The organism is Streptomyces sp. NRRL F-6492 (genome assembly GCF_001280125.1).
GTDB lineage: Bacteria > Actinomycetota > Actinomycetes > Streptomycetales > Streptomycetaceae > Streptomyces.
Map to the genome: position 1 here is coordinate 1 of NZ_LGEG01000256.1, position 56,973 is coordinate 56,973.

The window sequence follows — 56,973 nt, forward strand, 5'->3', positions numbered from 1 at the left end:
GCCTCAGACCCAGCCGCAGTCCCCCGCGCCCGCCGGCTCCCGGCCCGGCGCCTGGCCCGGGGCGGCCGTGCCCGGCGGCGGTGGTTCCGGCGCCTGGCCCGGTGCGTCTACGCCCGCCCCCGCTCCCGTACAAGCTCCGCAGGCCCCCACGCCCGCACCCGCGCCCGCGTCCGCCCCCTCCGGCGGCGACACCGCCCAGGTGCGGAACCTGTGGCCGCAGATCCTGGACGCCGTCAAGAACCGCCGCCGGTTCACCTGGATCCTGCTCAGCCAGAACGCGCAGGTCGCCGGGTTCGACGGCACCACCCTCCAGCTCGGCTTCCTCAACGCCGGCGCCCGGGACAACTTCGCGAGCAGCGGCAGCGAGGAGGTCCTGAAGCAGGCCCTCGCCGAGCAGTTCAACGTCAACTGGAAGATCGAGGCGATCATCGATCCCTCGGGCGGTGCCGCGCCGCCGCCCGCCGCCGCCAACTTCGGCGGGCGTCCGGTGGCCCCGGCCCCCGCCCCGGCGCCCTCCTTCCAGCAGGCCCCGCCGCCCCCGTCCGTACAGGCGGCGCCCGTTCCCGCCCCGGCGCAGCCCGCGCCCGCGAAGGCGCCGTCCGCGCCCGCGTACACCCCGCCCGCGCCGCGGCCCGTGGCGCCGGAGGACGACGTTCCCGAGGAGGACGACCCCGACCTCGTCGACTCGGCCCTCTCCGGCCACGACCTGATCGTGCGCGAGCTCGGCGCCACGGTTGTGGAGGAATACACGAACGAGTAGGGCCGTCTCGCTCGGTGGCCCGTACGAGGGGCATCCCGTCCCGCGGGCTACCCTGGCTGGCGTGAAGGTCCTCGTCATCGGCGGCGGCGCCCGCGAACACGCCCTGTGCCGCTCTCTCTCCCTCGATCCCGACGTCACCGCTCTGCACTGCGCGCCCGGCAACGCCGGAATCGCGGAGGTCGCGGAGCTGCACGCCGTCGACCAGCTGGACGGCGACGCCGTCGCGCGCCTCGCCACCGAGCTGGACGCCGGCCTGGTCGTCGTCGGCCCGGAGGCCCCGCTCGTCGCCGGCGTCGCCGACGCCGTCCGCGCGGCCGGCATCCCCGTCTTCGGCCCCTCGCGGGAGGCGGCGGAGCTGGAGGGCTCCAAGGCCTTCGCCAAGGACGTCATGGCCGGCGCCGGCGTGCCCACCGCCCGCAGCTACGTCTGCACCGCCCCCGAGGAGATCGACGAGGCGCTCGACGCCTTCGGCGCCCCGTACGTGGTGAAGGACGACGGTCTGGCCGCCGGCAAGGGCGTCGTCGTCACCGACGACGTCGAGAAGGCCAGGGCGCACGCGCTCGCGTGCGACCGCGTGGTCATCGAGGAGTACCTGGACGGCCCCGAGGTCTCCCTCTTCGCGATCACCGACGGCACCACGGTCCTGCCGCTCCAGCCCGCGCAGGACTTCAAGCGCGCGCTCGACGGCGACGAGGGCCCGAACACCGGCGGCATGGGCGCCTACTCCCCGCTGCCCTGGGCCGACCCGAAGCTGGTGGACGAGGTCCTGGAGACCGTCCTCCAGCCGACCGTCGACGAGCTGCGCCGCCGCGGCACCCCCTTCTCCGGCCTGCTGTACGCCGGTCTGGCGATCACGAGCCGCGGCGTCCGGGTCATCGAGTTCAACGCCCGCTTCGGCGACCCCGAGACCCAGGTCGTCCTGGCCCGGCTCGCGACCCCGCTCGCCGGCGTCCTGCTGAACGCCGCCAACGGCACCCTCGCCGACCAGGCCCCGCTCCGCTGGCGGGACGACGCCGCCGTCACCGTGGTCGTCGCCTCCCACAACTACCCGGACACCCCGCGCACCGGCGACCGGATCACGGGCCTGGAGGAGATCGCGGAGCTGGACGCCCCGCACGCGTACGTGCTGCACGCCGGTACGAAGCGGGACGGCGACGCCGTGGTGAGCGCGGGCGGCCGCGTCCTCTCGGTCACCGCCACCGGAACGGACCTGGCGCGGGCCCGCGAGCGCGCCTACGCGGCGGTCGGCCGCATCCGGCTTGACGGTTCCCAGCACCGCACGGACATCGCGCGGAAGGCCGCCGGGGCCTGATATTCCCTGTGACCGATTCGCGCGGCCGTGCGGTGGACCGCACGGCCGCGCGAGCGCCATCACCTTTGCCCAAAGCCATTCCATCGAGTGACGGATGAGCCATCCGGATGACGCCCGCCACCACCCCAACTAGGGTGCGGCGCAGGCGTTCCGGCACTTGGCCCACCGGCATTGCGATGTCAGTGGCGGGTGCCACAGTGGGGGAGTGACCAACACCGCCACAGGCAGTCCCGACCAGGGCAGGAGGGGATGATGAGCGGCGCGTCCGGCACCGGTTCCGCCGTCGGCGAGGAGTGGGGTGCGCGCGCCGCGCGCTCCCGGGCCCTCGCCGTCCTCCGCGTCCGCGGCAGGGCACTGGGCCTCGCGGTGCTCCCTGCCGCGGTCGCCGTCGTGCTGTACGCGGGCGAGGTCACCGGCCACTTCTCGGGTACGGGATGGGGCACGGCCCGCTGGGCCGTGACCGTCCTCGCGGTCGTCGTCCTCCTGGTCGCCGTCGTCGTCGCCCTCGTCGTCGCCCGGGCCCGCCCGGCCGCCACGCCGACGGTGGAGCTGGCCGAGACCGCCGCCCCCGACCTGTACCGGCTCGTGCGGGACCTGGCCGACCGGCTCGGCGTCCCGGCGCCGGCCGCGATAGCCCTGACGCCGGACTGCGACAGCTGGCTGGAGGACCGCACCCACCGGGCCCACCGCACCCACCGGGCCCAGCGGACGCGTCGTGCGGGTGGCGGGACCGGTGCCGCTCCCGTCCTGGTCATAGGCTCGCCCTTCCTCTGGTGGATGCGCGTCGGCGAACTGCGGGCGGTCCTCGCCCCCGTCGTCGCCGGCACGGGACCGGCCGCCCACCCCGACATAGCCGCCGCCCGCCGCTTCGTCCGCGGCCTGGACGCCGCGATCGCCGTGCCCCGGGACCCCGGCCTCGACCCGGTCCGCCGCCTCGGCGCCCACGGCGTCGGGCAGGTCGCCCGCGTCCTGCTGCGCGCCTGTCGCGGGCACGCCGCCGAGATGGAGCGCGGGGTCGCCGCCGCGGGCTCGGAGCGCGCCCAGGAGGTCGACTACGGCGTACGGATCGTGGCGCAGGAGCAGGTCGGCCTGGCCTACGCGGGCTGGGACCGCCTCCTGACCCGGGTCGCGCTGCCCGCCTGGCGCATGGGCCGCTGGCCCGCCAAGCTCGACGCGGGCGTGGTCTCCGCCCTGACCGAGCTGTCCCGCCGCGACCGGCTCGCGGACGGCTTCTCCTCCCGGCTCGGCGAGCGGCCGGCCTGCGACCTCCTGGAGGAGCCGGGTGCGGTCGACGAGGCCGCCTCGCTGCTCGCCGCCCGCCTCTTCCACGGCGGCCCGGCCGCGCCCGGCCCCGACTGGTCGCCGGTGGAGTGGAGCCAGTACCCGGAAGAGGTCGTGGACCGGAAGTGGCGTACGGACGCGGCCCGTCTCCACCAGGTCCTCGACGGCATCGACGCGGCCGCCGCCGCTCCCGGCGCCCCGCCCCCGGCCGACGGCCCGACCCTGGCCCGCGTGATCGACCGCCTGACGACGGCGCCGGCCCCCGGAGCCGTACGGGAAGACCCTTCGGGGGTACGGGAAGACCCTTCCGGGCCGAGGCCCCTTGAGGACCCGGACGGCCCCCCGGCTCCGGGCACGGCTGCCCGGCCGCTCGACGGCCCCTCCGACGCGGGAGGCTCCGGAGACCTGCCCGACCCGGACGACCTCCCTGACACGGCCGGCCCCTCCGACCCGGACGGCCTCCCTGACACGGCCGGCCCCTCCGACCCGGACGGTCACGACGACCCGAGCGGCCCCGCCGACTCAGGAGCCCCCGGCGACCTCTCCGACCCGTACGGGCTCGACGATCTCGACGACGAGCCCCCGGTCAACCCCGCCGCCGACGTGCTCGCCGGTGCCCTCAGCGCCCTGCTCGCCCGTGAGGAGGCCGCGCGGGAGGCCCGGGTCGCCGCCGAGAGCGCCCGGGGCGGCCGGACGGCGGCCGACCAGACGGCGGATCCGGCCACCGCGTACGAGGGCGTCAGCGGCCCCGACGGCCCCCTGCCGCTCTTCCCGCTCCAGCCGCCCCGCAGCGGCCGCGACCTGCTCGCCGACCACGTCACCGCGATGGTCTGCTGCGCGGCCGTGGACACCGCCGAGGCGGCCCCCGGGCTCGACTGGCTCGACGGCCCCGCCCTGCTCCTCGACGGCGAGCGGGCGACGGACCTCGGCCCCCGGGTCCTCTCCCTCGTCGAGGACGGCGACCCCGAGCCCCTGTGGGACTGGCTCGCGCGCACCGGCGTACGCCCCGAGAAGCCCGTACGCCTCGTCTGACGCACCGACCGGGGCGCCTGCGGCGAGGATCCGGGCACGGATCCGCCATGATCCCCGGGCATAGACCGGCGGCACATGCGGAACTCCGGCTTCCACTCTCGTCAATTCACGACGAACGGTGACGGAGTGCGTGCGTTATGTGATGTGCTGGAGGCCATCACTGACAGAAGCACGAATTCACAGGCACTGACCGGCCGACCGGGGGAGTCGAGGGAGGGGCGCAGCATGGGGGCGGACCAGATCAGGCGGTGGGAGTCGGGTGCGCTCGCGCACGCCGTCTCCGATCCCTTCGGCCAGGGCCCGCTGCCCTGGCTGCGCGGCTCGGACAACTACTTCGACGACACCGGCCAGATGGTGCCCTGGTACGCGGACGAGGTCCTGGCCCGGGGCGGCAGCGGCGGCCCCCGCACGGCCGACGACGTCCGGCGCCAGATCAAGGGCTTCGCGTCCGGCGGCGCCGTCGCGCCGGGCGAGTCGATCGACTTCCACGTCACCGTGGACCCGCCGCAGCAGTTCTCGGTCGACATCTACCGGATCGGCCACTACGGCGGTCACGGCGCCGCGAAGATCACCACCAGCCCGCGCCTCTCCGGGATCGTCCAGCCCGCCCCGCTCACCGCCGACCGCACGGTCTCCTGCCACCACTGGTGGCAGTCCTGGCGGCTCCAGGTCCCCGGCTACTGGGCGATCGGCGCGTACGTCGCCGTCCTCACCACCGCCGACGGCCACCGCTCCCACATCCCCTTCACGGTCCGCGACGACCACCCGGCGGACCTGCTCCTCGTCCTCCCGGACGTGACCTGGCAGGCGTACAACCTCTATCCGGAGGACGGGCGCACCGGCGCCAGCCTCTACCACGCCTGGGACGAGGACGGCCGGCTGCTCGGCGAGGAGGACGCGGCCGTCACCGTCTCCTTCGACCGCCCCTACGCGGGCGCGGGACTGCCGCTGCACGTCGGGCACGCCTACGACTTCATCCGCTGGGCCGAGCGCTACGGCTACGACCTGGCGTACGCCGAGACCAGGGACCTGCACGCGGGCCGCGTCGACCCGGGCCGCTACCGGGGCCTGGTCTTCCCCGGCCACGACGAGTACTGGTCGGCGCCGATGCGCCGGGCCGCCGAGCGCGCCCGCGACCTGGGCACCTCGCTCGTCTTCCTCTCCGCCAACACCATGTACTGGCAGGTGGAGCTGGGCCCCTCGCCCTCCGGCGTGCCCGACCGCCTCCTCACCTGCCGCAAGCGCCGGGGCCCCGGCCGGCCCGCGCTCTGGCGCGAGGTCGACCGGCCCGAGCAGCAGCTCCTCGGCATCCAGTACGCGGGCCGGGTGCCCGAACCGCACCCGCTGGTCGTGCGGAACGCCGAGCACTGGCTCTGGGAGGCCACCGGCGCCGGGGACGGCGACGAGATCCCGGGCCTGGTCGCGGGCGAGGCCGACCGGTACTTCCCGCGCACCGCGCTCCCCGAGCACGAGAGCCGCATCCTGCTCGCCCACTCGCCCTACCGGGACGGCGACGGGGTGCTGCGCCACCAGGAGACCTCGCTCTACCGGGCCCCGTCCGGCGCCTGGGTCTTCGCCTCCGGCACCTTCGCCTGGTCGCCCGCCCTCGACCGGCCGGGCCACGTGGACTCCCGGATCCAGCGCGCCACGGCGAACCTCCTCGACCGCATCTGCAAGAGGGACTGACCGCGCACGCGAGGGGACCGACTCCGCAAGCGGAAGACGGCCGGCGCCGTACGGAGAGGCCGCCCGCCGGTGATCCACGCAGGTGCGAGAGAATCGAAGCGCTCCTGGATCAACCTACGCGGAGGAACCGTGTCCGGATTCGTAGAAAAGCCCGAGCCCGTCCAGGTCCCGGGCCTCACCCATCTCCACACGGGCAAGGTGCGCGACCTGTACCGGAACGAGGCCGGTGACCTCGTGATGGTGGCGAGCGACCGCCTGTCCGCGTACGACTGGGTCCTGCCCACCGAGATCCCCGACAAGGGCCGGGTCCTCACCCGGCTCTCCCTGTGGTGGTTCGACCGGCTCTCCGACCTCGTCCCGCACCACGTCCTCTCCACCGAGCTGCCGGCCGGCGCCCCCGCCGACTGGGCGGGCCGCACCCTGGTCTGCAAGTCGCTGAACATGGTCCCGGTCGAGTGCGTCGCCCGCGGCTACCTCACCGGCTCCGGCCTCGTCGAGTACGACGAGTCCCGCACGGTCTGCGGCCTCGCGCTCCCCGAGGGCCTGAGCGACGGCTCCGAGCTGCCCGCCCCGATCTTCACCCCGGCCACCAAGGCTGCCGTGGGCGACCACGACGAGAACGTGTCGTACGAGGAGGTCGCCCGCCAGGTCGGCGCCGAGACGGCCGCGCTGCTGCGCCAGACGACCCTCGCCGTGTACTCCCGGGCCCGGGACATTGCCCGCGAGCGCGGGATCATCCTGGCCGACACCAAGTTCGAGTTCGGCTTCGAGAGCACCCCGGACGGCGACCGGCTCGTCCTCGCCGACGAGGTCCTCACCCCGGACTCCTCGCGCTTCTGGCCGGCCGACCAGTGGCAGCCGGGCCGTGCCCAGCCCTCGTACGACAAGCAGTTCGTGCGCGACTGGCTGACCTCCCCGGCCTCCGGCTGGGACCGCAAGAGCGAGCAGCCCCCGCCGGCGCTCCCGCAGGAGGTCGTGGACGCGACCCGCGCCAAGTACATCGAGGCGTACGAGCTCCTCACCGGCAACACCTGGAGCTAGCACGGCAACGAGAAAGCCCCCGGTCGGATCGACCGGGGGCTTCTTCGTGGAGCGGACGACGAGATTCGAACTCGCGACCCTCACCTTGGCAAGGTGATGCTCTACCAACTGAGCCACGTCCGCATGCGCCGTAACGCAGAGCCCACTATACCCAACCTTTCGCCCGCGCGAGGCGCACCGCCGCGTGACGGTTCTCCGCACCGACCTTCGCGGCGGCCGAGGAGAGGTAGTTCCGGACGGTCCCGGGGGAGAGCGAGGCGCGCCGCGCGATCTCCGCGACGGGGGCTCCGTCGGCGGCGAGTTCGAGCACCTCGGCCTCCCTCGCGGTCAGCGGAGAGTCCCCGGACGCTATGGCGTCGGCCGCCAACTCCGGGTCCACATAACGGTTTCCGGCGTGCACGGTACGGATGAGCTCGGCGAGCCGCTGGGCGCTGACGGTCTTCGGGGCGAAGCCGCGGACGCCCGCCGCGAGGGCCCGCTTCAGGTGTCCGGGGCGACCGTGACTCGTCACGATCATGGCGCGGCAGTCGGGGAGTTCGTCCCGCAGGGCAGTGGCGACCGTCACACCGTCCATGCCCGGCATCTGCAGATCGAGCACGGCGACGTCGGGGCGGTGGGCGCGGGCCATGGCCAGCGCCTCGGGTCCGGTCGCGGCCTCGGCGACCACCACCAGGTCGTCCTCCAGGGCGAGCAGGGCGGCGAGCGCGCCCCGGATCAGGTGCTCGTCGTCGGCGAGCAGTACGCGTACGGTCACGCGACCGTCTCCTCCTTCTCGTGCGTCTCGTGCGTCTCGTGTGCTTCTTGCGTTTCGTGTATCTCGTGCTTCTCGTCCCCTTCGGAATTCCCGTGACCTCCGGGCTTCCCGAACTTCCCTGGCTTCTCGTGTACGGGGTGGGCCGGGGCCGCGGGCTTTCGCGCTGCCCCGCCCCTTCCCGCGCGGGGCAGCGGGACGCGGGCGGTCACGCGGAAGGACTGCGGCGCCGACGGGCCCGCGTCCAGGGTGCCGTCCACCGCGCCGAGCCGCTCCCGCAGCCCGGCGAGTCCGGACCCGGCCCCGCGCCCGCCGCGCCCCACCCTGCCCGGGGCGTCGGCCGCCCCCGTCCCCTCGGAGCCTCCGCCCGTGCCGTTTCCCTCTTCCGCTCCGTCGTTCTCGACGGTGAGCAGCACCGCCCCCGGCTCGGCCCGGAGCACGATCGCGCACCGGCGCGCGTCCCCGTGGCGCAGGACGTTCGTCGTGGTCTCCCGGACCACCCAGCCCAGGGCCGACTGCACCTCGGGGGGCAGGTCGAGCACCGGGGCGTCCACGGCGCAGGCGATCCCGGCGGCCCCGAGCACTCCGCGCGCGCCCTCCAGCTCGACCCGCAGGTCGGCCTCGCGGTAGCCGCGCACGACCTCGCGCACCTCCCGCTGCGACTCCTGCGCTATCCGCTGCACCTCGACCATCTGGTCCACGGCCTCCGGACGCCCGCGCCGGGACAGCTGCACCGCGAGTTCGCTCTTGAGCGCGATCACCGACAGGTTCCGCCCCATGACGTCGTGCAGGTCCCGTCCGAAGCGGAGCCGCTCCTCGGCGACGGCCAGCCGTGCCTTGAGGTCCCGGGAGTTCTCCAGCTCCTTCACGATCCGGAGCAGCCAGGAGGAGAAGCCGCTGGTCGCGGAGACGAAGACGCCGCCGATGAGGACGCCGACCGCGGAACCGGCCGCCACGTCCAGCCCGTTGCCGGCCGCCGCCATCGGGGCGCCGGTGGCGAACGCGGTGCCGAGCACCGCGTACACCATGTGCCGCACCGGGCCGAGACAGAGGACGAGCGCGCAGAGCGTGAAGACGGAGGTCCCCGCGAGGACGGTCACGTTCACTCCCGGCTCGGGCAGTGTCCGGGCCGCCCACAGGAGGTTCAGGACGAGGTCGGCGCCGAGCGTGGTGCCGGCCACCGTGACGGCGAGCCGGACCGGCCGCTCCCGCTTCCCGGTCGCGTGGTCCAGGGCACGGGAGGCGAGGAACGCGCAGAGCACGGCGTGGACGCCGATCCATCCGAGCAGTCCGACCGCGATCTCCGTGGGCAGTTGACTCCGCCCGTCGTGGTTGAAGGGGATGCCGCCGAGCACGAACAGCTCGATCGGCACGAAGAGGTGGAAGGTCCACCGCGTGTACAACTCGACCTTTCCGGCGCTGCTGCGCCGGGACCACCATCCCGTCAGCCTGGACATCGGGCCGCCCCCCTTCCGAGATCTAGCGTCGTGGTTCCCAGCGGAACCACCGGTGGACCGCCCACCCCGTCACGACGCCCCAGGCCACTGTATTGAGCCCGGCGCCCAGCAGGCTCTCCGCTTGCGCGGTGCCGAGCCAGCCGGCCCGGACGAACTCCATCACGCCGCTGAGTGGCAGCAGTCCGCAAAGATCCGCGGCGAGCGGGGGCAGGGCGTCGCGCGGCACGAAGAGGCCCGAGCCGAAGCAGGAGACGAGGAAGAGCGGCAGGGTCGTGAGGCCGGCGCTCTCGACGGAGCGGGTGATCACGGTGGTGAGCGCGGCGAGCCCGGCGAGCAGGACGATCGCGGCGGCGACGCCGAGCAGCAGCAGGTCGGGGCGGGCGGGGGCGGACACGTCGAGGACGGCGACCCCGCCGGCCGTGAGCACGGCGCACTGCGCGAGCGTGATGGCGGTGGCGGGCAGGGCGCAGCCGGTGAGTATCTCCGCGTCGCTCGCCTCGCCGGTCCGCAGCCGCTTGAGGACCAGCTCCTCGCGGCGGGCGACGAGCGCGGAGACGAGGCTCATGTAGGCGACGAGGAGCAGGACCATGCCGGTGCCGCCGATGAGGGTGGCCGCCCCGGCGCCCATCGGCAGGGTCTCGGCGTCGAGCTGGGTGAGCGAGGAGCGCAGCAGGAAGACCATCATCAGCGGCATGAGCAGCGCGATGAAGAGGTTGTTCCGGTTGCGCAGGAGGAGGGTCAGCTCGGCCCGGCCGAGAGCGGTGAGCCGACGGCGGACGGTGGAGGCGGGCCCGGAGACCGGGGGCGTGGTCGTGGCGGTGCTCATCGGGCGTCGGCCTCCTGCCGGTCGGTGCGGGCTGCGGTGTCGTGGGAAGGGGCGTCCTGCGGCAAGCCGTCCTGCATCAGGCCGTTCTGCGGCAGGTCGCCCCGGGACGCCCCTTCGCGCGAGGCGATGTCGAGGAACGCCTCTTCGAGGGAGGCGGAGCGGGCGTCGAGCCCGTCGAGCCGTATGCCGTCGTCCCCGGCCCAGGTGAGGAGCACGGAGAGGTCCTCCTGGAGGTCGTGGGTGCGGATCTCCACGCGGCCGCCGGTCTCGGCGGCCCGCAGGCGCAGTGGGAGGTGGGCGGCCAGAACCCCTTCGGGGAGGGTGAAGCGGATCCGGGCGGGGCGGGCGGCGGTGACCTCGGCCGGCGTGCCGGAGAGCACGATCTCGCCCCGGTGCATGATCGCGAGGCGGTCGGCGAGGGCTTCGACCTCCTCCAGATAGTGCGTGGTGAGGAGCACGGTGGTGCCGCCGTCCCGCAGCTGCCGGACGAGGTCCCAGGTGTCGCGGCGGCCCTCGGCGTCCAGGCCGGTGGTGGGTTCGTCGAGGAAGAGCACCTCGGGGCGGCCGAGCAGCGCGAGCGCCAGGTCGAGCCGCCGCCGCTCGCCGCCGGAGAGCTGCTTGATCCGGACGCGCTCGCGCCCGGCGAGACCGGTGGCGGCGAGCGCCTCCCCGACGGGACGGGCTCCGCTGGTGCACCCCGCCCACATCCGTATGGTCTCGGCCACGGTGAGGTCGGAGGGGAAGCCGCCCTCCTGGAGCATGATGCCGATCCGGGGGCGGACGGCGGACCGCTCGCGGTACGGGTCGTGGCCGAGGACGCGGGCGGTGCCGGCACTGGGGACGGCGAGGCCCTCCAGGAGTTCGACGGTGGAGGTCTTGCCGGCGCCGTTGGTGCCGAGGAGGGCGAAGATCTCGCCCCGGGGGACGGCGAAGGAGATCCCGCGCACGGCCTCGAAGCCGCCGCCGGTCCCCCGGCCGGATCCCTCGGCGTACGTACGGCGCAGGTCGGTCGCCTCGATCGCAGGTGTCATGTGTCCAGACTCCCGGCGGCCGTTGCTCTCCGGCAGTGCGCGCTGTCATGACCCCAGCTGACAAATGTCATGGGAGAGCGGCACGGTAGGAGGGAAACACGACGAAGGCCCCGGTTCCTGAGAACCGGGGCCTTCGCACTCTGAGCGGACGACGAGATTCGAACTCGCGACCCTCACCTTGGCAAGGTGATGCTCTACCAACTGAGCCACGTCCGCATTGCTCCCGACCGGCTTTCACCGGGCGGTGCGTGCACCACTGTACCTGATCCACAAGAGTGGCCGGTCCTACGATGCAGAGCGGGTGACAGGAATTGCACACTGCGCCTTCCCCCTGGAAGGGGGCTGTTCTGCTACTGAACTACACCCGCACGCTGCTTGGAGTGGGGCCTTCCGGCCTCGCCCCTCGGCGTGATCCAGACTCTAGCCGATCACCCGGGGGGCAATGCAAATCGGCTCGGCCTGCGACGACGGGTGGACCCGGCCGGGCGTCCCTGGCCGGGCGTCCCTGGCCGGGCAGGTGCGGCCGAGCGGGCGAGCGAGCGGGTGGACGCGGCCGGGCGGGTGCGGTGCTCGGGCGAGGCGCGGCACCAGGGGAGGGCAGAGGCGCGGAACCCTCCCCGGTGCCCGGTGCCCGGTGCCCGGTGCCCGGTGCCCGGTGCCCGGTGCCCGGTGCCCGGTGCCCGGTGCCCGGTGCCCGGTGCCCGGCGCCCGCCTCGGCTCAGCTCGCCTCGCGGAAGGCCTCGTACACCCGCTTCGGGATCCGGCCCCGGGCGGGCACGTCCATCTTGTTGGACTGGGCCCAGGCGCGGACCGCCGCCGGGTCGGGGGCGAGGTCGGTGTGCGTGTACGCCGCGGCCGTCCGGCCCCGGCCGTCGCCCGCACCCGCACCGGCGCCGATCCGCGCGGGGATCTTGCGGCCGGCCGCGAGGTAGGGCGCGAGGGCCTTGCGGAGTTTCTTTGCATTGGCAGCATTCAGGTCGATCTCGTACATCTTCCCGTCGAGGCCGAACACCACCGTTTCAGCTGCTTCTCCGCCCTCGATGTCATCGGAGAGGGTGACCACCACACGCTGAGCCACGGATATCGGTCCTTTCCTTTGGCCGCCGAGGCCGTAGGTGGCGCTTGTGGCGCCCCTGACGTGCGACGATTCCGACCGTTCGGCTGTGCCGGGACAATGCTGCTTTCTTCTGGAAACCTTTCTACAGCGGCAGGTGTCGCATTGTGAAGCCCTGCCATTTGTTTCAGCGTGTCCCGGCGCAATGTGGTGCGCAATATTTCACGTGAATTTTGCCGTGGAGGGGGTTGGCCGGAGTGTGGCCCAAGAGGCTCTCCTGAACCCCTCTTTTGTAGGATCCTTCAGATCTCTACCCGCGTAGAATTTGGAGGCAGGTACGCTGAAGGAACCGCCCACGCAACACACCACCGGGAGTGCCAGTGGCACGCGTCGTAGTCGACGTCATGCTCAAGCCGGAGATCCTCGACCCCCAGGGGCAGGCGGTGCAGCGTGCACTGCCCCGCCTGGGATTCGCCGGAATCGCCGACGTCCGTCAGGGGAAGCGCTTCGAGCTGGAGGTGGAGGGACCGGTCGACGACGCCGCCCTCGCCCGCATCCATGAGATGGCCGAAACCTTCCTCGCCAACACCGTCATCGAGGACTTCGTCGTGAAGGTGGAGTCCACCGAGACCGCCGGGGCCTCGTCGTGACCGCACGCATCGGCGTCGTCACGTTCCCCGGAACGCTCGACGACCAGGACGCGCTGCGTGCCGCCCGCCTGGCGGGCGCCGAGCCCGTCCCGCTCTGGCACCGCGACAAGGACCTCAAGCAGGTCGACGCCGTGGTCCTGGCCGGCGGCTTCTCCTACGGCGACTACCTGCGGGCCGGAGCCATCTCCCGCTTCTCGCCGGTGATGGAGACGATCATCGAGCAGGCGAAGGCGGGCATGCCCGTCCTCGGCATCTGCAACGGCTTCCAGATCCTCACCGAGGCCCATCTGCTGCCGGGCGCGATGCTGCGCAACAACCACCTCCACTTCATCTGCCGCGACCAGAAGCTGCGGGTGGAGAACGCGGAGACCGCCTGGACCTCGGACTACACCGGGGGCCAGGAGATCGAGGTCCCGCTCAAGAACATGGACGGCCGGTACGTCGCCGACGAGCGCGTGCTCGACGAGCTGGAGGCCGAGGGGCGGGTGGCCTTCCGCTACCTGGACGTGAACCCCAACGGTTCGCTGCGCGACATCGCGGGCGTCACCAACGCCGCCGGCAACGTGGTCGGCCTCATGCCGCACCCCGAGCACGCCGTCGAGCCGCTGGTCGGCACCGGCAAGACCGACGGCCTCGGTTTCTTCACCTCGATCCTCAAGAAGCTGGTCAACGCCTGATGAGCCTCGACACCGTCAAGCACGCGAGCGAGACCCCGGACAGCGAGCAGCCCTGGAAGGAGCTCGGCCTCAAGGAGGACGAGTACGCGCGCATCCGCGAGATCCTCGGCCGCCGTCCCACCGGCGCCGAGCTCGCCATGTACTCCGTCATGTGGTCGGAGCACTGCTCGTACAAGAGCAGCAAGGTCCACCTGAAGCAGTTCGGCGAGAAGATCCCCGCCAACGACGCCATGCTCGTCGGCATCGGTGAGAACGCGGGCGTCGTCGACGTCGGCCAGGGGTACGCGGTCACCTTCAAGGTCGAGTCGCACAACCACCCCTCGTACATCGAGCCCTACCAGGGCGCGGCCACCGGCGTCGGCGGCATCGTCCGCGACATCCTCGCCATGGGCGCCCGTCCGGTCGCGGTCGTCGACCCGCTGCGCTTCGGCGCGGCCGACCACCCCGACACCAAGCGCGTGCTGCCCGGCGTCGTCGCCGGCATCGGCGGCTACGGCAACTGCCTCGGTCTGCCCAACATCGGCGGCGAGGTCGTCTTCGACTCCTGCTACCAGGGCAACCCGCTGGTCAACGCCGGCTGCATCGGCGTGATGAAGCACGAGGACATCCACCTCGCCAAGGCCTCCGGCACCGGCAACAAGGTGATCCTGTACGGCGCCCGCACGGGCGGCGACGGCATCGGCGGCGTCTCGGTCCTCGCGTCCGAGACCTTCGACGACACGAAGCCGACCAAGCGCCCCGCCGTCCAGGTCGGCGACCCGTTCCAGGAGAAGCTCCTCATCGAGTGCACCCTGGAGATCTTCGCGGAGAAGCTGGTCGCGGGCATCCAGGACCTCGGCGGCGCCGGGCTCTCCTGCGCCACCTCCGAGCTGGCCTCCGCCGGCTCCGGCGGCATGCGGGTCGACCTCGAGCGCGTGCACCTGCGCGACGCGACGCTCTCGCCCGAGGAGATCCTCATGAGCGAGTCGCAGGAGCGCATGTGCGCGATCGTCGAGCCCGGCAAGGTCGACCGCTTCCTGGAGATCTGCGAGAAGTGGGACGTCATCGCCACCGTCATCGGTGAGGTGACCGAGGGCGAGAGCCTGGAGATCTTCTGGCACGGCGAGCAGATCGTGGACGTGCCGCCGCGCACGGTCGCCCACGAGGGCCCGGTCTACCAGCGCCCGTACGCCCGTCCGGAGTGGCAGGACGCGCTCCAGGCCGACGACGCCGGCAAGCTGCCCCGGCCCGCGAACGGCGAGGAGCTGAAGGACCAGGTCCTCAAGCTCGTCTCCTCCCCGAACCAGGCCTCGAAGTCCTGGATCACGGATCAGTACGACCGGTTCGTGCAGGGCAACACCGTCCTGGCGCAGCCCGAGGACGCGGGCATGGTCCGCATCGACGAGGAGACCAACCTCGGCGTGGCCATGGCGACCGACGGCAACGGCCGGTACGCGAAGCTCGACCCGTACGCGGGCGCGCAGCTCGCGCTCGCGGAGTCGTACCGCAACGTCGCCGCCTCCGGCGCCAAGCCGCTGGCGATCTCCAACTGCCTGAACTTCGGCTCGCCCGAGGACCCGGACGTGATGTGGCAGTTCGCCGAGGCCACCCGTGGTCTCGCGGACGGCTGCCTCCAGCTCGGCACCCCGGTGACCGGCGGCAACGTCTCGCTCTACAACCAGACCGGTGACGTGGCGATCCACCCGACGCCCGTCGTGGCCGTCCTCGGCGTGATCGACGACGTCAACCGCCGCACCCCGATCGCCTTCGCGGAAGAGGGCCAGCTCCTCTACCTGCTCGGCGACACCAAGGAGGAGTTCGGCGGTTCGGCCTGGTCCGAGGTGATCCACCGGCACCTCGGCGGTCTGCCGCCGGCCGTGGACCTCGACCGGGAGAAGCTGCTCGGCGAGATCCTGATCTCGGCCTCCCGCGACGGCATGATCGACGCGGCGCACGACCTCTCCGACGGCGGTCTCGTGCAGGCGGTCGTCGAGTCCTGCCTGCGCGGCGGCAAGGGTGCGCGCCTGGTCGTCCCCGAGGGCCTGGACGCCTTCACCTTCCTCTTCAGCGAGTCGGCGGGCCGCGCGGTCGTCGCCGTCCCGCGCAGCGAGGAGCTCCGCTTCACCGACATGTGCGGTGCGCGGGGCCTGCCGACGACCCGGATCGGTGTCGTCGACGGGGACGCGGTCGACGTGCAGGGCCAGTTCGCCCTCTCCCTGGAGGAGCTGCGCACGGCCCACGAGGCGACGATCCCGGGCCTGCTGGCCTGACGCGAAGCACAGGGGGAGCCCCCGTCCGGACCTTCGGGTCCGGACGGGGGCTTCATCGTTGCCGTCTCGGATTCCCTCTTGCGCGGAGTTACGTAATTACGTAATCTGTACGCATGGAGATGGAGGAGCGGTTCACCGAGCTGGAGCGGCGCATCGCGGCACTGGAGGGCGTGGAGCCCCCCGTCGCCGAGCGTCCCGAGCCCGCCGGAGGGGGCCTCTGGGCCCTGGAGGGGTTCAAGGCCGAGCTGGCCGGGGCGGGCCCGCGGGCCGCCGACGGCGGGGTGCTGTTCACGGGGTCGGTGCGGCTGCCCACCGAGGAGCGGTACGAGTGGCAGTTCGGCGCGCTCACCGAGCGGCTGCTCGACGAGGACTGGGCCGAGACCGCGGACTCCTTCGCCGCGCTGGGGCATCCCGTACGGCTCCGGCTGCTGCGGGAGATACTCGGCGGCCGCCGCACCGCCGCCGAGCTGGCCGAGCTCCCGGAGACGGGCACGACCGGCCAGGTCTACCACCACCTGCGCCAACTGACCGGCGCGGGCTGGCTCCACATGGCCGGGCGCGGTCGCTACGAGGTTCCGGCGGCCCGGGTCGTCCCGCTCCTGGTGGCCCTCACGGCGGCCCACCCCTAGTCCTTCGACCACAGTCCTCGACCACGGCTCTCGATCACAGCCGTCGACCACGATCGTTCAGGGGGAACGCTCATGTTCACGCGCAAGTCCGCGGTGATGCTCCACCGCATGCTCTGGCTGCTGTTCTTCGTCCAGTTGATCGTCTCGTTCACCGTCGGACTGCCCTACTCGTACGCCCTGAGCTGGCTGCCGCTGATCGCAGCCCTGGCGGTCGGGGTCATGCTCGCCCTGCACACCGGCAAGGAGGTCCGGGCGGAGGTGCGGCCCCCGGTCGAGGTGGACCCGCCGGTCACCGGCCGCTGGTCGGCGCTCAACAGCCCGGCCGACCGGACGCCCAGCCACGGCACCCACCAGTACGGCCAGACGTACGCCATCGACATCGTGGCGGAGGACGAGGAGCGGCCCCGGCCCTCCTTCGCGTGGCTGTGGCCGGTGGTCCGCCGGAGCGAGGAGTTCCCGGCCTTCGGCGCCCCGCTGTTCGCGGTCGCCGACGCGGCCGTGGTGCACGCCGAGGACGGCCTGCGCGACCACCTCAGCCGCAACTCGCTGCTCGCCGTGCTCTATCTGCTGGTCTTCGAGGCCACCGTCCGCGTCCTCGCGGGGGCCCGGTGGATCGTCGGGAACCACCTGGTCCTCGACCTCGGGGACGGCACCTACGCGGTGTACGCCCACCTCCGCCGGGGTTCGCTCACCGTCCGGGCGGGGGACCGGGTGACGGCCGGGCAGCAGGTCGCCCGGTGCGGGAACTCCGGCAACTCCACCGAACCGCACCTGCACTTCCATCTGATGAACGGCCCCGACCTGGACATAGCCAGGGGCGTGCCCTTCACCTGGCGCGGCGTCGGCGTGCCGAAGAACAAGGAGACGTTCGAGGTGACGGGGAACGCCACCCACCCGGCCTGACCTCCGCCACGGACCGCGCCCGGCACCACCACCGCCCGCGCCCGGCACCGACCGCACCCGTCACAGATCACGCCCGCCACAGATCACGCCCGCCACCGACCACGACCACCCATGTCCACCACGCGCCGTGCCCGCCACAGACCGTGCCCGCCACAGACCCTGCCCGCCACCACCCGCGCCCACCCGTGTCCGTCCCCGCCGCCGACTACCCTCGCCCCATGCCACCGGCCAAGAAGCGCACCCGTAGCTACGATCCCGCCAAGACCCGGGCCGCCGTTCACGCCCAGTTCCGGCACGTACGGGAAGCCGTCGAGGCGTTCACGCCCGTGCAGCTCGACGCGCCGACCCGGCTGGGGGAGTGGACCGTACGGGACCTGGCGGCGCACCTCGCGTGGATGGTCGACTCCGTGCCCCTGCTGCTCGCCGAGCCCGCGCCGGCCGCACGGGAACTGGCCCTGCTCGACTGGCCGTCCAGGACCGCACGGGACGCCGAGCGAATCGACGCGCACACGCGCGGGATCGACGCCTCCGACCTGCACGGGCTCTACGCGCGGGTGGAGGACGACTACGAGGAGGCGGTGGCGGGCGCGGCCGACGAGCGGCTCCTGCCGCTGAGCTTCGGCGCCATGACCCTCGGGGACTTCCTCGTCACCCGGACCGTCGAACTCGTCGTCCACACCGACGACCTGAACGAGGCGACCGGCGCGGGCATCCCGTACGACCGGCGGGCCCTCGCCGCCTGCACCCGTCTCCTCGCCGACGTCCTCGCGGTGCGGGCCCCCGGTGGGGCGGTCGAGGTGCGGGTCCCGCCGTACGCCGTCGTCCAGTGCGTGGAGGGCCCCCGGCACACCCGGGGCACCCCGCCCAACGTGGTCGAGACGGACCCCCTGACCTGGATCCGGCTCGCGACCGGGCGCGTGGAGTGGGCGACGGAGCTGGACGCGGCCCTGGTGAGCGCGAGCGGCGAACGCGCCGACCTGGCGGACCTGCTGCCCCTGATGGGCTGACCGCAGCGGATCCGCACAGGTCGGCGGGGCCCGTGGAACCGACTCGTCCGGTCGTCCGTCCCATCTCCATGTCGAAGCCACGAGCACTCGTCGTCCTGGTTCCGCTCCTCCCCGCCCTGCTGCTCACCGCCTGCGGCACGGAGGGAGGGCAGGGATCCGGGTCCGGGGCGGGCACCGTCTCCCCGGACCTCCCGCTCACCGGCACGCACTGGACCGTCGACAAGGTCACCGTCGACGGGAGCGCGTCCGACGCCCCCGACGACGCCCGCGTCGCGTTCGGGAAGGACGGCCGGGTCACCGGCCGGGGCGGTTGCAACACCTTCAACGCCACCGCCGACGTCCGGGGCGACACCCTCACCGTCTCCCCGGGCCCGATGACCGAGATCGCCTGTTCCGCCGACCGGATGCGCTTCGAGAAGGATCTGGTCAAGGCCTTCTCCGGAGAGCTCAAGGGCACGCTGGAGAACGACACCCTCACCCTGACCTCGTCCGACGGGCGGAACGTCCTCGCGCTCACCGCCGAGCGGCCCGCCCCGCTGCGCGGCACCGCGTGGAAGGTCGACGGCCTGCTCTCCGGGAAGACGGCGTCCTCCCTGCCCGCCGGCAGCGAGGGCAAGGCGCGGATCGTCCTGGGCGAGGACGGCAAGGTCACCGGCAACCTGGGCTGCAACAACTTCTCCGCGACCGCCAGGACCGATGCCACGACCCTCACCGTCGAGGGCCCGGCGGCCACCACCCGGATGATGTGCACGGGCCCGCAGATGAAGCTGGAGACAAGGCTGTACGAACTCCTCGACGGGCCGCTCACCTACCGGGTCGACCACCGGACCCTGACGCTCACCGATTCCTCCGGCGAGGGCCTCACCGCCACCGCCGAACCGGCCGGACGCGCGTAGCGCCGGACGTCCGAACCTCCGTCCACCGCTCCCTGATTGCGAACTCCGTCACATCGCGGGACGGCTCCGGGGCCGATACGAGCGCCCGCTCGCCACGGTTCCGGAGCCGGAATCCCTTCCCCCGCCTGGTTTGTAGCCCCCTCCAAGCGCGAGATGATCATTTCGTGCGATCGCACGAGCGCGGCCGGTCCCGCATTTCCTCAATTCGGACCAGTGGTCGAGCCCGTCTACACTCGGAAACGTGCCACGTGGTGACGGTCGACTCAATCACGACCTGCTTCCCGGTGAGAAGGGCCCCCAGGACGCTTGTGGCGTCTTCGGGGTCTGGGCTCCGGGTGAAGAGGTCGCAAAGCTCACGTACTTCGGGCTCTACGCCCTCCAGCATCGGGGCCAGGAATCCGCGGGAATCGCGGTCAGCAACGGCTCCCAGATCCTCGTCTTCAAGGACATGGGCCTCGTGTCCCAGGTCTTCGACGAGACCTCTCTCGGCTCCCTCCAAGGTCATATCGCGGTCGGTCACGCCCGCTACTCGACCACCGGGGCCTCCGTGTGGGAGAACGCGCAGCCGACGTTCCGGGCGACCGCCCGCGGCTCGATCGCGCTCGGCCACAACGGAAACCTGGTGAACACGGCGCGACTCGCCGAGATGGTCGCGGACCTGCCCAAGAAGGAAGGGCGCGCGACCCGGGTCGCCGCCACCAACGACACCGACCTGGTGACCGCGCTCCTCGCGGGCCAGGTGGACGAGGACGGCGAGCCGCTCACCATCGAGCAGGCCGCCGCGAAGATCCTCCCCGAGGTCCGGGGTGCCTTCTCCCTCGTCTTCATGGACGAGCACACGCTCTACGCGGCCCGTGACCCGCAGGGCATCCGCCCGCTGGTCCTCGGCCGCCTGGAGCGCGGCTGGGTGGTCGCCTCCGAGTCCGCAGCCCTCGACATCTGCGGCGCCAGCTACGTCCGCGAGGTCGAGCCGGGCGAGATGATCGCGATCGACGAGAACGGCATCCGCACCTCTCGATTCGCGGAAGCGAAGCCCAAGGGCTGTGTCTTCGAGTACGTGTACCTGGCCCGCCCGGACACCGACATCGCCGGCCGGAACGTGTACCTCTCCCGCGTGGAGATGGGCCGCCGCCTCGCGAAGGAGGCGCCCGTCGAGGCCGACCTGGTGATAGCGACACCGGAGTCCGGCACCCCGGCCGCCATCGGCTACGCCGAGGCCTCGGGCATCCCCTTCGGTGCCGGCCTGGTGAAGAACGCCTATGTCGGGCGCACCTTCATCCAGCCCTCCCAGACCATCCGCCAGCTGGGCATCCGGCTGAAGCTGAACCCCCTCAAGGAAGTCATCAAGGGGAAGAAGCTCGTGGTCGTCGACGACTCGATCGTCCGCGGCAACACCCAGCGGGCCCTGGTCCGGATGCTCCGCGAGGCCGGTGCGGCCGAGGTCCACATCCGGATCTCCTCCCCGCCGGTCAAGTGGCCCTGCTTCTTCGGCATCGACTTCGCGACCCGCGCGGAGCTGATCGCCAACGGGATGTCGGTCGAGGAGATCGGCAAGTCGCTGGGCGCGGACTCGCTCTCGTACATCTCCCTGGAGGGGATGATCGAGGCGACCACGATCCAGAAGCCGAACCTCTGCCGTGCCTGCTTCGACGGCGAGTACCCGATGGAGCTGCCGGACCCCGAGCTGCTCGGCAAGCAGCTCCTGGAGACCGAGCTGGCCGCCGGCCCGGCCGCCACCGCGGCCTCCGACGCGCTCCGCCGTCCGTAGCGGCGCGTCAGCCCCCGTCAACAGCCCGTAAGACCCCGCTGCAACCGCAGTACGACACGAAAGTTCCCAGCATGTCTGAGTCCCTCAGTGCCGAAGGCGGCGCCAGCTACGCGTCCGCGGGCGTCGACATCGAGGCGGGCGACCGCGCCGTCGAGCTGATGAAGGAGTGGGTGAGGAAGACGAAGCGCCCCGAGGTCCTGGGCGGCCTCGGCGGCTTCGCCGGCCTCTTCGACGCCTCGGCCCTCAAGCGCTACGAGCGTCCGCTGCTCGCCTCCGCGACCGACGGCGTCGGCACGAAGGTCGACATCGCCCGCCAGCTGGGCGTGTACGACACGATCGGCCACGACCTGGTCGCGATGGTCATGGACGACATCGTCGTCTGCGGCGCCGAGCCGCTCTTCATGACCGACTACATCTGCGTGGGCAAGGTCCACCCGGAGCGGGTCGCGGCCATCGTCAAGGGCATCGCCGAGGGCTGCGTCCTGGCCGGCTGCGCCCTGGTCGGCGGCGAGACCGCGGAGCACCCGGGCCTCCTCGGCCCGGACGACTTCGACGTCGCCGGCGCCGGCACGGGCGTCGTGGAGTACGACCGGCTGCTCGGCGCGGACCGCATCCGTACGGGTGACGCGGTCATCGCCATGGCCTCCTCCGGCCTTCACTCCAACGGCTACTCGCTCGTGCGGCACGTGGTCTTCGACCGCGTCGGCATGACCCTCGGCCAGCGGGTCGAGGAGCTCGGCCGGACCCTGGGCGAGGAGCTCCTGGAGCCCACGAAGATCTACTCGCTCGACTGCCTGGCCCTCACCCGGACCACGGACGTCCACGCCTTCAGCCACATCACGGGCGGCGGCCTCGCGGCCAACCTGGCCCGGGTGATCCCGGACGGCCTGCACGCCACCGTCGACCGGTCGACCTGGGCCCCGGGCGCGATCTTCGACCTGGTCGGCAGGGCCGGTCAGGTGGAGCGCCTGGAGCTGGAGAAGACGCTGAACATGGGCGTCGGCATGATGGCCGTCGTACCGGCCGATTCCGTGGACGCGGCCCTGGCCACCCTGGCGGACCGCGGGGTCGAGTCCTGGGTCGCGGGCGAGATCACCGAGCGCGGCGACCGTGCCACCGGAGCCGAGCTGGTCGGGGACTACGCGCACTGACCGCGGGAGCTACGGATCGGGGGCGTCCTCAGGGGCGCCCCCGATCGCCGTCTGCGCCGCCGTTTCCGTACGCGTACGCGGACAGCACAGAAACCCGGCCGGGTGTACCGGACCGGGTTTCGGTGGTTCAGAAGGTCAAGCGCGACGCGGGGACGAAGAGGGGCCGGACTGGTCGTCCTCGTCCTCGTCGTCCGTGTTGTAGAGATCCGCGTACTGGGCGTACGGGTCGTCTTCCTCGTCGTCGTCCTCGAACGGCTCGCCATTCGGCGGCTGGCTCGAAGTCGAAGCGCCCAGCTCATTGGCCAGACGCGTCAGGTCTGTCCCGCCGCTGCTGTACTTCAGCTGGCGGGCGACCTTGGTCTGCTTGGCCTTTGCCCGGCCGCGCCCCATGGCTCGACCCCCTCGGTGACGGGGCTCGATGGCCCCAGAGTCTTGACACGCGTTCATGATTCGGAACGGACTCTCGACGGAGAGACCGGCCCGTAGGGCTTCAACGGTACCTGTTTCCGTGGGTCTACGGTACGCCGTGCGCATCACATACCCCGGTACAGAACCTTCGAGGTGCCCTTTCCTCGCTGGTCAGTCGCGATTTTAACCTCTTCTGGGGGTACGACCCGCCGATGAGGGTGAGGGAAGTCTCCCCTGCGTCCCCTTCGCGGCGGGCCGTCCCCCGGCGCGGGTCAGGCGCGCCGCGCCTCCGCCATCCGCTGCTCGGCGATCCGGTCGGCCGCCGCGGCCGGCGGGATCCCGTCCTCCTTCGCACGTGCGAAGATCGCGAGCGTGGTGTCGAAGATCCTCGTCGCCTTCGCCTTGCACCGGTCGAAGTCGAAGCCGTGCAGCTCGTCCGCGACCTGGATCACGCCACCGGCGTTGACCACGTAGTCGGGCGCGTAGAGGATGCCGCGCTCCTCCAGGTCCTTCTCGACGCCGAGGTGGGCGAGCTGGTTGTTGGCCGCGCCGCAGACGATCTTCGCGGTGAGGACCGGGACGGTGTCGTCGTTCAGGGCGCCGCCGAGCGCGCAGGGCGCGTAGACGTCCAGGCCCTCGACGCGGATCAGCGCGTCGGTGTCGGCGACCACCTTCACCTGCGGGTGCCGGTCGGTGATCCGGCGCACCGACTCCTCGCGCACGTCGGTCACGTACACCTCGGCGCCGTCCTCCAGGAGGTGCTCGACGAGGTAGTGGCCGACCTTGCCGACGCCCGCGACGCCGACCTTGCGGCCGCGCAGCGTGGGGTCGCCCCACAGGGTCTGCGCGGAGGCGCGCATGCCCTGGAAGACGCCGAAGGCGGTGAGCACGGAGGAGTCGCCGGCGCCGCCGTTCTCGGGGGAGCGGCCGGTGGTCCACTCGTTCTCGCGGGCGACGACGTCCATGTCGGCGACGTAGGTGCCGACGTCGCAGGCCGTGACGTACCGGCCGCCGAGGGAGGCGACGAAGCGGCCGTAGGCGAGGAGGAGCTCCTCCGTCTTGATCTGCTCCGGGTCGCCGATGATGACGGCCTTGCCGCCACCGTGGTCGAGGCCGGCCAGGGCGTTCTTGTACGACATGCCGCGCGCCAGGTTGAGGGCGTCGGCGATCGCCTCGGCCTCGGTGGCGTACGGGTAGAAGCGGGTGCCGCCGAGGGCCGGGCCCAGGGCGGTGTCGTGGAGGGCGATGACGGCCTTGAGGCCGGTGGCGCGGTCCTGGCAGAGCACGACTTGCTCGTGGCCACCCTGTTCCGAGCGGAAGAGGGTGTGCAGCACGTCTGCGGGATCGACAGGAACGCCGGTCACATCGGTCACGGTGGTGACTCCCAAGTACGAAGCGGCGGTTTCGGCCCTCCCTGCGGGTGGGGGAGGGACCGGTTCGGCAAGAGGGTAAGCGCTACCTGGGCGTAGATCAGCCGCAGTGCGCAGGATCACCCCCTCGGGGAGTACCTCCGTGGAAGGATTCGCGACATGTCGGTCGCCTCCTCGGTCCTCGTCCCCTACGCGTCCTATCTGCGGGTGTACGAGCCGCTGGCCGCGTTCCCCGAGCCGGAGCGGTCCCACTGGGCCCGGTACGCGCGGCGGCCCCGCACCCCGGGGGCGCAGGAGGAGCTGCGCCGGTCGCTCGCGGACCTGCTGCCGACGCCCCCGGTCCCGGTGCCGGTCCACGAGAGCGGCGAGGCCTTCGTGGCGCACCTGGACGGGGTGGTGGTGGTCTGTCCGTGGCGGACCCGGCTGCGCGCGTGGCTGGCCCTGGAGGAGCTGGTGGCCGAGGGGTACCCGGGGCCGGTGCTCGACGCGATGCTGCCGCCGGTGGTGCGCGGCCAGGTGGCGGCGGACCACGAGCGCTGGCTGGCGCGGAACCCGGACGCGCGGCCGTGGATCCGTACGGCGGTCTGGCAGGTGCCGGTGCGCTGGTTCGCCCTCTTCGGCGACGAGGACCGGCAGTACGAGCCGGGCGTCCCGGGGGACGGGGCCGACGCGGGCCGGGCGCCGGTGCTGCGGTACCGGACGACGATGGCCCAGGCGCGGCGCCGGCTCGCGCGGGCGCTGCGGGCCCTGCGGGAGTCGATCGACGACGGTCCCATGACGGAGGGTCTGGTCGAGGTGGGGCGCTGGCTGGAGGAGTTCCACCCGCGCGCCCTGGTGGAGCTGGACTTCGGCGGACTCGTGCACGTGGTGCCGGAGGAGTGGCTGGCGGAGGAGCGGTCGGCGGCCCAGCTGGCGGAGGGGCTCGCCGCGCTGCGGGCGGGGGACGGCGACGCGGCGGGCGAGGCGTACGGGCGCCTGGCCGAGCGCTGGCGGGCGATCAGGGACCTGCGGTTCGCGAACTGACGCGCCCCGGGAGGGGGTCCGGCCGTCGGTAATCGGTAACCGTGGCCGGAAGCCTCCGTGTGCGAACTGACATCAGTCGGGCATCTTCGTCAGGTCGGTATCGACAAGACATGTCCGACCGGTGTAAATGATCTTCGAGGCCTCCGGAGCCGACGGCTCCGGGATTCCTCCGCGTCCCCTTCCTCCGGTTCCCCCGGTCCGGGGGTCGCCGGTCCACGGGTCCTTCGGCTCCCGCCCGGTGGGGACGTTGGTCCCGATCCGGGCCTTTGGCTCAAGCGTGACGGACAGCACTTAACGCACCCTTGCGCCGATCACCCATCCTCGTGCCAAAATAGGACAAGGAGTCCGGGGAGGGTTCCTTCCGTCCAACTTTGGGCGGAACGCTCAGCATTGCACTCTATGGGGGGTCTGAGGACTCCTGATCGCCCTGTGACTGATCGTCACAGACGCGTGACTGTCCGTTATGGCATGGTCCATCGACTTCCGCCGCTGATGAACACCTGCGAGGGCAATTCCATCGGTTTGGCCGACGTGGCTGGACGGATGGTGTAGTTGTAGTGCCGAGGACAAGCCGTTCGTCCTATAACCGACTCGGCCCGCTTCTGCCATTTCGGGCAACGCGGGTCAAGGTGCAGAATTTAGAGGAAAGAACCGAGATTGGTTCGGTTCTCCCGAGGAGGCCGCTCATGACCGCTCGCACCCCTGATGCCGAGCCGCTGCTGACCCCTGCCGAGGTCGCCACGATGTTCCGTGTGGACCCGAAGACGGTGACCCGTTGGGCCAAGGCGGGCAAGCTCACGTCCATCCGCACCCTGGGTGGGCACCGCCGGTACCGCGAGGCCGAGGTCCGCGCGCTGCTGGCGGGCATTCCGCAGCAGCGCAGCGAGGCCTGAGGTCGCGTGACACCCCGCAGTACCCCGTAACACCGGGCCCTTCCGGATCCCCCAATCCGGCTGCCCACCCCTAGCTCTGCCGGCGGACACCTGCCCCAACAGGTCTTCGTCAGACGATCGCGCTGGACTCCGCCGGGTCCAGCGCGATCTTTTTGTGTCCGGCGCCGTCCGGTGGTCAGTGGTGCAATTGCACCGATTAAATCGGACCGGTGTAGGGAGGGTGTAAGTGAAGGGGTTTCTGAAACTCTTTCAGTGACACCCGTCACACGGACGACCTCTTGCCAAGGTCAAGGCTGCCACTTCCCGGCGGGCCTCCGGGGCTCCGTTGGTCACGGGTCGGCGGGACCTTCGTCCTCCGCCGGCGACGGCCGCTCCCCGGCCTCCGGGACCTCCGGATCCTGCGCCGCCTCCGGGACCTCCGGCATCTCCATGGCGAGCCTCAGGAGGCGGTGGCAGACCACGCAGTGGCGCGTGAGGTGCCCGTACCGCGACGCGGCCGCCAGATGGGCGCGCAGCAGTGCTCGTGTGTCGTGCCGTGCTGCGGACGCCGCGGCCATGCGCGACCACCTCCAGTCGGGGCCCCCGATTCCCTGAAGTCCGGAGTACCGGCGGGCATGGGCCCCCGTCAAGACACGGGAACGCAACGAAGGCCCGCATCTCACGATGCGGGCCTTCGTTTTCGGGGCGATCCTGACGGGACTTGAACCCGCGACCTCCACCTTGACAGGGTGGCGAGCTAACCAACTGCTCCACAGGACCTTGCTCTCAGCGCTCTTTCAAGCGGCTGCGAGAGAGACTGTACAGCAGGTCAGCGGGTGCGGTCGAACTCACCGGCGGCGAGGACCCGACTACCGGTTCGCGCGGGTCCGGCGGCGGGTCCGAGACCGGTCCGCGCGGGTCCGGCGGCGGGTCTCCGGCCGGTCCGCGCGGGTCCGGCTACGGGGCCATCGCGTCGATCGCCTTCACGATCCGCTTGTCCGAGACCGGGTGCGCCGTCCCCAGGGCGTGCGCGAAGTAGCTCACCCGCAGCTCCTCGATCATCCAGCGGATGTCGGTGACCTCGGCCGGCACCGGCCGCCCCTTCGGGAGCTGTTCCAGGAGCCAGGCGTACTCGTCCTGCATCTCCTGGACCTTCTCCATCCGGGTGGTGTCCCGCTGGACCCCGGTGGGCATCTGCTGGAGCCGCCGGTCCACCGCCACCAGGTAGCGCATCAGGTCCGGGAGCCGCTTCAGACCCGTACGGGTGACGAAGCCGGCCGGCACCAGCCAGTTCAGCTGCGCCCGCACGTCCTGGAGGTTCGGGAGGAGCGCCGGGCTGCCCGTGGCCTTCAGGCGCCGCTCGCAGGCCTGCCAGGCCGCCAGGATCTGCTGGACCTGGCCCACCGTCCGCACCGTCGTGTCCACCAGGTCCGCGCGGACCTTGTCGTACAGCTTCCGGAAGGACTCCTCGTCCCAGGCCGGGCCGCCGTGGTCCGCGATCAGCTTGTCGGCGGCGGCGGTCGCGCAGTCGTCGAAGAGGGCCTGGATCGAGCCGTGCGGGTTCGAGGAGAGGGCCAGCTTCTGCTGGTTGGTCAGCTTGTCCGAGGCGAACTTCGCCGGGTTCACCGGGATGTTCAGCATGATCAGCTTCCGGGTGCCCCGCCACATCGCGAGCGCCTGCTCGGCCTCCGTGTCGAAGAGCCGCACGGCCACGCCGTCGCCCTCGTCCACGAGCGCCGGGTACGCCTTGACCGGCTGTCCGGCCCGACGGGTCTCGAAGACCTTCGTGAGCGTGCCGATCGTCCAGTCCTTGAGCCCCGAGCGCTCCAGGGAGGGCCCGGAGCCGTCCGGGCCGCCCGTGGCCGCCGCGGCGGCCTTGGAGAGCGCCTGGCGGGCCTTGGGGCGCAGCGTGAGCCGCAGCGTCTCCAGGTCCTTGGCCTCGGCCAGCTTGCGGCGCCGCTCGTCGACGATCCGGAACGTCACCTTGAGGTGCTCGGGCACCTTCGCCCAGTCGAAGTCCTCGGCGGTCAGCGGCACTCCGACCATCCGCTGGAGCTCGCGCGCCAGCGCCGTCGTCAGCGGCTCCTGCACGGGGACGACCGTGTCCAGGAAGCGGCCCGCGAAGTTGGGCGCCGGGACGTAGTGCCGGCGGATCGGCTTCGGCAGGGAGCGGATCAGCTCCGTGACGACCTCCGCCCGCAGGCCCGGGATCTGCCACTCGAAGCCCTCGTCCGTCACCTGGTTGAGCACCTGGAGCGGTATGTGGACGGTCACGCCGTCCGCGTCCGCGCCCGGCTCGAACTGGTACGTCACCCGGAACTTGAGCGGTCCCTGCCGCCACGAGTCCGGGTAGTCGTCCTTGGTGACCGCCCCCGCCTTCTCGTTGATGAGCATCTCGCGCTCGAAGTCGAGGAACTCCGGCTCCTCGTGGCGCTTGTGCTTCCACCAGGAGTCGAAGTGGGCGCCGGAGACGACGTGCTCGGGGACCCGCTTGTCGTAGAAGTCGAAGAGCGTCTCGTCGTCGACCAGGATGTCCCGGCGGCGGGCCCGGTGCTCCAGCTCCTCGACCTCGGTGAGCAGCTTGCGGTTGTCGGCGAAGAACTTGTGGTGGGTGCGCCAGTCGCCCTCGACCAGCGCGTTCCGGATGAACAGGTCCCGGGAGACCTCCGGGTCGATCCGCCCGTAGTTCACCTTCCGGTCGGCGACGATCGGGACGCCGTACAGCGTCACCTTCTCGAACGCCATCACGGCCGCCTGGTCCTTCTCCCAGTGCGGTTCGCTGTACGTCTTCTTCACCAGGTGCTGGGCGAGCGGCTCGATCCACTCGGGCTCGATCCGGGCGTTCACCCGGGCCCAGAGGCGCGAGGTCTCCACCAGCTCGGCGGACATGACGAAGCGCGGGGGCTTCTTGAAGAGCGCGGAGCCGGGGAAGATCGCGAACTTGGCGCTGCGGGCGCCCAGGTAGTCGTTCTTCGCCCCGTCCTTCACGTCCTTGAGGCCGATGTGCGAGAGCAGACCGGCCAGGAGCGAGACGTGCACGGACTGCTCCGGCGCGTCCTCCTCGTTGAGGTGGATGCCCATCTGCTTCGCGACCGTCCGCAGCTGGGCGTAGATGTCCTGCCACTCGCGGATCCGCAGGAAGTTCAGGTACTCCTGCTTGCACATGCGGCGGAAGGAGCTGGAACCCCGCTCCTTCTGCTGCTCGCGCACGTACCGCCACAGGTTCAGGTACGCGAGGAAGTCGCTCGTCTCGTCCTTGAACCGGGCGTGCTGCTGGTCGGCCTGCGCCTGCTTCTCCGCCGGCCGCTCGCGCGGGTCCTGGATGGAGAGCGCCGCCGCGATCACCATGACCTCGCGGACGCAGCCGTTCCGGTCCGCCTCCAGGACCATCCGGGCGAGCCGGGGGTCCACGGGCAGCTGGGACAGCTTCCGGCCCTGCTGGGTGAGCCGCTTCTTCGGGTCCTTCTCGGCCGGGTCGATCGCGCCGAGCTCCTGGAGGAGCTGCACGCCGTCCCGGATGTTGCGGTGGTCCGGCGGGTCGATGAAGGGGAACTTCTCGATGTCGCCGAGCCCGGCGGCGGTCATCTGGAGGATGACGGAGGCCAGGTTGGTACGGAGGATCTCGGCGTCCGTGAACTCGGGGCGGGACAGGAAGTCGTCCTCCGAGTACAGCCGGACGCAGATGCCGTCGGACGTACGGCCGCAGCGGCCCTTGCGCTGGTTGGCGCTGGCCTGGCTGACGGGCTCGATCGGCAGCCGCTGCACCTTGGTCCGGTGCGAGTAGCGCGAGATGCGGGCGGTGCCCGGGTCGATCACGTACTTGATGCCGGGGACGGTCAGGGACGTCTCGGCGACGTTCGTGGCGAGGACGATCCGGCGGCCGGAGTGGGCCTGGAAGACGCGGTGCTGCTCGGCGTGCGACAGGCGCGCGTAGAGGGGGAGGACCTCGGTGTTGCGCAGGTTCCGCTTGAGCAGGGCGTCCGCCGTGTCGCGGATCTCGCGCTCGCCGGAGAGGAAGACCAGGACGTCGCCGGGGCCCTCGCCCTGGAGCTCGTCGACGGCGTCGCAGATCGCGGTGATCTGGTCCCGGTCGGACTCCTCGCCGTCCTCTTCGAGGAGCGGCCGGTAGCGCACCTCGACGGGATACGTGCGGCCGCTGACCTCGACGATCGGGGCGTCCCCGAAGTGGCGGGAGAAGCGCTCCGGGTCGATGGTCGCGGAGGTGATCACGACCTTGAGGTCGGGGCGCTTCGGGAGCAGCTGGGCCAGGTAGCCGAGCAGGAAGTCGATGTTGAGGGACCGCTCGTGGGCCTCGTCGATGATGATCGTGTCGTACGCGCGCAGCTCGCGGTCCGTCTGGATCTCCGCGAGCAGGATGCCGTCCGTCATCAGCTTCACGAAGGTCGCGTCGGGGTTCACCTGGTCGGTGAAGCGGACCTTCCAGCCGACGGCCTCGCCGAGGGGGGTCCTCAGCTCCTCGGCGACCCGCTCGGCGACCGTGCGGGCGGCGATCCGGCGGGGCTGGGTGTGTCCGATCATGCCCCGGACGCCCCGGCCCAGCTCCATGCAGATCTTCGGGATCTGGGTGGTCTTCCCGGAGCCCGTCTCACCGGCGACGATCACGACCTGGTGGTCGCGTATCGCCTCCAGGATCTCGTCCTTCTTCTGCGAGACGGGGAGCTGTTCGGGGTACGTGACGGCGGGCACGCGCGCGGCGCGCGCGTCGACGCGCTCCTTGGCCTTGGCCGCCTCTGCGGCGATCTCGTCCAGGACGGCCGCGCGGGCCTCGGGCTTGCGGATGCGGCGGGCGCCTTCGAGACGGCGGCCGAGCCGGTGGGAGTCCCGCAGCGAGACCCCGGCCAGGACGGACTGGAGGGCGGCGAAGGAAGTAGACATACGGAATCCAGGATCGCACCTGCGGACGAGAAGCGGCGAACCGATTTACGAGCGGCGCCCCGGGGCGTCCGCGCGGGGTGCGTACTATTTCGGGCACGTCGACCGGACCGGAGAGGTTTCGCATGTTCCGCACCACCCGCGCGCCGGCGGCGTTCGCCGCGCTCCTGGGGCTGGTGCTGGGGCTTCTGGTGTGGGGTGCTCCCGGTGCGCGGGCCGCGACCGTCGTCTCCGTGCCCGCCGTTTCCACGACCGCCGTTTCCGTGCCCGCCGTTTCCACGACCGCCACCGCTTCCGCCGCCTCCGTGGTCTCCCTCCCGGGGGCCGCCGTGCCCGGCTGCGATCCGGGGGGCCGCCCCGCCGGCGCGGGGGCCGACGGCCCCGTCGTACCGCCGCGCGCGCACGGCTTCGCGGAGCTGCTGCCCGCCCTCGCCGCCGACCGGGCGCCGGGCGGGGACCGGCCCGTGGACGCGGCCGGCCGGGTGCCGGCGCCGGGACGGGAGCCGCCCGACCTCGTACCGCCGTCGCCGGTGGAGCTGTCGGTCCTGAGGGTGTAGACGGCCGGCCCTCCTCCGCCGTCCTCTTCTCTCCCCTCGTCGTTCAGGAGCGCTTCCGCATGTCCACGTCCACCTCCGCGTCCTCCAGGTCCAAGCCGGTCGCGATCGTCGCCGGAGTGGCGGCCGCCGCCGTGCTGCTCGGCGTCGTCTCGTACACCGCCACCAAGCCCTCGCCCCCCGGCGCCTCCGGCGCGTCCGCCGCCGCGGAGGTCTCCGCCGACCCGTCCGCCGGCGTCTATCCCGAGCTGGAGGCGTACGCCCGCCGCGATGCCTCCGACGGACTCGCCCTGGGCCGGGCCGACGCGCCCGTGGTGCTCATCGAGTACGCGGACTTCAAGTGCGGCTACTGCGGGAAGTTCGCCCGGGACACCGAGCCGCTCCTGGTGGAGAAGTACGTGGAGAACGGGACCCTGCGCATCGAGTGGCGGAACTTCCCGATCTTCGGCGAGGAGTCCGAGGCCGTCGCCCGCGCCTCCTGGGCGGCCGGGCAGCAGGGCTGCTTCTGGGAGTTCCACCGGGCCGCCTACGCGGAGGGCGCCAAGGAGCAGGGCTACGGGAAGGACCGGCTCGCCGCCCTCGCGAAGGAGGCGGGCGTCCCCGACGCGGCCCGGTTCGCGAAGGACACCGAGGGGCAGGCGGCCCGCACGGCCGTCCGGAAGGACCAGGACCAGGGGTACGCGCTCGGCGCCACCTCCACCCCCTCCTTCCTCGTCAACGGCCGCCCGATCGCGGGCGCGCAGCCCCTGGAGACCTTCACGGAGGCGATCGAGGCGGCGGCGAGGACGGCGAAGAAGCCCGTGAAGCCGTCGGGGGCCGGGGCGGGTGCCGAGGGCGGGTCCGGTGCCGAGTCGGGGGCCGGGAACGGGTCCGGGGCCGGTGTCGAGTCCAAGGCCGGGAACGGGTCCGGGGCCGGTGTCGAGTCCAAGGCCGGGAACGGGTCCGGGGCCGGGCGGTGACCTCCGGCATCGGCTACTTCGCCGCCTTCCTCGGCGGACTGCTCGCCCTGCTCAGCCCGTGCAGCGCCCTGCTGCTCCCGGCCTTCTTCGCGTATTCCATCGACACGCGCGCGAAGCTGGTCGCCAGGACCGGCATCCTCTACGCGGGTCTGGCGACCACCCTCATCCCGCTCGGCGCGGCCGGCTCCTTCGCGGGCCGGTTCTTCTACGGCCACCGGGACCTGCTCGTCACGGTCGGCGGCTGGCTGATCGTCGGGCTCGGCGTCCTCCAGGTCCTCGGCCTGGGCTTCGCCTCCCGCCGGATCGCGGAGGCGAGCGGCCGCATCCGGCCCACCTCGGCGCTCTCCGTCTACGCCCTGGGCCTGGTCTACGGCCTGGCGGGCTTCTGCGCGGGCCCGATCCTCGGCAGCGTCCTGACGGTGGCGGCGCTGAGCGGCAGCCCGGCGTACGGGGGGCTGCTCCTCGCGGTGTACGCGCTCGGGATGGCGGTGCCGCTGTTCGTCCTGGCGCTGCTCTGGGAGCGGTACGACCTGGGCCGGCGACGCTGGCTGCGCGGGCGGCCCCTCCGGATCGGCCGGCTCACGCTCCACTCGACCTCGGTCCTCTCGGGCCTCTTCTTCGTCGCCCTGGGCGCGCTGTTCCTGGTCTTCGACGGGACGACCGCGCTGCCGGGACTGCTGTCGGTCGACGACTCGTTCGCCGTGGAGGAGCGGGTGGCCTCCCTCGGCCGGGCGGTGCCGGACTGGGCGCTGCTCGTCGCGGTCGTGGCCGTGGTGGCGGCGGCGTTCGCGGTGCGGGGCCGGCGGGGGAGCCGTACGGGGGAGCGCGAGGAGGCGTGACGGGCGCGGGGGAGGGGCGCGGGCCCTTCCCCGTACCGCCGTCGTCCTCCGGAGAGCTGTGCGCTGAGCTTCTGAGGACTCTTCGGAACCCCTTCAGAACACGACGAAGGCCCCGTTCTTTCGAACGGGGCCTTCTTTCTGTGGCTGGGGCCGGGGTCGAACCGGCGACCTATCGCTTTTCAGGCGATCGCTCGTACCAACTGAGCTACCCAGCCACGAGACCGTTTCCGGTCTCAGCGATCCTGACGGGACTTGAACCCGCGACCTCCACCTTGACAGGGTGGCGAGCTAACCAACTGCTCCACAGGACCTTGTGCGGTGCGAAACAAGTCTCGCACACGTTTGTAGCGTGCCCCCAACGGGATTCGAACCCGTGCTACCGCCTTGAAAGGGCGGCGTCCTGGGCCACTAGACGATGAGGGCTAGAGGCTCACCTGGGCGCTTCATCAGCGCGTCGGGGACGTGAGAAGCATATGGGATGCCGGCCGCTATCGCCAAAACGGTTTCCGCCCGGGGGAGAATGGGTGCGTGCTGGAGATGACGCGCGAGGAGTTCGAGGAGCTTGTCGCCGAAGCCCTGGACCGGATCCCGCCGGAGCTGACGCGGCTGATGGACAACGTCGCCGTGTTCGTGGAGGACGAGCCGCCCTCCGACGATCCCGAGCTGCTCGGGCTCTACGAGGGGACGCCGCTGACCGAGCGGGGCGAGTGGTACGCCGGGGTGCTCCCGGACCGGATCACGATCTACCGGGGGCCGACGCTGCGGATGTGCGAGTCGCGCGAGGACGTGGTCGCGGAGACCGAGATCACGGTGGTGCACGAGATCGCCCACCACTTCGGCATCGACGACGAACGGCTCCACGCGCTGGGCTACGGCTGACGGTTGGGGCCGGTGCCGGGAGCGCGGCCGGGGGCGTGGCCGACGGTTGCGGTCGGCGGGTGCGCTCCGGGTGCGCCGACCGGGTGAGAGGGCGGGCTCCGTTTCCCTTGCGCGGGGGCCCGTGTCCCTTGCGGGGCCGGGGGAGTTGGGCAGTGCGACGCGTTCCGTTCCTGCCTGTTGTGTCCTGGAGGTGCCCCCGTGCGCCATTTGCCCACCCCGGCGAGATGGGTCGCCGCCGCGCTGACCGTCGCGGCCTGTGCCGGACTGAGCGGCTGTATGAGTGTGAGCGACGACGGGGCGAAGCCGGGGCCCGGCGCCTCCGGGGGGAAGCGGGGCGTGGCGGCCGAGTCCGACGGCGGCAGGGGCCTCCCGGACGGGGGCGGCGGCTCCTGGAACGGCCTCCCGGACGGGGGCGGGCCCGAGGTGACCGGATCGGGCAAGGAGACCCCGGTGCCGAGCGGCTCGCCGTCCGGCAGCGCGCAGCCCACGGAGGGCGCGGTCCTGCCCGGCACCGGCCCTTCGGCCGGCACGGCGAAGCCGCAGCCGACCGGAGGCGGTCGCGAGGAGCCGAGCGGCGGTGCGGGCGGTGGCGGGAGCGGCGGCGGCGGGGGCGGGAGCGCGGGCGGCGGGACCGGTGGTGTCGGCGGCGGGACCGGCGGGCCGGGCGGCGGCGGGAGCACGCCCACTCCGGAGCCGACGCAGCCGCCCGTCGAGCCCACGCCGGAGCCGCCGGTCCCGACCCCGGAGCCGACGCCCGAGCCGACCTCCGACCCCACCGACCCGCCGGCGTCCGGTCCCGACGTCCAGATGGGTGCCGTGCGGGCCGCGGCGGAGGGGGAGGGCGCGACCCCGGAACCGGCGGCGTCTCCGCAGGTGGGACCGGTGTGACGGAGTCCGATTTGCCATAGGTGGGGGAGGGTGCGTATGGTGGTAGATCGTTTGATCCCATTGCCCGGCGCCGACACAGAAGAGCGCCGTGTGGCGCGTACTCTCCCTAGCCGTGGCTGGACCGCATCGAGGCGGTCGATTTGCGAAAACACGGAGTTGACGGGCGCGTGCCGAGACTCCGGAAGGTTTCGCATTTCGCATGTCCATTTTCAGTTCTGACCACGCCGTCATGCCCGAGAACGACGAGATCGTCGAGGCCACCGAGACCGTCGCGATCGAGGCCGAGGCCCAGGCCCTCATCGAGGCCGAGGCCGACGTCCTCGCCGAGGACGTGACCGAGGACGACGACTCCGCCGAGGAGCCCGCCGAGCCCACGATCACCTTCGCGGACCTCGGTCTGCCCGAGGGCGTCGTGCGCAAGCTCGCGCAGAACGGCGTGACCACCCCCTTCCCGATCCAGGCGGCGACCATCCCGGACGCCCTGGCCGGCAAGGACATCCTCGGCCGCGGCCGCACCGGCTCCGGCAAGACCCTCTCCTTCGGTCTGCCGCTCCTGGCCACCCTGGCGGGCGGCCACACCGACAAGAAGAAGCCCCGCGGCATCATCCTCACCCCGACCCGTGAGCTCGCGATGCAGGTCGCGGACGCCCTCCAGCCCTACGGCGACGTGCTCGGCCTCAAGATGAAGGTCGTCTGCGGCGGTACGTCCATGGGCAACCAGATCTACGCCCTGGAGCGCGGCGTCGACATCCTCGTCGCCACCCCGGGCCGTCTCCGCGACATCATCAACCGCGGCGCCTGCTCCCTCGAGGCCGTCCAGATCGCCGTCCTCGACGAGGCCGACCAGATGGCCGACCTGGGCTTCCTGCCCGAGGTCACCGAGCTGCTCGACCAGGTCCCGACCGGCGGCCAGCGCCTCCTCTTCTCCGCCACCCTGGAGAACGAGATCGACAGCCTGGTCAAGCGCTACCTGGTGGACCCCGTCACGCACGAGGTCGACCCGTCCGCCGGTGCCGTCACCACCATGACCCACCACGTCCTCGTCGTGAAGCCGAAGGACAAGGCCCCGGTCACCGCCGCGATCGCCGCCCGCAAGGGCCGCACGATCATCTTCGTCCGCACCCAGCTGGGCGCCGACCGCATCGCCGAGCAGCTGCAGGACACCGGCGTCAAGGCCGACGCCCTGCACGGCGGCATGACGCAGGGCGCCCGTACGCGGGTCCTCGACGACTTCAAGAAGGGCTACGTCAACGCGCTCGTCGCGACCGACGTCGCCGCCCGAGGCATCCACGTCGACGGCATCGACCTGGTCCTGAACGTGGACCCGGCCGGTGACCACAAGGACTACCTGCACCGCTCGGGCCGCACCGCCCGTGCCGGCCGCTCCGGCGTCGTGGTCTCCCTGGCCCTGCCGCACCAGCGCCGCCAGATCTTCCGTCTGATGGAGGACGCGGGCGTCGACGCCTCGCGCCACATCGTCGGCGGGGCCGGCGCCTTCGACCCGGAGGTCGCCGAGATCACCGGCGCCCGTTCGCTGACCGAGGTCCAGGCCGACTCCGCGAACAACTCCGCCAAGCAGGCCGAGCGTGAGGTCGTCGACCTCACCAAGCAGCTGGAGCGCCTCCAGCGCCGGGCCGTCGAGCTCCGCGAGGAGGCCGACCGCCTGGTGGCCCGCGCCGCCCGCGAGCGCGGCGAGGACCCGGAGGCGGCCGTGGCCGAGGTGACCGAGGCCGCCGAGGCCGAGGTCGCGGCGGCGGCCGTGGAGGCCGAGCGCGCCGCGCGTGCCGAGGAGCGCCGCGAGGAGCGTCCGTCCTTCCGCGACGAGCGGGGCAACTTCGAGCGCCGCGACCGTGGCGGCGACCGGGGCGACCGTGGTGGTTTCCGCGGTGGCGACCGCGGTGGCGACCGTGGCGGCCGTCCCTTCGAGCGTCGTGACAACGACCGTCCGTCCGGCGGGTTCCGTCGTGACGACCGTCCGTCGGGTGGTTTCAACCGCGACGACCGCGGTGGCCGTTCTTTCGAGCGTCGTGACAACGACCGTCCGTCCGGCGGGTTCCGTCGTGACGACCGTCCGTCGGGTGGTTTCAACCGCGACGACCGTGGCGGCCGACGACCGCGGCGGCCGTCCCTTCGAGCGTCGTGACGACCGCCCCTCCGGCGGCCACCGGGGCAGCGACCGTCCGTTCAACCGCGACCGCCGCGACGACCGTCCGGCCGGCGGCTTCCGCTCCGGCGGCGACCGCCCGTACGGCCGCCGTGACGACCACCGCGGCTCCGGCCCGGCCGGCGGCTCCTTCGGCCGCCGCGACGACAAGCCGCGCTGGAAGCGCAACGGCTGATCTCGCCTAGCACCCTGAACCAGGGCCCGTACGAGCACTTCGGTGCCGTACGGGCCCTGTTTCATACGCCCGGACCCGAGCCCGCCGCCGACGGCCCGGCCCCTTCGTCCGGCCCGCAGCGCGCCCGGTGTCGGATACCCGATCGGCTCCGGGGATCTCTCGGGCTATGCTGCACGGGTGTGCTTGTCCACGGGCCGTTAGCTCAATTGGTCAGAGCAGCGGACTTTTAATCCGTTGGTTGTGGGTTCGAGTCCCACACGGCCTACCGAAAGGCGGGCCAGGGGAAACCCCTTGGCCTGTGGCGGAGCGCCCCGACTGGTTTCCACCAGTCGGGGCGCTCCGTCGTTTCAACGGGACCATCAGCTCTGCAACGTCCTCACGCGCACGCAGCGTCCTCGGTACCGTGCTGGTGACGAACTCTGCACGGACAGACCGGCGCACCCCGCACGGACGTCCGACGGTTGGGGAGGTGTCCTGATGCTGGAGGAAGCCGAGGAGATCGGCCGGCGCGTTCGCAGGGCGAGGCTGCGGCTCGGGATGCCGCAGGCCGACCTGGCGACGGCCCTGGGGAAGTCGCAGGGCTGGGTGTCGAAGATGGAGCGGGGCCTGATCGAGCTGGACCGGGTCGGGCTGCTCAACCAGGTGGCCGCCGAGCTGCACGTCCATCCGAACGACCTGATCGGGCGCCCGTACAGCAGTTCCCCGGATGACAACCAGTGGCAGGTCGCCGCCTCCTCGGTCCTGCGCGAGCTGCGTCGCTACGACCTTGCCCCCGTCTTCGACGGCGCGCCCCGGCCTGCGCCGCAGTTGTGGCGGGAGGTGACGCGGCTGCACCGGCTGCGGGACACCGCCTCGAACGTGGCGATCCTCCGGATCCTGCCCGACCTGTTCCGCGAGGCCCGGGCCCTGGCGGAGGTCTCGGAGGGGCACGGGCGGGAGGAGGCGTACGCGATCTACGCGGTGTGCTGCAAGTTCGCCCACACCGCCGCCCACTCCCTCGGCCACCCCGAGCTGGTGGCGATGGCCTGTGAGCGGGCCGCGTGGTCGGCGCGGCTTTCCGGGGACCCGGTGCTGCCGGCGGTGGCGGACTGGATGCGGGTCTGGGACATGTGGGCGACGGCCGACTGGGCGGACGCGCTGACACTCTCGGACAAGGCGATCGGGTCGGTGCAGCAGGCGTACGAGCAGGGCGACCCCCTGGCCGTACGGGCGTGGGGGACCCTCCAGCTCCGGGCGGCGGTCTCGGCTGCCCGTGCCGGCCGCGCCTCGGAGGCGGAGGAGCGGATCGGGTACGCGAAGGACGCCGCCGAGCGGATGGACGCGTACGTCGGGGCGCCGGTGTACGACCGGCACTCGCTGACGTTCTCCGCCGGGAACGTGCAGATCCACGCGATCAGCGTCGCCCTGGAGATGGGCGAGCAGGGCAAGGCGCTTGAGATCAACCGTCGCACCAGCCCCGAGCTGGTCGGGACGCTGCCCCACTCCCGCCAGGGTCACCACCACATGGACATCGCGCGTGCGTGGCTATGGGACGGCAACCGGGACAAGGCCCTCGGCGAGCTGGAGAGGGCCGAGCGGATCGCGCCCCAGCTCGTACGGAACCACCCCATCGCCCGTTCGACGCTGCGCGGCATCGTCTACGCCGAGCGGACCGCCACGCGCGAGAAGCTTCGGCGCATGTCCGACCGTTTCCACCTGGACGGATAGGGGCGCACGGGAGGCGGACAGGGGTCGTATTCCTCCGGCTCATATTCAGGGGCTCTCCCGTCCCTACCTTCGGGACATGACCGGACGACTTCTTCCCCACCTCCCCTCACAAGGAGCCGAGTTAGGGACAGCGGCTCCCTTCCTCCCTCAGCTCGGAGACCTCGCCGCCGACACCGCCCGGGACGGCCGTGTCGGCGTCGTGGTCGCGTTGCCGGGCGAGGGTTCCGCCACGACCTACCACCTGCGTCCGCCCGGCGGCGGGCCCGCCTGGACCGCGCCGGCGGACGGCACGACGCTGCGCCCGGTACCGGCGCGGGCCACCCACGCGACGCTGCTGCCCGGCCGCGACGCGATCTACGACCCGCGCGCCCGCCAGGGCTCGGTACCCGTCGAGTTCCACTTCGAGGACGGCTCGACCTGCGAGGCGGCCCTCGTCCTCACCTCGGTGGAGCTGGAGCGGCTGTACGCGCAGACCAGCCGCCTCCTCGACGCGCACGAGAACGCGCTGGGCGGCACCTCGTGAGCGGGACCCGACGCCGCCAGGTGTGGTCTGCCACTTCCGTACGGAGTGACCGGTTCGCGCTCGCGTTCCTGGCCCTCGCCGGTCTGGTGGGGCCGGCCTGGGCCCTTCGCGACCAGGCCGTCCAGCTCGTCGGTGACATGCGACACCGGCCCGCCGTCGCGGCTCCGGACGTGAGCCTGCCCCACCTCGCCCCCGGCCGCTGAGACGCGCCTTCGGCCACTGAGACCGCTCCGGCGCCCGGGCCACCTCCCCGTACCCGGCCGCCGGAGCCTTCCCCGCCGCCCTCCCGTCCGGGCGGCGCGCAGGAAACCGCCCCGCTCCCGTGCGGCCCCGTGGCTTCGGCTGCCGGGAGCGGGGCGGCTCGTACCTCTCGCACGGTCCTGGAACATCCACGCGTGATTCCCCAGGGAGGGTTCGTGGACATCCCGTACATCGTCGTCGACCAGCTCGACCCCGATCAGCAGCAGATCTGGAAGACGTACTTCGGCGACGCCGACCGCCCCCGCTACGTCGAGGAGGGCATCTGGCGCCGCACCCAGGAGAAGGCCACCGCCGGCCAGTCCGGCTGGTCGGACTCCGGGGACGCCTGGCGGCGGATCATCCACTACCGGTACCGGTACGGCCTGGTGCCGACGACCGCCGCCCCGGCGATCGGCCTGACCGACCTCTACCTCTACCACTCCGCGTCCGCACCGGCCGGGGAGATCACCGCCCACCACGACGCCCTGCGGTCCTCGCTCGCCGTAGGCGGCTGGAAGACGGCGTCGGGCGGAGCCTTCTGGACGCGGCGGGACCTGAGGTGCCGGATCACCGAGCACGACGTCCACCCGCAGGACGCCGCCGCTGGACGCGCGCTCCCGGGCGGCTACCGGACGCTCGACGTACGGATCACCTCCGCCGCGTACGCGCCCCCGCCCTCGGTCCGGCAGCTCCCGTGGCACGTGCTGTCCACCGGGATCAGGGCAAAGGACCGCCCGGGGACGGCCACGCGGATACCGAACCTGTCCGTGCTCGCGGACCTGCGGCCGTTCCAGGTGGAGATCGGCTGCGGCACGTCGGTCGAGGCCGGCATCCCGCCCCTGCACCGGCTCCACGAGATCTACCGGGTCACCGACCGGCAGGGCCACGAGCCGCGCGAGCACCGCTTCACCCTCTCCCCGACCGCGGACACCCTGCTGCACGAGGTGCTGACCGAGCCGGAGGAGAAGGCGGCGGAGTTCGTGGAGATGTTCCGCGCCTGCTTCCTGGCCGAGCCGACCCCGGCCCTGTGGGCGCTGAGGGAACTGAAGGACACCGGTCACCTCGTCGGGCCGGTCATCACCCACAACTTCGACGTCCTGGCCGCCCGTGCCGGGCTCGACGAGTGCTTCATGCGCCGCTACGACCAGGCCGTGCCCGACGTCGAGTGGGTCGAGGGTGCCAAGGCCCTCCTGGTGGTCGGCCTGCACGCCGATCGGCGCAGGGTCCAGGCCCGTGACCGCGAGCGCGGCATGACGGTCGTCTACCTGGACCCGGAGGGGTTCTGGCACGACGGCGCGTTCCTGCCGTACCCGCTGGAAGGGCCGCAGGACGGTGATCTGGTGTGCCGGGCGACCGCCGCCGAGGCGCTGCCCGCGCTCGTCAACCTCCTGAAGCAGCAGTCCGATTGATTCACCTGCACGAAGAGGGTCGCGCCGGGTGCGGGCGCTAGCGTGACGCACCCGGCCGGCCCGGACTCCCCGGGCGGGCGAGAACAGGGAAAGGAGCGTTGGCCCCATGCGCGTATCCGTCATCGGCTGCGGCCACCTGGGCATCCCGCACGCTGCTGCCATGGCCGAGATCGGCCACGAGGTCATCGGCGTGGACCTGGACCAGGCGAGGATCGACCGTCTCAACGCCGGCGAGAGCCCCATCTACGAGGAGGGGCTGCCCGAACTGCTCGCCGCCCACACCGCCTCCGGGCGGCTGCGCTTCACCACCAGCCTGGCCGAGGCCGCCGAGGCCGCCGAGTTCGCCGACGTCCACTTCCTCGCCGTGGGCACCCCGATCGACGCCGACGGACGGAGCTACGACACCGGCCAGGTCTTCGGCGCCGCCCGCGCCCTCGCCCCGCACCTGACCCGCCCGACCGTCATCATCGGCAAGTCCACGGTCACCGTCGGCACCACCCGCGACCTCGCCGCCCTCCTCGCCCGCCTCTCCCCGGCCGGCGAGGAGGTGGAGGTCGTCTGGAACCCCGAGTTCCTGCGCGAGGGCCACGCCATCGACGACACCCTGCGGCCCGACCGGATCGTCGTCGGCGTCCCCTCGCCCCGCGCTGAGGACGCCGTACGCGAGGTCTATGCGCCGCTCCTGGCCAACGGCATCCCGCCGTTCGTCACCGACCCCGCCACCGCCGAACTCATCAAGGGCGCCGCCAACGCCTACCTCGGCATGAAGATCTCCTTCATCAACGGCGTCGCCGACATGTGCGCCGCCGCCGGAGCCGACGTCCAGCAGCTCACCGAGGCCATCGGCCTCGACCCGCGCATCGGCCGCGGCGGCCTGAACGCCGGACCCGGTTACGGCGGCGGCTGCCTCCCCAAGGACGTCCGTGCCTTCACCGCCTCCGCCCGCACCCTCGGCGCCACCGAGGCGGCGACCCTCCTGCGAGCCGCCGAAGAGGTCAACGAGTCCCGCCCCACCGCCGCCCTGAAGCTCATCGAGCAAACTCTCGGCCGATCCGTCGACGGCGTCCGCGGACTTCGAGACGCCGAACAGCGGGCCAAGTTGCCGCAGCGTCAAGTGGGTGCGCCAGTACGCGGTGACCAGCAGCACCCGGTCTTCCAGCGGCAGGCTCCACGGTCGGCCTCTACGAACCTTGTCAGCTCCCTCGTGCCGCAGCTGTGCCACGAGCGTGCTGAAACAGCGGGGGGTCAACCCGGTGAACGGGGTTATCCAGGACGGCTGCGACGCCGTGATCACACCAGCCATGGCGGGAGCCTCACATGCTTCAGGCCGTGGTTGGTCTGTTGATCACTTGCTGGACATGCGGAGATCTCCGGACCAGGTCTCACATCGGACATGGCCGGAGTCGAAGGTGATCTCCAATGCGATCCGCCCGCTGTCCGGGACACACTCTTCGCTGATCGCCAGTACCGTCTCGCTAAGGTGGTCTGCGAACGGGGTCTCGCCGCTGATCGGCGTCACCTCGACGCGGCCTGACTCCGCCATGTCATACCCCTCGAAGGGGTCCGACGTCTCCACGATCAGGCACCAGTCCGAACCGGCCGTGATGCGCGTGGCGACCGCCTCGCTGTCGATCAGCCACACATCCAACGGGCCAGACGGGGCCTCTGAGCCGTACAGGTGCCACGACGCGACTACTTGCTCAAGATGGCGCCCAACCAGGTAATCCGGACCTACACCGCCCCCGTGCAACGGGCACTCGCTCACTATCTTCGACTCCACCCGCCGACAGTACCGTCAGGCAAACCCCCAGCTCACGCCCTTATACGGGACAGCCCTTAGGTCAGTGACCCGGGCCTTCTTCGTCAGCGTTCCAGGGGAACAGGGTTTCGCGGATTTTCGATATCAACCAAAACTTCGAATCCTGCGGTCGAACGGAAAGTAGCGACGTTACCAATCAGCTGAACGCGGTCAAACGGATTGGATTCAGCGAAGAACATCGCCCAGATCAATGCACGGTCAGGAGTCAGGCGCGCGATGAATCCCTCCGAGCCGTACGACCCCTCGCCGCCCCACAATAGTCCTCTCTCTCCCAGGTCCACAGAGGTCAGCCCGTCGACCGAGGACACCCAGGAAGGATCGTCTTCCAGTATTTCGTCTACCGAAAACAAGGAGAGTACGGAGAATCCGCCCGGCGCGGCTGGGTCGAGGGCGACCTCGTAGGAGCGTCCGTCGGCGTAGTGAAGTGCGTCCTTGATGGGAAGCTCATACTCTCCCCACAAGAGTTCGATGGTGGTCATCTTTTATTCTTGCACTTTCCGTTGCGCACGTGCTGCGGCCTTTCTTGAAGTCCGGTCGGAGGGACCGGCTCGCCCAGTTCATTTCTGTTTCGACCGGAATTCATGCGCCTTCTGAACTGCTCTGCCCAGGTCCGTCCGGTCGTCGAATCAGGGTGGACGGCGTTCGGGTCCACGCGCTCGATGATGACCGGCCGTCCCACTTCGCGTGCCGCATCGAGCCTTCGGTTGTCATACGAGACCAGTTGACCGTCCACCTCCATGACCTTCAGCGCCGTACCGGGACGCCGCCAGTCCCACTCTCCGGAGCGCATCTTCCCCACGTAGTCGTTCGGGGACACCGTGCGTTGGGAGAAGTTGATGTCTTCCGGATTGGCCCACTCCGGTTCGCCGGCAAGCCCCAGGGTGTCGGCCCAGCTGTGCGGGTTACGAACGTACGCCATCGCGTTGGGCGCCGGAACCAACCCGAGCGGGTCCGGTGTGGTGTAGCGAGCGGTTTCCGGATCGTAGTGTCGGAAGTAGTTGTAGTGGAGACCGGTTTCCTCGTCCGCGTACTGGCCCGGGAAGCGCAGCGGGCAGTCCACCTCTCCTTCCGCAGCAGGAAGGGGAGTACCCCAGAGCGTGGTGCGGGACTGCCGGGCGAGAGTGCCGTCGGAAGCGAACAGTTCGACGGGCGTACCGACCAAGTCCGTCACGATTGCGAGGAAGCGTGCGTCGAACTCAGTCTGTGGGGTGGTGTCGGTGAGGCCGGAGAGTGAGTCGCGGGCCTCGGTCGCCGGACCTCTGGACTGGGATACCGGTCGGTGGGTGCCGGGTGCGTAGTCCCATGTCGTCACCGTGTCGTCCACGTCGACCTGCTCAGCCAAGCAGGTGCCGTCCCACGTAAAAGAGAGAACAGTCCCATTCGGAGCCGTCTTGGAGATGCGGCGGCCCAGCGGGTCGTAGGCGTAGGTCCATTCGCCGCCGTCGGGGGTGGTGGCTCTGGTGAGACGGTTCTCCGCGCTCCACGTGTACGTCCAGGTCCGGCACTGACCGTTGAGAAGTCGGCGGGTCTTGCGGACGAGCCGGCCGGCGGCGTCGTGCTCGTAGATGGTGCGGCCCGCCCGGCGGATGAGCGCACCCTCGTAGCTCCGATCGCCCGCGGTGGGATGGTGCGGAGCATCTGCGTGGGTCTGGTTGCCTGTCCGGTCGTACGTGTACTTCTCGCTCCAACCGTGGGCCTGGACGCCCGTCACCCGCCCCATGGGGTCCAGGGTGAAACGCCGTGTCCCGGTGGTCAGTTCACGGATCTCGGTGAGATAGCCGTCGGGACGGTACGCGTAGGTGCGCTGTTGGACGATCCGGGCCACTTCGGTCTCGGCGCGGGTTGCAAGGGTTTGGTTGATGAGGCGGTCACCGGTGTCCCATGCCTGCGTAAGGGCGGTGTCGCCGCCGATGCGCCGTTCGGTCTCGCGGCCCGCTGCGTCGTAGGCGAAGGCAAGGGTCGCGTCGCCTCGCTTCAGTCCGATGGGTCGGCCCGCAGGGTCGAACGTCCATTCCGACCGCGCGCCGGAGGGGGTGGTGCGCCGGATACGGCGGCCCATGGCGTCGTACCTGTAGGCGCTGGCCCCGCCGTTGACTGTCTCTGAGACGACGCGCCCGACCGCGTCGTGTTCCCGACTCACTACCGCGTCCGCGTTGGCCGCGTGAAGCAGGGCGCCGCTCGCGTCGTAGGCATAAGTCGTGACGTCACCGGTGGTCTCGTCGTGCTGGGCGATCATGCGCCCGACTGCGTCGAGAGTGAAGCGCAGCGTTTGACCGAGGGCGTTCGTCTGGGCCGTGAGCCGGCCGACCGGGTCACGTTCGTATGTGCGCGTAGCGCCGTCGAAGTCGGTCTCCGCCACCAGGCGGCCTGCCGCATCGTAGGTGTAGTGCCACTGTCTGCCCTGGGGGTTGGCGACCTTCGTCAGGCGCAGCTCGGTGTCGTAGGCGAAGACGTAGTGCGCGCCGTCGGGGTCGGTCCTCGTGGCGGGCAGGTCGTAGTAGGTGTACGTGTAGGTGGTGGTGTGGCCAGCCTCGTCCGTGTGGAGGACGAGATTCCCCTCAGTGTCCCACTGCCACTCCTCGCGGCCTCCGTCAGGCCCCTCGCGCCAGGCCGGCATGCCCTCGATCGTCCAGCCGTGGCGTGTGACCCGGCCCAGCGCGTCGGTTACGGCGGTGACCTGGCCGTGGGGGCCTCGGCGCATCCTGACCGTCCGGCCCAGCGGGTCCGTCGTCTCCACCGGGAGGCCCGCCGCGTCCGGGACGATGCGGGTGGTGTGTCCCAGAGGGTCCGTGACGGAGGTGAGGTGGCCCAAGCTGTTGTAGCCGTAGTGCGTGACGGCACCGTTGGGGTCGATGGTGGAGGTATGGGAGCCACGGTCGTCATAGGTGTGGCGCCACACCGCACCGCCCGGCTTGTGCGTCTCCAATGGCAGGCCGCGGTCGTCGTAGACGGTTTCGGTCACCGTACCGTCGGGCCGCTCGACCGCGATCAGCCGACCGTGATCGTCGTAGCGATAGCGCGTGGTACGGCCCAGGGGGTCGGTGATTGCGACAGGATGCCGGTTGCTCTCGTCCCACTCCGTGCGGGTGGTGTTCCCCAGCGGATCCGTGTACGCGATGATCTTGTACGCCTCGTTGCAGACGTACACGCTCGTGTGGCCCTGCGAGTCGGTATAGCGGGAGGTGCGGGCGGCCGTGTCGTAGTGCATCCGGCCCGACAGGATGCCGTCTGGGCCGATGCCGCGCAGAACGCGGCCTCGGTTGTCGTAGACGTAGCCGTACGACGTGCCGTTGCGGTCCGTCCACGACGTCACGCGGTGCTCTGTGTCGTACCGATAACGCAGCGGCCTGCCGGTCGAGTTGAAGACCTCGGCCAGGTTTCCGACGGCATCGTAGGCATAGGAGACGAGCGTGGTGCTGTGCTCACGCTGCGCTCCGTGCAGAAGACGCAGCGCGGTGATCCGTAACAGTCGGGGGTCTGTGTCGACGGCGATGCGATAGCCGCCGGAGTGTGCGATCTCCCTCGGCACGCCCTGGGCGTCGTAGGAGATGTCGATACGGTCGCCGGCGCTGGTTCGGTCGGTGATCGCCGTCAGGGCTAGCTCACGGCCGCTCGCAGGAAGTGGGGTGAAGTGGAGTGTGCGGTTGCGGTCCGGGATGACGACGCGGATGGTGCTCTCGGGGTTGCCGTCCCAGTGCAGCGGCCATCGAGGACCGGAGGTGGGGAGCGTCGCCTCACCTGGCGTCGGTACCGGATATGTCAGCAGCATGCCGTCATCCGTGATGAAGACCACGCCCGCACCATCGATCTCCAGGCGCTGGTCGAGCGTTCCCGCCCAGGTGGGGCCGAACCACCCTCCGCACGGGTGCCCTGACACGTAGTGTCGCTCCAGGACCACCGGCAGGGCGGCAGGCAGGGTGACGTCGACAGCGGACATCACCATCTCACCGGTCGCGACGTCGATCGGGTCACCGGCCTCGGGGCGCTCCCCGTTGGGAGTGGTGTTCCTCTCCGGATCGCTGTCCGTCCGCGCGCGAGCACTGCCGTCCCGGCGTAGACCGTCCACCCGTCCACGCAGACGCTGCGCTGCGTTCCTGGCCACGGTGGCACCGTGCCTCACTGTACCGCTGCCGCCGCTGGCAAGAGCGAGGAGGAGCTCGGGGGTCAGCTGGCCGGCCGCTCGGGCCGGATTGCGCTGCCACTCGTCCCAGTTGACGACGGCTTTGGCGAACTCCTTCGGGTGCTGGGCAGCGTAGGTGGCCCCGTCCGCCATGCCTGCCAGGTGCAGACCGACGCCGTCAGGACCGTCGTTGACGAGGTCGTCGATACCGTCGTACCAGCCACGCAGGGTGTCGCCCGTGCCACCGAAGAAATCTCCTAGACCCTTTTCTATCTTGTCCCATCCCTTGCGGGGCGGTGGCTTATCAGGGGCTTTCTCCGCGGCCGTGTCGAGCTGCCGCTTGGCCGCGTCGATAACGGTCTGCAGCTCACTCTCTAGCTTGTCCAAGCGGTCGTAGCAGTCCTGCAGGGCGGCAAGGCCCGGGTCGTTGTCCGGAGGTCGTTCCGGCAACGGATCGTCTTTGCGATCCAAGGCGGCGTTATAGTCCGTGACGTGCTTCCAGTAGTTCTTGGAGACTGCCCGTGCCTCGTCCGCGTCGTCGATGATTGGCCTGACGCGCGTGTGGACCGAGCGCAGTTTGTAGGCGTAGGAATCCAGAGCCTTGCCGGAGCTCTCGAAGTACTTCTGCGCGGCCTCCAGTTCCTGAGGGAGCTTACTGGTCGCGTCTTTGAAGGCCTCAGCGCCGGCCCCTGTCCAGTTCATCAGGGACAGGTCGACCAGCTTGTCCATTCCGTCCTTGAACGCACTCGCGTAGGCGAGAAGCTTGAGGGCGAGCTCATCGACGTCCTCCGCATTTCCGTAGATGACGTCGCTGGGCTTGGCATGAGGAGGTATGCGCTCGGCCCCGCCGCCCTCCATCGCGTCGCGGCTCGTCATATGACCGGTCCCTTCCCGTTCGATCCGCCGTCGACCTCCCAGCCTCCGTCGACCCGCAGGCGGGGGCGCTGGGGCACATCCTGATAACTTCCGGAGTCACCCTCGTCCAGCCACGGCTCCTGATAAATCTCGGGCGGCGGATCGAACTTCGGCCTGGACCCCTCCTGCCACGCCTTCATTCCTTCTTCGCCGAAGGGCAACTTGGCGATGTTGGCCGCCGTCGGCGAGAAGTCCTTGATACGCAACAAGTCGGCCAACACGTAGGCGGCGAGGGCCTGCCGGAGCCCTTCGACGACCGTGTCCGTGTGCTCAGCCACCCGCCCCATACCGAATCCCCATGCAGAGAGCATCTTCCGGGTCGGAGAGGAGATGTCGAAGTCAGCCGAGTTCGCGATCTGATCGGACAGCGCGTTCCACTCGCGTTTGATTTGGTGCGCGGCTTCGACGGACTCCTCCAGAGGGGCCAGCACCTTGCGCACCGAGGCTATCTCGATCTTGTAGCCCTCACCGGGGCTCAGTCCCGGATGTCCCACGTCCTCTGCCATCCTGCTCCCCCTGCTCGTCTGTGATCTCAAGCGCCTTCGCATCCAGCACGTACGTCCGTGGTCCCAGCGGATCCACCAAAGCGCGCACACCCTCGGGGAGCAGCTCGACCAGATCCGCGACGGTCGTGGACGCCCACTCGCAGGGCCCGGCGAACAACCCGAGTGCTGCACAAGAGGTGAAGACCGGCACGACCGGTCCTTCCTCCGTCTCACAGACGAGGAAGCCGGGCTCTTCGGGGCGTTGGAAGTACAGGCGCGAAGAGCGCACCGCCTTCAGGAGCTCGGCACGAGACATCGACGTGAGTGTTTCGTCACGCAGCAGGTCACGCAGCGACATGCCTCCCCCTCAGTTTGCCGGCGCTATCGCTCAAGCGAATCTATCGCATAGGCGTCCCAACAGCCCTTTCATTGTTCGTGGTTGGCGCGTTTTGCGAGGGCGTCGGCGAAGTGCGGATGGGTTGCGAAGACCGTACGAGGAAGCAGGGCCGCCTCTGGGCGGCGCCCAGAGGGACGCGACCCCTTCATGCCGGAACCCCGTTCGGCGAGCGAAGCTCTCGTCGCCTGGGACCGATGCGCACGACGTACGTTCGCGCAGGCCCACCATCTGTGCCTCGCAAGCGGCGGAAACCGGTTACCAGGTGCTCTAACGGGACCACCCGTAGCCCTTCCAGAGAGCCGTCTATTCAGGTCAGGCACCCTGTTGGCTGGGCTGAGCGGCGGTGACTCCCAAGCTCATAGCTCTTCGTCGTGCAGATACAACTCGGCATCGTCGAGACGGATGAGCCAACTGTGTGTTGACATCCGGTCCACCATGACGCCTTCGATGCCAGCGATGGGGTGAGTGAGAGCTGCGATGAGGTCGTCAGGAAAGGGGTAGACCCGCCATTCGAGGTCCCATCGCCCCTCGTGTCCCCATAGGCGGCTCGTAGGTGCCCAGCGGGCTCGTTCGGTGGTGCGGTCGAGCGGATTGATGCACCAGCCGCCCAGGTCGAAGGAGCCGTTCGGATCCCGCAGGGACATGCGCACCCAGATACCGGCCAGGAGCCGTTTCATGGAGGGGCTGATCTCGGGTACGGCGGCGAGCTTGTTGTAATCGTCAGCAGTGAGCGGTTCCTCCACGCCAAGACGCCGACGCAGATTCGGTAGACATCGAGCGGGGCCCCGACCTGCGGAAAGGGTGTTTCGCTCCGAGACGTACATCTGAGCACCGCTGGGCAGGTGCCGCAGGCTCCACAGGTAGTAGCCCAGGCGCTCCTCGACCCGCATCCCAGGGATGTGCGGGTCGGTCGAGCTGCCGACCAAGCGGAGGGCGATGTTGTCGCAGGCATTGACGATCAGTACGAGATGATCAAATCGGGGGGAGATGACTGGGTCGTACGCGCCGATCTGCCCGACTCGCCAGCGCAGTCGAGGCGCTGTCAGCGTTCCATGGTTGAAGCAGGCAAGAGCCAGCAGAGCGCGTAGTTCGGTCTGTTCTGGGGTGCAGTGGTCCAGGCCCAGCCCGCCGGATCGGTCAATCCCCGGGAGAGCAGTGGCAGGAACCTCTCCCGTGAATCCGGCACGGATGATTGAGGCAGCCTTGGCCGTGGTGTGTGGCATGGCGCGATGTCCTTCGTCGCTGCCGGGCCAGCGGGGGATCGCGTCCGTGTTTGCACATCGGGAGGCACACTAGAGAAGTCGCGGAGTGGGCGCGCCGCACCCTGGACGAGCCGGGAAACCCGGACGACCCGCTACGTCCTCCGGGCCTCCGCGGACCGGTTGCAGTTGACGGTACCAGCGTGACGGCTGGAACAGCCGGACTTCAGGCGCTGGATTCATCCAATGGGGCGCCTCGCGGGATCGGCGTCGGCGGTGGGCCGCAGCACCGTCCGTGCGTGAGCGATGCGTGAGCGTATGTTCCGGCACAGCCCGGTTCCGGCCGGATCACTCAGTACCGCTTACCCTGTCCGACCAGGCATCCCTGGACAGGGCGGCACCACCCGGCATCACCCGGTCGGGCCCAGCCAGGACTTTTAATCCGTTGGTTGTGGGTTCGAGTCCCACACGGCCTACCGAAAGGCGGGAGAGGTTCCCTCCGCCCGCAGAGAAGCGCCCCGACCGGTTCCGACCGGGCGGGGCGCTTCTCGCATGTCCGCTTCTCCGTGGCGTCAGTCGGCTTAGGGACGGCGGTAGACGCAGACGTTCACGCCGTGCGGGCTGGTGGTGGTGGAGACCGGTACGAGGGTGCGCAGGGCGCCGTCCGCGGGGAAGATCGACTTTCCGCCGCCGAGGAGCACCGGCATGACGATCAGGCGGAGTTCGTCGACCAGGTCCTCGGCCAGGAGGATGCGGACGAGGGTGGGGCTGCCCAGGACGAGGAGGTCGCCGCCGGGGGCCTCGCGGAGTTCGCGGAGGCGGTCCACGGCCTTGTCGCCGTGAACGAGCCGGGTGTTGTGCCAGCTGAGGTCGGCCTCGTGGAGGGTGTCCGAGACGACGTACTTCGGGAGCGCGTTCATCCGGTCGGCGAAGGGGTCGCCGGCCCGCTCCGGCCAGGCGTTCGCCATCGTCCGCCAGGTGCGGCGGCCGAAGAGCAGGGCGTCCGCCCGCTCCGTGGCCTCGGCGAACGCGCCGCCCACCACCTCCGGGTCGAAGAAGGGGTGCGACCAGCCGCCGTGGGCGAAGCCGCCGTCGGTGTCCTCCTCCGGGCCGCCCGGCGCCTGGACGACGCCGTCGAGGCTGATGAACTCGCTGATGACGATGCGCATGGGTGCGGTCCTCTTCCTGGGGGTCTCCGGGGTTCCCGCGGCCGGTTCCCGGTTCCTGCTTCTCGGTGCTGCTTCCCGCTCCTGGAGCTCCGGGAGTTCCGGGGCTCCGCGTGTCCGGGGCTCCGGGTCTCCGGGTGTTCCGGGTTTTCTGGGGGGCGTGGGGTCCCCGGCCCCTCCGGGTACCCCCGTGTCCTCCCTGATTCGCCGGGCTTTCCGGGTGCCTTCCCCGCCGTGGGGTAGGAAAGCCGCGGGGCACGTGAGGGAAGACGGCCCGGCGGGCGGGAAATCATCGCTCCCGGAAGGTCTTTCCGCCGCGGCTTCCCCGTGGATCCCGTGCGGAGCCCTTCCGCCGAACGGCTTCGTCCGGGACGCGGGGCACAGGGGCGTGGGGAAAGGTGGAGACGGAACGTGGAGGTGGGGACGGTGACGGCGAGCGGAGCCGGTGGTCCGGCGAAGACGGCCCGACGACTGGCGCGCTGTGCGCTGCTCGCGGCGGTGGCCGCGGTCGTGGTGCTGCTGATAGCGCTGGGCGGCGGCGGGGTCCTGATCCTCGTGAGCGGACTCGTGGGCCTCGCCCTGTCGGCCGTGGGCATCTGGTGGTTCCTCGCCCACCGGGGGCCGCTGCGCGCGCTCGGCGCGCTGCTCGCGGTGGCCGCGCCCCTCACGGTCCTCACCCTGTACGTCGTCGGGGGCGTCTGGCCGAACGCCCTCGTGGCCCTCGCCCTCTGGGGCGTGGCCCTGCTCTGCGCCCGGTCCGCCCTGCGCCGCCCGGAGGAGGACGCGGCCGGGACGATGCGGGGCGAGCGCGCGGCCCGGCCCGAGAGACCTGTTCTGATCATGAACCCGAAGTCCGGCGGCGGAAAGGTCGGTCAGTTCGGGCTCGTCGAGAAGGCCGAGGAGCTGGGCGCCCGGGTGATCCTCCTCGACCCGTCCGCCGACAACGACGTCACCGGACTCGCCGAGCGGGCCGTGGCCGAGGGCGCCGACCTGCTCGGCGTGGCCGGCGGCGACGGCACGCAGGCGCTGGTCGCCGCCGTGGCCGCCGATCACGACGTGCCGTTCCTCGTCATCTCGGCCGGCACCCGCAACCACTTCGCCATGGACCTCGGCCTCGACCGCACCGACCCGTCGACCTGTCTGAACGCCCTGACCGACGGCGAGGAGCTCCGGGTCGACCTCGGCACCGTCTCCGGCCGCGCCTTCGTCAACACCGTCTCCTTCGGGGTGTACGCGGACGTGGTCCACCACCCCGAATACCGTGACGCGAAGGCCGGCACCGCCCTCGACGCCCTCCCCGACCTGCTCCAGGGCGGCGACGGCGACCGTGTCGACGCGATCGTCGACGGGACCCTGGTCGACGCCCAGCAGGCGCTCCTGGTCAGCAACAACCCCTACGCCACCCCCGATCCGCTCAGCGCCGACCCCGCCCGAAGACCCCGTCTCGACGGCGGCGAACTCGGTGTGATCGGCGTCCGGGTGGAGGGGGCGCTCCAGGCCGCCGAGCTGGCGGTACGGGGGACCCAGGCGGCCGCCCTGAACGTCCTGACGGCCCGTAGGGTCGAGGTCACCTGCGACAGCGGTGACGGCCCCCTCTCCGTCGCCGTCGACGGCGAGGCCCTGACCCTGCCCGCCCCGGTCGTCTGCATCCTCCGCCCGCGCGCCCTGCGGGTGCTCGTGCCCCGCGACCGGCCGGGCACCACGCCCCCGCGACCGCCCCTCGACTGGCGGCGCATCACCGAACTCGCCTTCCACACCCACCCCCATCACCGACCTCCGAGGAGCGGCGCATGACCCACGACACGCCCACCATGACCGCCCGGGCGGTGCTGCACGATCTCCGCGCCATCGACGGTGCCGTGTACGCCGCCGTGGCCGCCACGCCCACGCCCACCCTGGACACGGCCCTCCGCCGGCTCTCCAGAACGGCCGACCACTCCAAGATCTCCTTCTCCGTCGCGGCCGTGCTCGCCCTCTTCCCGGGCCGTCCCCGCCGGGCCGCGCTCGCCGGGGTCGGGGCGATCGCGGTGGCCTCGGCCTCGGCGAACCTGCTGGGCAAGCGGCTCGTCCGCAGACCGCGGCCGGACCGGGAGGCGGCCCGCGTGGTGGCGGGGCGGCACGTCCCCATGCCGGACTCGGCCTCGTTCCCCTCGGGACACACCGCGTCGGCCGTCGCCTTCGCCACCGCCGTGGGGGTGGTGCTGCCCGCCGCGGCCGCGCCCCTCGGGATCCTGGCGTCGACGGTGGGGTACTCCCGCGTCCACACCGGTGTGCACTATCCGGGCGACGTCGCCGCGGGCGCCGTCCTCGGTGTGGTCAGTGCCGCCGTCTCCCTGGCGGCCGGTGCCTCCCTGACCCGCCACCGCCTGCGGCGAAAATAGCGGCGAGCGGGAGAGCGGGAGAGCGGGAGGTGCGGAGCCGGGAGAGGGGGGAGGTTCGGAGTCGGGGGAGCGGGAGGTTCAGAGTTCGGCCCGCGCCAGTTCCTCCTGCGTGAGGTCGAGCGTGGCGAGGCGCTCCGGGTCCGCCAGGATGTGGAGCTCGACGATCCGGTCCCCGGCGATCGTGAACACCATGAGCGCGGCCGGGCGTCCGTCGACGACCGACAGGACGGCGGGCTCGCCGTTGGCCACGACCCGCAGCACCGCCTTCCGGAACCTGGAGTAGGCGAGGGCCTGCGAGACGACGGCCCTCGCTCCCCGCACCACCTGGGAGGTGGCGGCCATGAGCCGGCCGCCGTCCGCGCGCAGCACCACGTCCGGGTCGAGGACCGCGAGCAGGCCCTCGAAGTCGCCGCCGTTCGCGGCGGTGAGGAACGCGTCCGCGATCTCCCGCCGGCGCCGCGGGTCCGGGGCGGGGCCCGGGGAGGCGTCCCGCACCCGGCGGCGGGCGCGGCTGGCGAGCTGGCGAGTCGCGGCCGGGCTGCGGTCCACGACCTCCGCGATCTCGTCGAAGGGGACGGCGAACATGTCGTGCAGGACGAACGCGAGCCGTTCGGCCGGTGACAGGGTCTCCAGGACGACGAGGAGCGCGAGGCCGACGGACTCGGAGAGTTCGGCCGCGTGTTCCGGGTCGGTGGCGTCGGTGGCGTCGGCGGTGCCGACGGGGCCGGCGGCCGCGCCGACCCGGACCACCGGGTCGGGGACGTAGTACTCCAGCGGGGACTCGCGGCGCGAGCCGCGCGAGCGCAGCATGTCCAGGCAGACGCGGCCGACGACCGTGGTCAGCCAGGCGCTGAGGTTCTCCACCGCGCCGACGTCGGCGCGGCCGAGCTTGAGCCAGGTCTCCTGGACGGCGTCCTCGGCCTCGCTCAGCGAGCCCAGCATCCGGTACGCCACCGCCCGCAGACGGCCCCGGTCGGCGTCGAAGCGCCGGGCCAGGAGTTCCTCGTCGCCGTACACGCGTGCGTCCCCCTCCGCGTTCACTGTTTGGTCTCCCCCTTCGCATCCCGTCACGTCTCCGTGACGGATTCGGTCCCACGCAGGTGATGAGGAGGAGCGCGTCGGCGTCCCGGAACGTGAGATCCCCGCCACCCCGCCGCGAGCGCCCGGGATTCCCCGGGCGAAGCCCCCGACCGCCGTGGTTCCCCACTTCAACGCGGTGTCCTCCGGGCCTAATTTGATCACCATGACGACGACACCGCAGGTCAATCCCGTACTTCGCACCCCGCCGGCCTCTCCCGCCGCCGCTGCCGTGTACTTCTCCGCGAGCCTCGCCTTCCACGCCGACGTCTCCGACGTGGCCTCGGTCCTCGCCGCGGCGGCGGCCGGGGGCGCCGACCCCGGCTTCGTCCTGGTCGACACGCGGTCCACCGCCTCCTGGGACCAGGGGCACGTCCCCGGCGCCGTCCACCTGCCGACCGCGCTCGTTCCCGAGCAGGCCGAGGAGCTGCTCGACCGGTCCGTGCCGGTCGTCACGTACTGCTGGGGCCCGGGCTGCAACGGCGCCACCCGTGCCGCGCTCGCCCTCGCCGAGCGGGGCTTCCTGGTGAAGGAGATGCTCGGCGGCTTCGAGTACTGGGTGCGGGAGGGCTTCGCGTACGAGACGTGGGAAGGCCCCGCGGAGAAGGCCGCGGACCCCCTGACGGCCCCGGTCGACGGCGACGACTGCGGCTGCTGACGGAACCGATTTCAGGATTGCCCCGGTCATGCCGTAGAGTCATGTTTACCGACGCGGGGTGGAGCAGCTCGGTAGCTCGCTGGGCTCATAACCCAGAGGTCGCAGGTTCAAATCCTGTCCCCGCTACTCAGTAGCAACGAAGGCCCGGATCCTCTTGGATCCGGGCCTTCGTCGTTTCCGCCCGGATGCGCGCGGTTCCGGTTGACCTTGACGCGACGTCAAGATCTAGCGTTCTCGGCATGGAGTGGTCGATCCAGGAGATCGCCAAGAAGGCCGGCACCACCAGCCGCACCCTCCGGCACTACGGGGAGCGCGGACTGCTGGAGCCGAGCCGGATCGGCGCGAACGGTTACCGGTACTACGACCAGGCGGCGCTCGTGCGGCTGCAGCGGATCCTGCTGCTGCGCGAGCTGGGACTCTCGCTGTCCGCCATCGCCGAGGTCCTCACGGGCCAGCGGGACACGCCCGCCGCCCTGCGCACCCATCTCGCCCTTCTGGAGCAGGAGCGCGAGCGCATCGAACGCCGGATCGCGTCGGTGCGGACCACCCTCCACAAGACCGAGAACGGAGAGGAACTCATGGCAGACGAAATGTTCGACGGCTTCGACCACACGCGGTACGAGGAGGAGGTCACCCACCGCTGGGGCCGCGAGGCGTACGAGCAGGGCGACCGGTGGTGGCGCTCGCTGGACGACGGACAGAAGCGGGCGTTCATGGAGGAGCAGGCCGGCATCGCCCGTGACTTCGGGAAGGCGGCGCGGGACGGCCTGGCCGCGGACAGCGACGAGGTGCAGGCCCTCGCGCGGCGCCAGGTCGCGTGGCTGTCGACCACCACGGAGCCGACCAGGGAGTACGTGATCGGCCTCGGCCGGATGTACGTCGACGACCCTCGCTTCACCAGGAACTACGACAAGTACGGCGAGGGCACCGCGGTCCTCGTCCGGGACGCGATGGCGATCTACGCCGAGCGGAACATGTAGCGCCCAGCGCCCAGCGCCCAGCTCCCGGCACCCGGCTCCCGGCTCCCGGCCCCCCGGGTTCCTGGTCGGCCCCCCGTTGGACTCCCGGCCCTCCCGCCCCCGTCCCGTACGCCAGTCGGCCGTGCGGAGTCGCCGTCCGACGGGGCGGCGGCCACCCTGGAAGGGCGCGGTACGGGGCCGCGGCCGGTCGGACCGGGCAGGAGAGAACAGGTGGGGCACCCCCTAGGAGCGGTGGACCGCGGCAGGCGGGGCGGTGAGGGCCGTGCCCCGTACGGCCGGGCCCGCTGGTTCCTCCGGACGCTGCCGCCGCTGATCATCGTGGGCGGTGTCCTCTTCGACGTGTCGACCCCCGCCCCGTACACCGCCTCCCCGATGCTCGCCGCCGCCCCGCTGGTCGCCGCGCCCTTCTTCTCCCTGGTCACGACGCTCCTCACCGGGATCGCCGCCGTCCTCGCCTCGGTCGGGCTCTACCTCTTCAGCGGCGACGTCACCCGGGCCCCGGCCGTCGCCGAGACCCTGACCGTGTTCACCGTCTCCGTGCTCGCCCTGCTCATCAACCGGGTGGTGCGCCGCAGCGGGGAACGGCTCGCCTCGGCTCGGGTCATCGCGGAGACCGCGCAGAAGGCGGTGCTGCCGACGCCCGCCGAGCGGATCGGCGGGCTGCGGTGCGCGGCCCGTTACGAGGCGGCGCAGGCGGACGCGTTCATCGGCG

Annotated in this window: 46 protein-coding genes, 9 tRNA genes and 4 pseudogenes (1 of these 59 only partly in view); 34 read left to right on the top strand and 25 right to left on the bottom strand. The window is 71.4% G+C overall.

The annotated features are described in order from the left end of the window. The 5 genes and pseudogenes from ADL08_RS29270 to ADL08_RS29290 all read left to right on the top strand — a co-directional run. Window positions 1-760: pseudogene (locus ADL08_RS29270) on the top strand (DNA polymerase III subunit gamma and tau); the annotation flags it as partial. Window positions 761-821: 61 nt separating this feature from the next. Then, on the top strand, window positions 822-2,072 hold the full coding sequence (gene purD, locus ADL08_RS29275) for a phosphoribosylamine--glycine ligase (protein WP_053648289.1): 1,251 nt from the start codon (window positions 822-824) through the stop codon (window positions 2,070-2,072). 252 nt (window positions 2,073-2,324) lie between these two features. Beyond that, window positions 2,325-4,385 (top strand): hypothetical protein, encoded by a 2,061-nt coding sequence (locus ADL08_RS29280; RefSeq protein ID WP_053648371.1) that lies wholly within the window; start codon window positions 2,325-2,327, stop codon window positions 4,383-4,385. Between the two features lie 225 nt (window positions 4,386-4,610). Then, entirely contained in the window at window positions 4,611-6,071 is a 1,461-nt protein-coding gene (locus ADL08_RS29285; protein WP_053648292.1) for a N,N-dimethylformamidase beta subunit family domain-containing protein, read from the top strand. Window positions 6,072-6,200: 129 nt separating this feature from the next. Continuing rightward, window positions 6,201-7,112 carry a phosphoribosylaminoimidazolesuccinocarboxamide synthase gene (locus tag ADL08_RS29290; protein WP_053648294.1) on the top strand — a complete coding sequence of 304 codons (912 nt, stop codon included), beginning with the start codon at window positions 6,201-6,203 and terminating at the stop codon, window positions 7,110-7,112. A gap of 47 nt (window positions 7,113-7,159) precedes the next feature. Here the strand turns inward: ADL08_RS29290 and ADL08_RS29295 are convergent. The 8 genes from ADL08_RS29295 to ADL08_RS29330 form a co-directional block, all read right to left on the bottom strand. Further along, window positions 7,160-7,235 (bottom strand) — tRNA-Gly (locus tag ADL08_RS29295). A gap of 22 nt (window positions 7,236-7,257) precedes the next feature. Beyond that, window positions 7,258-7,866, bottom strand: a complete 609-nt coding sequence (locus ADL08_RS29300) for a response regulator transcription factor (RefSeq protein WP_053648296.1) — start codon at window positions 7,864-7,866, stop codon at window positions 7,258-7,260. After that, window positions 7,863-9,320: a sensor histidine kinase gene (locus ADL08_RS29305; protein WP_078968525.1), complete on the bottom strand. Its 1,458-nt coding sequence runs from the start codon at window positions 9,318-9,320 to the stop codon at window positions 7,863-7,865. Before ADL08_RS29305 ends, ADL08_RS29300 begins: the two co-directional genes overlap by 4 nt. A 22-nt stretch (window positions 9,321-9,342) precedes the next feature. Next, window positions 9,343-10,146 carry an ABC transporter permease gene (locus tag ADL08_RS29310; RefSeq protein WP_053648298.1) on the bottom strand — a complete coding sequence of 268 codons (804 nt, stop codon included), beginning with the start codon at window positions 10,144-10,146 and terminating at the stop codon, window positions 9,343-9,345. Further along, entirely contained in the window at window positions 10,143-11,177 is a 1,035-nt protein-coding gene (locus ADL08_RS29315; RefSeq protein WP_078968526.1) for an ABC transporter ATP-binding protein, read from the bottom strand. The genes ADL08_RS29310 and ADL08_RS29315 overlap by 4 nt, the downstream gene beginning before the upstream one ends. A gap of 143 nt (window positions 11,178-11,320) precedes the next feature. Beyond that, window positions 11,321-11,393: transfer RNA gene (locus tag ADL08_RS29320), tRNA-Gly, on the bottom strand. 80 nt (window positions 11,394-11,473) lie between these two features. Further along, window positions 11,474-11,545 (bottom strand) — tRNA-Gly (locus ADL08_RS29325). 350 nt (window positions 11,546-11,895) lie between these two features. Beyond that, window positions 11,896-12,255: a histone-like nucleoid-structuring protein Lsr2 gene (locus ADL08_RS29330; protein ID WP_199837111.1), complete on the bottom strand. Its 360-nt coding sequence runs from the start codon at window positions 12,253-12,255 to the stop codon at window positions 11,896-11,898. 356 nt (window positions 12,256-12,611) lie between these two features. On the opposite strand from ADL08_RS29330, the gene purS reads away from it, so the two are divergent. The 9 genes from purS (at window position 12,612) to purM (ending at window position 22,161) form a co-directional block, all read left to right on the top strand. Further along, a complete protein-coding gene (purS, locus tag ADL08_RS29335) occupies window positions 12,612-12,881 on the top strand; it encodes a phosphoribosylformylglycinamidine synthase subunit PurS (protein ID WP_053648299.1) in 270 nt (89 codons plus the stop codon). Beyond that, the gene (gene purQ / locus ADL08_RS29340; RefSeq protein ID WP_053648301.1) at window positions 12,878-13,558 is read left to right on the top strand and encodes a phosphoribosylformylglycinamidine synthase subunit PurQ; all 681 of its coding nucleotides are present in this window, start codon (window positions 12,878-12,880) and stop codon (window positions 13,556-13,558) included. Before purS ends, purQ begins: the two co-directional genes overlap by 4 nt. Next, complete coding sequence (purL, locus tag ADL08_RS29345; RefSeq protein WP_053648303.1) at window positions 13,558-15,807, top strand: phosphoribosylformylglycinamidine synthase subunit PurL; 2,250 nt, start codon at window positions 13,558-13,560, stop codon at window positions 15,805-15,807. Before purQ ends, purL begins: the two co-directional genes overlap by 1 nt. 113 nt (window positions 15,808-15,920) lie before the next feature. Beyond that, complete coding sequence (locus ADL08_RS29350; RefSeq protein WP_053648305.1) at window positions 15,921-16,436, top strand: ArsR/SmtB family transcription factor; 516 nt, start codon at window positions 15,921-15,923, stop codon at window positions 16,434-16,436. Window positions 16,437-16,508: 72 nt separating this feature from the next. After that, window positions 16,509-17,339: a M23 family metallopeptidase gene (locus ADL08_RS29355; protein WP_053648307.1), complete on the top strand. Its 831-nt coding sequence runs from the start codon at window positions 16,509-16,511 to the stop codon at window positions 17,337-17,339. Window positions 17,340-17,557: 218 nt separating this feature from the next. Then, window positions 17,558-18,346 carry a maleylpyruvate isomerase family mycothiol-dependent enzyme gene (locus ADL08_RS29360; RefSeq protein WP_053648309.1) on the top strand — a complete coding sequence of 263 codons (789 nt, stop codon included), beginning with the start codon at window positions 17,558-17,560 and terminating at the stop codon, window positions 18,344-18,346. A 68-nt stretch (window positions 18,347-18,414) separates the two neighbouring features. Further along, window positions 18,415-19,242, top strand: a complete 828-nt coding sequence (locus tag ADL08_RS29365; protein WP_053648310.1) for an META domain-containing protein — start codon at window positions 18,415-18,417, stop codon at window positions 19,240-19,242. Between the two features lie 241 nt (window positions 19,243-19,483). Beyond that, a complete protein-coding gene (gene purF, locus ADL08_RS29370; RefSeq protein ID WP_053648313.1) occupies window positions 19,484-21,010 on the top strand; it encodes an amidophosphoribosyltransferase in 1,527 nt (508 codons plus the stop codon). A 71-nt stretch (window positions 21,011-21,081) separates the two neighbouring features. Further along, on the top strand, window positions 21,082-22,161 hold the full coding sequence (gene purM, locus ADL08_RS29375; protein WP_053648315.1) for a phosphoribosylformylglycinamidine cyclo-ligase: 1,080 nt from the start codon (window positions 21,082-21,084) through the stop codon (window positions 22,159-22,161). 135 nt (window positions 22,162-22,296) lie between these two features. Here the strand turns inward: purM and ADL08_RS29380 are convergent, their stop codons facing one another. Together ADL08_RS29380 and ADL08_RS29385 are read right to left on the bottom strand one after the other, a co-directional pair. Continuing rightward, window positions 22,297-22,551: a DUF3073 domain-containing protein gene (locus ADL08_RS29380; RefSeq protein WP_053648317.1), complete on the bottom strand. Its 255-nt coding sequence runs from the start codon at window positions 22,549-22,551 to the stop codon at window positions 22,297-22,299. Window positions 22,552-22,841: 290 nt separating this feature from the next. After that, entirely contained in the window at window positions 22,842-23,942 is a 1,101-nt protein-coding gene (locus ADL08_RS29385) for a Leu/Phe/Val dehydrogenase (protein ID WP_078968528.1), read from the bottom strand. A 156-nt stretch (window positions 23,943-24,098) separates the two neighbouring features. Between ADL08_RS29385 and ADL08_RS29390 the strand changes: the two genes are divergently transcribed. Both ADL08_RS29390 and bldC read left to right on the top strand, forming a co-directional pair. Then, complete coding sequence (locus tag ADL08_RS29390) at window positions 24,099-24,962, top strand: hypothetical protein (RefSeq protein ID WP_053648322.1); 864 nt, start codon at window positions 24,099-24,101, stop codon at window positions 24,960-24,962. A 686-nt stretch (window positions 24,963-25,648) separates the two neighbouring features. Then, window positions 25,649-25,855 (top strand): developmental transcriptional regulator BldC, encoded by a 207-nt coding sequence (gene bldC / locus ADL08_RS29395; RefSeq protein WP_003949541.1) that lies wholly within the window; start codon window positions 25,649-25,651, stop codon window positions 25,853-25,855. Window positions 25,856-26,184: 329 nt separating this feature from the next. Here the strand turns inward: bldC and ADL08_RS29400 are convergent, their stop codons facing one another. The 3 genes from ADL08_RS29400 to hrpA form a co-directional block, all read right to left on the bottom strand. Continuing rightward, on the bottom strand, window positions 26,185-26,412 hold the full coding sequence (locus ADL08_RS29400) for a DUF6274 family protein (RefSeq protein WP_053648323.1): 228 nt from the start codon (window positions 26,410-26,412) through the stop codon (window positions 26,185-26,187). Window positions 26,413-26,540: 128 nt separating this feature from the next. Then, a tRNA-Asp gene (locus tag ADL08_RS29405) sits at window positions 26,541-26,614 on the bottom strand. A 177-nt stretch (window positions 26,615-26,791) separates the two neighbouring features. Continuing rightward, on the bottom strand, window positions 26,792-30,730 hold the full coding sequence (gene hrpA, locus ADL08_RS29410; RefSeq protein WP_053648325.1) for an ATP-dependent RNA helicase HrpA: 3,939 nt from the start codon (window positions 30,728-30,730) through the stop codon (window positions 26,792-26,794). 122 nt (window positions 30,731-30,852) lie between these two features. Here hrpA and ADL08_RS38855 point away from each other — a divergent pair, with 122 nt between their 5' ends. Genes ADL08_RS38855 through ADL08_RS29425 form a run of 3 tightly spaced genes read left to right on the top strand, consistent with a single transcriptional unit; the run spans window position 30,853 to window position 33,079 of the window. Next, window positions 30,853-31,284, top strand: a complete 432-nt coding sequence (locus tag ADL08_RS38855; RefSeq protein WP_053648327.1) for a hypothetical protein — start codon at window positions 30,853-30,855, stop codon at window positions 31,282-31,284. Between the two features lie 59 nt (window positions 31,285-31,343). Beyond that, on the top strand, window positions 31,344-32,240 hold the full coding sequence (locus tag ADL08_RS29420; protein ID WP_078968527.1) for a DsbA family protein: 897 nt from the start codon (window positions 31,344-31,346) through the stop codon (window positions 32,238-32,240). Continuing rightward, window positions 32,237-33,079 (top strand): cytochrome c biogenesis CcdA family protein, encoded by an 843-nt coding sequence (locus ADL08_RS29425; protein ID WP_053648329.1) that lies wholly within the window; start codon window positions 32,237-32,239, stop codon window positions 33,077-33,079. The genes ADL08_RS29420 and ADL08_RS29425 overlap by 4 nt, the downstream gene beginning before the upstream one ends. 141 nt (window positions 33,080-33,220) lie before the next feature. Here the strand turns inward: ADL08_RS29425 and ADL08_RS29430 are convergent. From ADL08_RS29430 to ADL08_RS29440, 3 genes are all read right to left on the bottom strand, one after another. Beyond that, a tRNA-Phe gene (locus tag ADL08_RS29430) sits at window positions 33,221-33,294 on the bottom strand. A gap of 22 nt (window positions 33,295-33,316) precedes the next feature. Continuing rightward, window positions 33,317-33,390 (bottom strand) — tRNA-Asp (locus ADL08_RS29435). 39 nt (window positions 33,391-33,429) lie between these two features. After that, window positions 33,430-33,502 (bottom strand) — tRNA-Glu (locus tag ADL08_RS29440). 105 nt (window positions 33,503-33,607) lie between these two features. On the opposite strand from ADL08_RS29440, the gene ADL08_RS29445 reads away from it, so the two are divergent. The 9 genes and pseudogenes from ADL08_RS29445 to ADL08_RS29485 all read left to right on the top strand — a co-directional run. Beyond that, the gene (locus ADL08_RS29445; protein WP_053648331.1) at window positions 33,608-33,958 is read left to right on the top strand and encodes a metallopeptidase family protein; all 351 of its coding nucleotides are present in this window, start codon (window positions 33,608-33,610) and stop codon (window positions 33,956-33,958) included. A 198-nt stretch (window positions 33,959-34,156) separates the two neighbouring features. Continuing rightward, the gene (locus tag ADL08_RS29450; RefSeq protein WP_078970591.1) at window positions 34,157-34,846 is read left to right on the top strand and encodes a hypothetical protein; all 690 of its coding nucleotides are present in this window, start codon (window positions 34,157-34,159) and stop codon (window positions 34,844-34,846) included. A 199-nt stretch (window positions 34,847-35,045) separates the two neighbouring features. Then, a pseudogene (locus tag ADL08_RS29455) lies at window positions 35,046-37,185 on the top strand (DEAD/DEAH box helicase). A gap of 191 nt (window positions 37,186-37,376) precedes the next feature. Further along, window positions 37,377-37,450, top strand: a tRNA-Lys gene (locus ADL08_RS29460). A 212-nt stretch (window positions 37,451-37,662) separates the two neighbouring features. After that, window positions 37,663-38,892 carry a helix-turn-helix domain-containing protein gene (locus ADL08_RS29465; protein WP_053648336.1) on the top strand — a complete coding sequence of 410 codons (1,230 nt, stop codon included), beginning with the start codon at window positions 37,663-37,665 and terminating at the stop codon, window positions 38,890-38,892. 199 nt (window positions 38,893-39,091) lie between these two features. Beyond that, window positions 39,092-39,415 carry a hypothetical protein gene (locus tag ADL08_RS36055; RefSeq protein WP_053648338.1) on the top strand — a complete coding sequence of 108 codons (324 nt, stop codon included), beginning with the start codon at window positions 39,092-39,094 and terminating at the stop codon, window positions 39,413-39,415. Then, a complete protein-coding gene (locus tag ADL08_RS29475) occupies window positions 39,412-39,618 on the top strand; it encodes a hypothetical protein (RefSeq protein ID WP_063885376.1) in 207 nt (68 codons plus the stop codon). The genes ADL08_RS36055 and ADL08_RS29475 overlap by 4 nt, the downstream gene beginning before the upstream one ends. A 213-nt stretch (window positions 39,619-39,831) precedes the next feature. After that, window positions 39,832-41,064, top strand: a complete 1,233-nt coding sequence (locus ADL08_RS29480; RefSeq protein WP_053648341.1) for a hypothetical protein — start codon at window positions 39,832-39,834, stop codon at window positions 41,062-41,064. Between the two features lie 106 nt (window positions 41,065-41,170). After that, a pseudogene (locus ADL08_RS29485) lies at window positions 41,171-42,133 on the top strand (UDP-glucose dehydrogenase family protein); the annotation flags it as partial. On the opposite strand, the pseudogene ADL08_RS36060 reads toward ADL08_RS29485, so the two are convergent. The 8 genes and pseudogenes from ADL08_RS36060 to ADL08_RS29520 all read right to left on the bottom strand — a co-directional run. Continuing rightward, a pseudogene (locus ADL08_RS36060) lies at window positions 42,131-42,367 on the bottom strand (helix-turn-helix domain-containing protein); the annotation flags it as partial. The pseudogenes ADL08_RS29485 and ADL08_RS36060 sit on opposite strands and share 3 nt — an antisense overlap. A gap of 42 nt (window positions 42,368-42,409) precedes the next feature. Continuing rightward, window positions 42,410-42,844, bottom strand: coding sequence for a hypothetical protein (locus ADL08_RS29490; protein ID WP_053648343.1), 435 nt, complete (start codon window positions 42,842-42,844; stop codon window positions 42,410-42,412). Between the two features lie 83 nt (window positions 42,845-42,927). Continuing rightward, window positions 42,928-43,362 carry a hypothetical protein gene (locus ADL08_RS29495; RefSeq protein ID WP_053648345.1) on the bottom strand — a complete coding sequence of 145 codons (435 nt, stop codon included), beginning with the start codon at window positions 43,360-43,362 and terminating at the stop codon, window positions 42,928-42,930. After that, a complete protein-coding gene (locus tag ADL08_RS29500) occupies window positions 43,359-47,879 on the bottom strand; it encodes a putative T7SS-secreted protein (RefSeq protein WP_078968535.1) in 4,521 nt (1,506 codons plus the stop codon). Before ADL08_RS29500 ends, ADL08_RS29495 begins: the two co-directional genes overlap by 4 nt. Next, a complete protein-coding gene (locus tag ADL08_RS29505) occupies window positions 47,876-48,424 on the bottom strand; it encodes a hypothetical protein (protein ID WP_053648347.1) in 549 nt (182 codons plus the stop codon). Before ADL08_RS29505 ends, ADL08_RS29500 begins: the two co-directional genes overlap by 4 nt. Next, a complete protein-coding gene (locus ADL08_RS29510) occupies window positions 48,384-48,761 on the bottom strand; it encodes an SseB family protein (protein ID WP_053648348.1) in 378 nt (125 codons plus the stop codon). Before ADL08_RS29510 ends, ADL08_RS29505 begins: the two co-directional genes overlap by 41 nt. Window positions 48,762-49,156: 395 nt before the next feature. Beyond that, the gene (locus ADL08_RS37375) at window positions 49,157-50,023 is read right to left on the bottom strand and encodes a hypothetical protein (protein WP_063885377.1); all 867 of its coding nucleotides are present in this window, start codon (window positions 50,021-50,023) and stop codon (window positions 49,157-49,159) included. A gap of 557 nt (window positions 50,024-50,580) precedes the next feature. After that, window positions 50,581-51,168 (bottom strand): dihydrofolate reductase family protein, encoded by a 588-nt coding sequence (locus ADL08_RS29520; protein ID WP_053648352.1) that lies wholly within the window; start codon window positions 51,166-51,168, stop codon window positions 50,581-50,583. A gap of 423 nt (window positions 51,169-51,591) precedes the next feature. On the opposite strand from ADL08_RS29520, the gene ADL08_RS29525 reads away from it, so the two are divergent. Both ADL08_RS29525 and ADL08_RS29530 read left to right on the top strand, forming a co-directional pair. Continuing rightward, the gene (locus ADL08_RS29525; protein WP_053648375.1) at window positions 51,592-52,959 is read left to right on the top strand and encodes a diacylglycerol/lipid kinase family protein; all 1,368 of its coding nucleotides are present in this window, start codon (window positions 51,592-51,594) and stop codon (window positions 52,957-52,959) included. Further along, window positions 52,956-53,546 (top strand): phosphatase PAP2 family protein, encoded by a 591-nt coding sequence (locus ADL08_RS29530; protein WP_053648354.1) that lies wholly within the window; start codon window positions 52,956-52,958, stop codon window positions 53,544-53,546. Before ADL08_RS29525 ends, ADL08_RS29530 begins: the two co-directional genes overlap by 4 nt. Before the next feature lie 78 nt (window positions 53,547-53,624). Here the strand turns inward: ADL08_RS29530 and ADL08_RS29535 are convergent, their stop codons facing one another. Beyond that, entirely contained in the window at window positions 53,625-54,587 is a 963-nt protein-coding gene (locus ADL08_RS29535) for a sigma-70 family RNA polymerase sigma factor (RefSeq protein WP_107092149.1), read from the bottom strand. Window positions 54,588-54,789: 202 nt separating this feature from the next. Between ADL08_RS29535 and ADL08_RS29540 the strand changes: the two genes are divergently transcribed. From ADL08_RS29540 to ADL08_RS29555, 4 genes are all read left to right on the top strand, one after another. Then, the gene (locus ADL08_RS29540; protein ID WP_053648355.1) at window positions 54,790-55,281 is read left to right on the top strand and encodes a rhodanese-like domain-containing protein; all 492 of its coding nucleotides are present in this window, start codon (window positions 54,790-54,792) and stop codon (window positions 55,279-55,281) included. Between the two features lie 52 nt (window positions 55,282-55,333). Further along, window positions 55,334-55,407, top strand: a tRNA-Met gene (locus tag ADL08_RS29545). Window positions 55,408-55,520: 113 nt separating this feature from the next. After that, window positions 55,521-56,261: a MerR family transcriptional regulator gene (locus tag ADL08_RS29550; protein ID WP_053648357.1), complete on the top strand. Its 741-nt coding sequence runs from the start codon at window positions 55,521-55,523 to the stop codon at window positions 56,259-56,261. A 210-nt stretch (window positions 56,262-56,471) separates the two neighbouring features. Further along, window positions 56,472-56,973, top strand: the beginning of a protein-coding gene (locus ADL08_RS29555; protein ID WP_078968537.1) for a PP2C family protein-serine/threonine phosphatase. It continues 716 nt past the right edge of the window; only the first 502 of its 1,218 coding nucleotides appear in the window; it begins with the start codon at window positions 56,472-56,474; the stop codon falls past the right edge of the window.

Coding starts and splice junctions, on each gene's coding strand:
- ADL08_RS29280 (WP_053648371.1), top strand. CDS start 2,325: ATGAGCGGCGCGTCCGGCACCGGTTCCGCCGTCGGCGAGGAGTGGGGT.
- ADL08_RS29285 (WP_053648292.1), top strand. CDS start 4,611: ATGGGGGCGGACCAGATCAGGCGGTGGGAGTCGGGTGCGCTCGCGCAC.
- ADL08_RS29305 (WP_078968525.1), bottom strand. CDS start 9,320: ATGTCCAGGCTGACGGGATGGTGGTCCCGGCGCAGCAGCGCCGGAAAG.
- ADL08_RS29310 (WP_053648298.1), bottom strand. CDS start 10,146: ATGAGCACCGCCACGACCACGCCCCCGGTCTCCGGGCCCGCCTCCACC.
- ADL08_RS29315 (WP_078968526.1), bottom strand. CDS start 11,177: ATGACACCTGCGATCGAGGCGACCGACCTGCGCCGTACGTACGCCGAG.
- purL (WP_053648303.1), top strand. CDS start 13,558: ATGAGCCTCGACACCGTCAAGCACGCGAGCGAGACCCCGGACAGCGAG.
- ADL08_RS29350 (WP_053648305.1), top strand. CDS start 15,921: ATGGAGATGGAGGAGCGGTTCACCGAGCTGGAGCGGCGCATCGCGGCA.
- ADL08_RS29355 (WP_053648307.1), top strand. CDS start 16,509: ATGTTCACGCGCAAGTCCGCGGTGATGCTCCACCGCATGCTCTGGCTG.
- ADL08_RS29360 (WP_053648309.1), top strand. CDS start 17,558: ATGCCACCGGCCAAGAAGCGCACCCGTAGCTACGATCCCGCCAAGACC.
- ADL08_RS29365 (WP_053648310.1), top strand. CDS start 18,415: ATGTCGAAGCCACGAGCACTCGTCGTCCTGGTTCCGCTCCTCCCCGCC.
- purM (WP_053648315.1), top strand. CDS start 21,082: ATGTCTGAGTCCCTCAGTGCCGAAGGCGGCGCCAGCTACGCGTCCGCG.
- ADL08_RS29380 (WP_053648317.1), bottom strand. CDS start 22,551: ATGGGGCGCGGCCGGGCAAAGGCCAAGCAGACCAAGGTCGCCCGCCAG.
- ADL08_RS29390 (WP_053648322.1), top strand. CDS start 24,099: ATGTCGGTCGCCTCCTCGGTCCTCGTCCCCTACGCGTCCTATCTGCGG.
- bldC (WP_003949541.1), top strand. CDS start 25,649: ATGACCGCTCGCACCCCTGATGCCGAGCCGCTGCTGACCCCTGCCGAG.
- ADL08_RS29400 (WP_053648323.1), bottom strand. CDS start 26,412: ATGGCCGCGGCGTCCGCAGCACGGCACGACACACGAGCACTGCTGCGC.
- hrpA (WP_053648325.1), bottom strand. CDS start 30,730: ATGTCTACTTCCTTCGCCGCCCTCCAGTCCGTCCTGGCCGGGGTCTCG.
- ADL08_RS38855 (WP_053648327.1), top strand. CDS start 30,853: ATGTTCCGCACCACCCGCGCGCCGGCGGCGTTCGCCGCGCTCCTGGGG.
- ADL08_RS29420 (WP_078968527.1), top strand. CDS start 31,344: ATGTCCACGTCCACCTCCGCGTCCTCCAGGTCCAAGCCGGTCGCGATC.
- ADL08_RS29465 (WP_053648336.1), top strand. CDS start 37,663: ATGCTGGAGGAAGCCGAGGAGATCGGCCGGCGCGTTCGCAGGGCGAGG.
- ADL08_RS29495 (WP_053648345.1), bottom strand. CDS start 43,362: ATGACCACCATCGAACTCTTGTGGGGAGAGTATGAGCTTCCCATCAAG.
- ADL08_RS29500 (WP_078968535.1), bottom strand. CDS start 47,879: ATGACGAGCCGCGACGCGATGGAGGGCGGCGGGGCCGAGCGCATACCT.
- ADL08_RS29505 (WP_053648347.1), bottom strand. CDS start 48,424: ATGGCAGAGGACGTGGGACATCCGGGACTGAGCCCCGGTGAGGGCTAC.
- ADL08_RS29510 (WP_053648348.1), bottom strand. CDS start 48,761: ATGTCGCTGCGTGACCTGCTGCGTGACGAAACACTCACGTCGATGTCT.
- ADL08_RS37375 (WP_063885377.1), bottom strand. CDS start 50,023: ATGCCACACACCACGGCCAAGGCTGCCTCAATCATCCGTGCCGGATTC.
- ADL08_RS29520 (WP_053648352.1), bottom strand. CDS start 51,168: ATGCGCATCGTCATCAGCGAGTTCATCAGCCTCGACGGCGTCGTCCAG.
- ADL08_RS29530 (WP_053648354.1), top strand. CDS start 52,956: ATGACCCACGACACGCCCACCATGACCGCCCGGGCGGTGCTGCACGAT.
- ADL08_RS29540 (WP_053648355.1), top strand. CDS start 54,790: ATGACGACGACACCGCAGGTCAATCCCGTACTTCGCACCCCGCCGGCC.
- ADL08_RS29550 (WP_053648357.1), top strand. CDS start 55,521: ATGGAGTGGTCGATCCAGGAGATCGCCAAGAAGGCCGGCACCACCAGC.